General features: G+C 64.1%; 33 protein-coding genes. 15 read left to right on the forward strand and 18 right to left on the reverse strand.

All coding sequences use genetic code 11. From position 1 onward, the window contains the following. Positions 1–125: 125 nt before the first annotated feature. Positions 126–1,382 carry a site-specific integrase gene (locus tag BV95_RS16955; RefSeq protein ID WP_156028698.1) on the reverse strand — a complete coding sequence of 419 codons (1,257 nt, stop codon included), beginning with the start codon at positions 1,380–1,382 and terminating at the stop codon, positions 126–128. A 278-nt stretch (positions 1,383–1,660) separates the two neighbouring features. On the opposite strand from BV95_RS16955, the gene BV95_RS16960 reads away from it, so the two are divergent. Both BV95_RS16960 and BV95_RS16965 read left to right on the forward strand, forming a co-directional pair. Continuing rightward, positions 1,661–3,148 carry an RES family NAD+ phosphorylase gene (locus tag BV95_RS16960; RefSeq protein ID WP_037454682.1) on the forward strand — a complete coding sequence of 496 codons (1,488 nt, stop codon included), beginning with the start codon at positions 1,661–1,663 and terminating at the stop codon, positions 3,146–3,148. 113 nt (positions 3,149–3,261) lie between these two features. Beyond that, positions 3,262–3,579 (forward strand): hypothetical protein, encoded by a 318-nt coding sequence (locus tag BV95_RS16965; RefSeq protein ID WP_037454685.1) that lies wholly within the window; start codon positions 3,262–3,264, stop codon positions 3,577–3,579. 279 nt (positions 3,580–3,858) lie between these two features. Here BV95_RS16965 and BV95_RS16970 read toward each other — a convergent pair whose 3' ends face one another. Genes BV95_RS16970 through BV95_RS16985 form a run of 4 tightly spaced genes read right to left on the reverse strand, consistent with a single transcriptional unit; the run spans position 3,859 to position 8,813 of the window. Next, entirely contained in the window at positions 3,859–5,031 is a 1,173-nt protein-coding gene (locus BV95_RS16970; protein WP_037454688.1) for an acetyl-CoA C-acetyltransferase, read from the reverse strand. Positions 5,032–5,045: 14 nt separating this feature from the next. After that, entirely contained in the window at positions 5,046–5,711 is a 666-nt protein-coding gene (gene npdG, locus BV95_RS16975; RefSeq protein ID WP_037454690.1) for an NADPH-dependent F420 reductase, read from the reverse strand. Then, positions 5,701–8,058, reverse strand: a complete 2,358-nt coding sequence (gene cofH / locus BV95_RS16980) for a 5-amino-6-(D-ribitylamino)uracil--L-tyrosine 4-hydroxyphenyl transferase CofH (RefSeq protein ID WP_037454692.1) — start codon at positions 8,056–8,058, stop codon at positions 5,701–5,703. The genes npdG and cofH overlap by 11 nt, the downstream gene beginning before the upstream one ends. Before the next feature lie 35 nt (positions 8,059–8,093). Beyond that, on the reverse strand, positions 8,094–8,813 hold the full coding sequence (locus BV95_RS16985) for a TetR/AcrR family transcriptional regulator (protein WP_037454742.1): 720 nt from the start codon (positions 8,811–8,813) through the stop codon (positions 8,094–8,096). Positions 8,814–8,909: 96 nt separating this feature from the next. Here BV95_RS16985 and BV95_RS16990 point away from each other — a divergent pair, with 96 nt between their 5' ends. From BV95_RS16990 to BV95_RS17035, 10 genes are all read left to right on the forward strand, one after another. Continuing rightward, positions 8,910–9,956: a phosphotransferase family protein gene (locus BV95_RS16990; protein ID WP_037454695.1), complete on the forward strand. Its 1,047-nt coding sequence runs from the start codon at positions 8,910–8,912 to the stop codon at positions 9,954–9,956. 19 nt (positions 9,957–9,975) lie between these two features. Then, positions 9,976–10,716 (forward strand): SDR family NAD(P)-dependent oxidoreductase, encoded by a 741-nt coding sequence (locus BV95_RS16995; protein ID WP_037454745.1) that lies wholly within the window; start codon positions 9,976–9,978, stop codon positions 10,714–10,716. Between the two features lie 23 nt (positions 10,717–10,739). Next, positions 10,740–11,966, forward strand: coding sequence for an acyl-CoA dehydrogenase family protein (locus tag BV95_RS17000; RefSeq protein WP_037454697.1), 1,227 nt, complete (start codon positions 10,740–10,742; stop codon positions 11,964–11,966). Positions 11,967–11,997: 31 nt separating this feature from the next. Continuing rightward, entirely contained in the window at positions 11,998–13,329 is a 1,332-nt protein-coding gene (locus BV95_RS17005; RefSeq protein WP_037454748.1) for an MFS transporter, read from the forward strand. Then, a complete protein-coding gene (locus tag BV95_RS17010; RefSeq protein ID WP_037454699.1) occupies positions 13,329–14,864 on the forward strand; it encodes an AMP-binding protein in 1,536 nt (511 codons plus the stop codon). Before BV95_RS17005 ends, BV95_RS17010 begins: the two co-directional genes overlap by 1 nt. Positions 14,865–14,869: 5 nt before the next feature. Beyond that, positions 14,870–16,948, forward strand: coding sequence for a PQQ-dependent dehydrogenase, methanol/ethanol family (locus BV95_RS17015; RefSeq protein WP_037454701.1), 2,079 nt, complete (start codon positions 14,870–14,872; stop codon positions 16,946–16,948). Then, positions 16,935–19,007 carry a 3-hydroxyacyl-CoA dehydrogenase NAD-binding domain-containing protein gene (locus BV95_RS17020; RefSeq protein WP_037454704.1) on the forward strand — a complete coding sequence of 691 codons (2,073 nt, stop codon included), beginning with the start codon at positions 16,935–16,937 and terminating at the stop codon, positions 19,005–19,007. Before BV95_RS17015 ends, BV95_RS17020 begins: the two co-directional genes overlap by 14 nt. Then, positions 19,004–20,155, forward strand: coding sequence for a thiolase family protein (locus BV95_RS17025; protein ID WP_234703224.1), 1,152 nt, complete (start codon positions 19,004–19,006; stop codon positions 20,153–20,155). The genes BV95_RS17020 and BV95_RS17025 overlap by 4 nt, the downstream gene beginning before the upstream one ends. A gap of 3 nt (positions 20,156–20,158) precedes the next feature. Further along, entirely contained in the window at positions 20,159–20,575 is a 417-nt protein-coding gene (locus tag BV95_RS17030) for a Zn-ribbon domain-containing OB-fold protein (protein ID WP_037454706.1), read from the forward strand. Positions 20,576–20,752: 177 nt separating this feature from the next. Beyond that, a complete protein-coding gene (locus BV95_RS17035) occupies positions 20,753–21,751 on the forward strand; it encodes an SMP-30/gluconolactonase/LRE family protein (protein WP_051749838.1) in 999 nt (332 codons plus the stop codon). 16 nt (positions 21,752–21,767) lie between these two features. Here the strand turns inward: BV95_RS17035 and BV95_RS17040 are convergent, their stop codons facing one another. From BV95_RS17040 to BV95_RS17070, 7 genes are all read right to left on the reverse strand, one after another. Next, entirely contained in the window at positions 21,768–22,412 is a 645-nt protein-coding gene (locus BV95_RS17040; protein ID WP_234703225.1) for a nuclear transport factor 2 family protein, read from the reverse strand. Next, positions 22,409–23,416 carry an LLM class flavin-dependent oxidoreductase gene (locus BV95_RS17045; protein WP_037454713.1) on the reverse strand — a complete coding sequence of 336 codons (1,008 nt, stop codon included), beginning with the start codon at positions 23,414–23,416 and terminating at the stop codon, positions 22,409–22,411. Before BV95_RS17045 ends, BV95_RS17040 begins: the two co-directional genes overlap by 4 nt. A 27-nt stretch (positions 23,417–23,443) precedes the next feature. After that, entirely contained in the window at positions 23,444–25,840 is a 2,397-nt protein-coding gene (locus tag BV95_RS17050; protein ID WP_037454715.1) for a CaiB/BaiF CoA-transferase family protein, read from the reverse strand. A 143-nt stretch (positions 25,841–25,983) separates the two neighbouring features. Then, positions 25,984–26,652 carry a flavin reductase family protein gene (locus BV95_RS17055; RefSeq protein ID WP_037454718.1) on the reverse strand — a complete coding sequence of 223 codons (669 nt, stop codon included), beginning with the start codon at positions 26,650–26,652 and terminating at the stop codon, positions 25,984–25,986. A gap of 17 nt (positions 26,653–26,669) precedes the next feature. Then, positions 26,670–27,479, reverse strand: a complete 810-nt coding sequence (locus BV95_RS17060) for an enoyl-CoA hydratase/isomerase family protein (RefSeq protein WP_037454720.1) — start codon at positions 27,477–27,479, stop codon at positions 26,670–26,672. A gap of 95 nt (positions 27,480–27,574) precedes the next feature. Then, positions 27,575–28,309, reverse strand: a complete 735-nt coding sequence (locus BV95_RS17065; RefSeq protein WP_037454754.1) for a TetR/AcrR family transcriptional regulator — start codon at positions 28,307–28,309, stop codon at positions 27,575–27,577. Positions 28,310–28,407: 98 nt separating this feature from the next. Beyond that, positions 28,408–30,456, reverse strand: coding sequence for a PQQ-dependent dehydrogenase, methanol/ethanol family (locus BV95_RS17070; protein WP_174544482.1), 2,049 nt, complete (start codon positions 30,454–30,456; stop codon positions 28,408–28,410). A 152-nt stretch (positions 30,457–30,608) separates the two neighbouring features. On the opposite strand from BV95_RS17070, the gene BV95_RS17075 reads away from it, so the two are divergent. From BV95_RS17075 to BV95_RS17085, 3 genes are read left to right on the forward strand one after another with little or no spacing between them, the layout of a single operon-like run. Beyond that, positions 30,609–31,379, forward strand: coding sequence for an enoyl-CoA hydratase/isomerase family protein (locus tag BV95_RS17075; RefSeq protein ID WP_037454723.1), 771 nt, complete (start codon positions 30,609–30,611; stop codon positions 31,377–31,379). Positions 31,380–31,384: 5 nt separating this feature from the next. Then, on the forward strand, positions 31,385–31,813 hold the full coding sequence (locus BV95_RS17080; protein ID WP_156483472.1) for a Zn-ribbon domain-containing OB-fold protein: 429 nt from the start codon (positions 31,385–31,387) through the stop codon (positions 31,811–31,813). A 3-nt stretch (positions 31,814–31,816) separates the two neighbouring features. After that, positions 31,817–33,004: a thiolase C-terminal domain-containing protein gene (locus BV95_RS17085; protein ID WP_037454725.1), complete on the forward strand. Its 1,188-nt coding sequence runs from the start codon at positions 31,817–31,819 to the stop codon at positions 33,002–33,004. Here BV95_RS17085 and glgX read toward each other — a convergent pair. From glgX to BV95_RS17115, 6 genes are all read right to left on the reverse strand, one after another. After that, positions 32,984–34,852 carry a glycogen debranching protein GlgX gene (gene glgX / locus BV95_RS17090; RefSeq protein WP_037454727.1) on the reverse strand — a complete coding sequence of 623 codons (1,869 nt, stop codon included), beginning with the start codon at positions 34,850–34,852 and terminating at the stop codon, positions 32,984–32,986. The genes BV95_RS17085 and glgX overlap by 21 nt on opposite strands. Beyond that, positions 34,849–36,294, reverse strand: a complete 1,446-nt coding sequence (gene glgA, locus BV95_RS17095) for a glycogen synthase GlgA (protein ID WP_037454729.1) — start codon at positions 36,292–36,294, stop codon at positions 34,849–34,851. Before glgA ends, glgX begins: the two co-directional genes overlap by 4 nt. An 18-nt stretch (positions 36,295–36,312) precedes the next feature. Continuing rightward, positions 36,313–37,572, reverse strand: a complete 1,260-nt coding sequence (gene glgC, locus BV95_RS17100; protein WP_037454763.1) for a glucose-1-phosphate adenylyltransferase — start codon at positions 37,570–37,572, stop codon at positions 36,313–36,315. Between the two features lie 50 nt (positions 37,573–37,622). After that, complete coding sequence (gene glgB, locus BV95_RS17105; RefSeq protein WP_037454732.1) at positions 37,623–39,806, reverse strand: 1,4-alpha-glucan branching protein GlgB; 2,184 nt, start codon at positions 39,804–39,806, stop codon at positions 37,623–37,625. A 264-nt stretch (positions 39,807–40,070) separates the two neighbouring features. Next, positions 40,071–42,539 carry a glycogen/starch/alpha-glucan phosphorylase gene (locus BV95_RS17110; protein ID WP_037454735.1) on the reverse strand — a complete coding sequence of 823 codons (2,469 nt, stop codon included), beginning with the start codon at positions 42,537–42,539 and terminating at the stop codon, positions 40,071–40,073. 87 nt (positions 42,540–42,626) lie between these two features. After that, the gene (locus tag BV95_RS17115; RefSeq protein ID WP_037454739.1) at positions 42,627–43,835 is read right to left on the reverse strand and encodes a serine hydrolase domain-containing protein; all 1,209 of its coding nucleotides are present in this window, start codon (positions 43,833–43,835) and stop codon (positions 42,627–42,629) included. Between the last annotated feature and the right edge of the window lie 206 nt (positions 43,836–44,041).

Here is a 44,041-nt window from a genome sequence, read left to right on the forward strand (position 1 = left end):
GCTCTGCCCAGCAGGGCAAATCCCGAAAGGAGAAAACCCCATCTTGACCCACCGATGATATCCGAAACATAACCTTCAGGCGGGTCACTTCTCGGTGGAAATCCCGGGTCAACTCTCAGTGGCAATCAACACGGAGTCGTCCCCTCCAACATCACCTCCGACAGCATCAAACCGCCAAGCTCGCCCGCACGGCATCCGGTAAGCGCCGCAACCACCGGCACCCAATATTCCTGCCCTCTTAGTCGATACCCTCCTGAGACGTGCGTGTTCGTCTCTGACGCACAGCCTGTAAACCAAGGGTGCTGAAACAGCAGGTTCATCTCATCTACGCTCAGACGGCGCTTCTCAGGCATGACCGACCTGTTAGGCCGTTCTACATAGGCATCCACTTTGATACCGCTGGCCGGGTTCGGTCCTGAAAAGCAATCTCGATCTATTGCATGGTTGATAACGGATCGTAGCAAACCGATCCGCTTTTTGACCGTGGCGCTGCTAGGAGGCCGTACAATGCTTCCCACAGTTTTTCCGCCAATCACCTGCTTAGCCAGATGCTCAGCGTAATTGTGGAAGTCCCGACGAGTCAGCCCATCGAGCCGTTTATTCCCAAACAATTTTTCGAAGAGACGTAGCGATGATCGAACTTCCGCTTCCGTTCTGAAAGGCAGCTTCCGATGGTCTAGGTACTGATCAACAGCCTCGCTCAGCGTTGGTACGGAAGGTTCGACTATGCTGCGCTGCGCCGCGAGGCGGGGAGTTTTTCGCCCTTCTATAAGCGCCTGTATATCGTCTCGTCCTTGCTGAGTACCGGCACGGATTGCGCCGACGATGGCACCGAACGCTTCTGAACCAGCGGGGGCGTTCCATCGATCATTGCCAATGACCCAAAGCGCATCCTCTGAGAGCGCGCTAGCCTTGCCTCCGCCTGCTCTGGACTCCAAGGCTTTACGCTCCTCCTCAGCCGCCACTTCAATGTTGTAGAGGATACGTTCATACTCTGCCGCATCTTCTGCGCTGGCATCCACCTTAACGTAGGCGCGCTCGAACGACTCGGCCGTTACCCTTCTGTAGCGGGCGGTCAGTTCGTTTAGGTCCGCTTGAGTGACGGTACGAAGAGGCGATGACGAAGCCGCCAACAGCTTTGGGGCTTGTGGCATAATCCCACCGGAGATCGACGCCAGACGGCGCTCAAAGTCCGTATGAGCGGCCATTGCTGCAATGTGCATTTGCCCCTGATCCTTGGTCTTCAAGGAAGCCCGGAACAAGGGTCGTGATCCAAAATGATGAGCATAGTGCGCGGGCTGACGCTTCACGCTTTCAGGTACGCGCCGCACATACTGGTAAACCCCGTTGCGGGTTTTCACATATTTGACTGCGGCGGCCAAAAGCTCTTCCCTACCTGTAGAAAGTATCACACTTTGAGTCACAGTAAGGAAGCCAATCGCCTTGAAATTCAATACCTTTCTGGTTTCGTTAGCAGAATTTTCAGGGCAAAACTAGTCCAGCAGGGCTCACCATCTGTCCCTTATCGATGAGTGAAATTCGGGCCGTAGCGGAATTTTCTCCACGGCGGACTTGCTTCGTCGAAAAGCCTTTCTTCGATTCAAACGCCCTGCCATCACTTGCGGTCAGCGGCTGATCCGATAGCTGAAGGGGGGCCTTCATGGCAGACGACGACGAACAGAAAATCTGCCGCAACTGCGTCGGCGAAGCGTTTCTCGGCAAGTTGATCGAAAAGGAAGGTTCGGTCGATACATGCAGCTATTGCGAGGACGACGAGGAGCCTTGCATTTCCATAGAAGAACTGGCCGATCATGTCGAAGGCGCATTCGAACGGCATTATTACCGCACATCGGATCAGCCGGACATGTATGAATCGATGCTGCTGCGCGACAGGGAAATGTCCTATGAATGGGACCGGCACGGGGAACCCGTGCTCCATGCCATAGCCGACGCGGCTTCCATGGCCGAGGCGGCGGCGCAGGATGTGCTGGACATACTCGAACAGCGTCATTCGGATTTCGAAATGGCGCAGATGGGGGAGGAATGCGAATTCGATTCCGACAGCCATTATGAATGGAAAAATCCCGAAGACCATGAGTTCGCCTTTGAATGGCAGGCCATAGAGCGTTCCCTGAAATCGCAGTCGCGCTTTTTCAACCAGGCTGCGGAAGCCTTTCTGGCCCGCCTGTTCGCAAATCTGGACGGGCGCGTGACAGGCAGCGGGCATCCCGTGGTGGTGACGGCCGGGCCTGAAACCGGGCATCGGTCCTTTTTCCGCGCTCGCGTCTTCCATAATTCGGATGAACTGGACGAAGCGATGATGCGCCCGGACCTGCATCTGGGGCCGCCGCCCGGTCGCTTCGCCCGCGCCGGACGCATGAACGCGAGCGGGATTTCCATGTTCTACGGCGCGTCGGACAAAGGCGTGGCGCTGGCCGAAGTGCGTCCTCCCGTGGGCAGCCGCGCCCTGATCGGCGAATTCCAGTTGACCCGGCCCGTCCGCCTTCTGGACGTGACGGCGCTGCAATCAATCTATGTCGAAGGAAGCATCTTCGACCCGAACTATCTGGAGCAGATGTCGCTGGCGAAGTTCATGGCGCGGCTGAGCGACCGCATCACCATGCCTGTCATGCCCGACGACGAACCGACCGAATATCTGATCACGCAGATGATCGCCGAATATCTGGCCCGGCGCCCCGAACCCGGCCTGGACGGCATTCTGTTCCCTTCCGTCCAATGCGCGGGCGAACACCGCAACGTCGTGCTGTTTCATCACGCATCCCGCGTTCAACTATTGGAATTTCCGGAAAATACCGAACTCAGCGCCTATCAGATGTCTTCGACCGACGACGGCCCCGAACCGGACTATCATGTCTGGGAAGAGGTGCCCCCCGTCCCGGAGAAGGAAGAGGAGGAGGATGGCGGACTAGCGGCGTTCGCGATGTTCAAACCGCCGATCCGATACGACCCGAATGAAGATGTTCGCGACGTCACCTTGCGGGTGAACACCGATGCGATCACCACCCATCATGTCCGGGCAGTCTCCTTCCAGACGGATGATTTCGAAGTCCGCCGCCGCCGGATAGAGAAGCGGGAATGGAAGTTCACGCGGTCGCCCGGGGCTGACCTGCCTTATTTCGACATTTGACGGCGGGTTGCGCAGGAACGCAGCCGCGCACCATCCCCACTCGTCGCAAATCGATTGCCTTGGCGCGTCCGGCAGGCGAATAGCCGGGTTGAGGATATGAGGGGCGAAGGTTTATGAAACTGGCATCGTTGGTTTGCGCGTTCGCGGTAGGCGTGGCGTTTCTGCCGGTGGCGGCCCTTGCCGACGATCCCAATGATCCGACGATGCGGAGCGCCGCGGCGCGGGCGCGGGACAGCGCCATCATCAAGCGCATGAACCAGCAGCAACTCGCCTATGTCCGCAAGCGCGACGCCCAGCAGACTCCCCGCGTGCGGCCGGGCGATCGCGCCGCATATGCCGACGCCCGCGCCGAATATGATCGGAAGATGGCGGCCTGGCGCCGGGCTGTCGCCGCCTGCAATGCGGGGCGCTGGGAATATTGCGACAATTGAACTGAGCCGTCATCCGGCCCTTTCTTCCCGCGCCTACCCCAATATCGCGACCGCAAGCGCGGCGAAGCACCATAGTTCAAGCGAGATCGACAAGCCGAACAGGATGCCGAACATGGCGTCAGGCTTCAATGCGTCATCCATCTGCCCTCTCCGTTTTCTTTCTGCAAGATGAACGGCTTAACCACGCATCTGGTTCCCGGAGCGCTTCGACGCAAGGCCCCGGTTCACCGCATCGCGATGAACCGTCTTGAAGGGAGGGACTGGTGATCCCGTCCCCCGTCAGAGCCGTTCCACGATGGTGACGTTGGCCATGCCGCCCGCCTCGCACATGGTCTGCAAGCCGTAGCGGGCGCCCCGGTCATGAAGCGCGCTGACCAGCGTCGCCATCAGCTTGGCCCCCGAACCGCCCAAAGGATGTCCCAGGGATATCGCGCCGCCATGGACGTTCAGCCTGTCGGGATCGGCGCCGAGCGCCCCTGCCCAGGCCAGCGGAACCGGGGCGAAGGCTTCGTTGACTTCGTACAGGTCGATGTCGGAAAGCCGCATCCCCGCCCTCGCCAGCGCCTTTTCCGTGGCGGGGATCGGGGCTTCGAGCATGATGACCGGATCGTGGCCCAGCACCGTCATCTGGTGGATGCGGGCGAGCGGGATCAGGCCATGCGCCTTCAGGCCCGCTTCATTGACCACCAGCAGCGCCGCCGCGCCATCGCAAATCTGGCTGGCGTTGGCGGCGGAGATCACGCCATCCTCGTTCAGCAGCTTGACGCTGGCGATCCGTTCCAGCGTGGCGTCGAAGCGAATGCCTTCGTCGACCTTGTGGATGACGGTTTCGCCTTCCGGAGTGACGATTTCGAGCGGGACGATCTCCGCATCGAACTTGCCCGCTTCGGTCGCGGCGGCGGCCCGTCGGTGGCTTTCCAACGCATAGGCGTCCAGCACATCACGAGGCAGGCCATATTTCTTCGCCAGCATCTCCGCGCCGCCGAACTGGCTGAAGGGCTGGTTCGGGTAGCGCGCCTCGATGCCGGGGCTGCGATAGGTGCCGAAACCGTGCTTGGCGGGCAGCGTCCAGGGCAGGCCCATGGGCACGCGGGTCATGCTTTCCACGCCCGCCGCGATCACAACGTCCTGCACGCCGGACATGACCGTCGCGGCGGCGAAGTGCAGCGCCTGCTGGGATGATCCGCATTGGCGGTCGACATGGGTACCGGGCACGGATTGCGGCAAGCCCGACGCCAGCACCGCGTTGCGGGCGATGTTCGCGCCCTGCTCGCCGCCGGGGCAGGCGCAACCCATGACGACATCCTCCACGGCGGCGGGGTCGATGCCGGAGCGTTCGACCAGAGCCGCCAGGATCTTGCCCGCCAGATCGGCGGGATGGACGGCGGCCAGGCGACCGCCCCGCTTGCCGCCCGCGCTGCGGGCGACGGCGGCGATATAGGCTTCAGCCATTGATCTTATCCTTTTCAAACGCCGGTGATGCGGATGCCGGAGCCGGGAACCTTATATTTGCGGTTAAGGGCGATGAGGACGGAGGTCAGCCCCTCCGCCACGACGGAGTTGCACAGCGGCCCCGCATTCCAGGCGCGCAGGCCGATCTCCTGCGCCAGCGCGACCACCGTGTCGGCCGCTTCGCTGTCGTCGGCGCAGACCAGCACGTCGCATTCAATCTCTTCGTCCAGCTTTGTCAGATGATGGGCGCTGATATTCTGGAAGGCGGAGACGACGCGCACCCCCTCCCCCAGCATTTTCTGGACCGCTTCGACGGCGGAACCGCCTTCGGGCAGTTGCACCCGGCTGACCTTCGGCGGGACCAAGGGCACGGTCACGTCGATCAGGATCTTGCCCGCCAGCGCGGCTTCCACATCCCTCACCGTCGATTGCTGCGCGGCATAGGGCACGGCGAGGACGACGATATCGGCCTGCGCGGCGGCGTCCGGATTGGCGGCCCCTGTGACGGCGCCGTCACCCAGCACTTCGTTCATCTGCGCGGCGGCCTCCTGCGCGCGTTCGGCCGTGCGGCTGCCGATGATGACCCTGTGCCCCTTATGCGCCCAGCGAAGAGCAAGCCCGCCGCCTTCCTTGCCGGTGCCGCCCAGCACGGCGATGCTCGCCAGCTTTTCATTCTGCATATGCAAACCTCTCCTGTTCTTTTCGACGCCTGCGGGGAGGCGTCAGGATCATGGGCGTGAGTTCGGCGGCGTCCATGCCGCGCTCATGAATATGCTGGGCGACCGCGCCATAGGCGGTGCTGCGCTGGCGCGGCGTGCGGCCGAGCGAACGGATCAGCGCCTCCATCGCGGCAGGCGGCATTTCCTGACCATGCTGCGTTCCTGCCGCGCGGGAAATGCTCTCATTCATCAGCGTGCCGCCCAGATCGTTCGCGCCGGAGTTCAGGCAGGCCCTCACCCCCTCCCCGCCCAGCTTGACCCAGCTTGTCTGGATCGAACGGATATGCGGGTGCAGCGCCAGCCGGGCGACGGCGTGCATCAGGCGCACTTCGCGGAAGGTCGGGCCGTGGCGCACTTCGCCGCGCAGGCCCATCGGCGCTTCCATATGGACGAAGGGCAACGGCACGAATTCGGTGAAGCCCCCGGTGCGCCGTTGCAGATCGCGGATGCGGATCAGGTGACGCGCCCAGTGGCGCGGCGTGTCGACATGGCCGAACATGATGGTGGCGGTGGTGGTAAAGCCGACCCTGTGCGCGGTTTCGATGACGTCCAGCCATTGATCGGTGCTGAGTTTGTCCGGACAGAGGATGGCGCGCACCTCATCGTCCAATATCTCCGCCGCCGTGCCGGGCAGCGTGTCGAGGCCCGCTTCCTTCAGGCGGATGAGGAATTGCTCGACCGTCAGGCCCAGAGTCGCCGCGCCCTGCGACACCTCCAGCGGTGAAAATGCATGGATATGCATGTCCGGCACGGCGGCGCGGACGGCTTTGGCGAGGTTGATATAGGTCTCGCCCGTATAATGGGGGTGGATGCCGCCTTGCAGGCAGACTTCCGTGCCGCCGCGATCCCATGCCTCGCGGGTGCGGCGGACGACTTCCTCCAGATCGAGGTCATAGGGTTTGCCGCGCAGATGTTCCGCCTTGTCGCCCTTCGAAAAGGCGCAGAAGCCGCATTTATAGGCGCAGATATTGGTATAGTTGATGTTGCGGTTGACGACATAGGTGACGGCATCGCCCATCACCCGTTCGCGCAAGGCGTCGGCACTGTCGCAAATATGTTCAAGATCGGTTTCGCGGGCGGAAAAGAGGGCCGTGATCTCCTCTTCCTCCAGCAGAACGCCCGCCATGGCGCGGTCGACGATGGCGGCGATCTTCGGGGCCACCGGCAGGGTCGACGGGCGGGCGACGCGGGGCTCCAGCGCTATGCCGGGCGACCAACTATCCTCGCGGGCAAAGCCATCCGCATCGGCATGGGCGAGAATATGGCGAACCATCGCTTTGTCCTGCCAGCGCCCATTATCCTGCGCATAGGCCGGATAGACCGGCAGGCGCGCGACCAGCATCCGCCCCTCGCCCTCGGTCGCCATGCGCAGGCGTTCGACTTCGGGCCACGGGGCTTCGGGGTTCACATGGTCGGGCGTGACCGGAGAGACGCCGCCCCAATCGTTGATCCCCGCCGACAACAGGCGCGGGAAATCGGCGGCGGACAGGTTCGGCGGCGCCTGGATGTTCATGTCCGGCCCCAGCACGATGCGCGCCGCTGCGATGGTCCAGAGCAGGTCGTCCATGTCCGGTTCGGGCGCATGGGCCATCACCGTCCGTTCCTTGGCCCGGAAATTCTGGACGATGACTTCCTGGATATGGCCATATCGCCTGTGCAGGTCGCGGATCGCCTCCAGCGCCTCGATCCGTTCCCGGCGGGTTTCGCCGATGCCGATCAATATGCCGGTGGTGAAGGGGATTTGCAGTTCGCCCGCCAGCCGGATCGTCTCCAGCCGCGCCGCCGGTTCCTTGTCGGGGGACCGGTAATGCGCCCCGCCCTTGCCGCACAGGCGGTCGGAAACGGACTCCAGCATCAGCCCCTGCGACACCGACACCCGGCGGAGCGCGGCCATTTCCTCACGGGTCATCACGCCCGCATTGATATGCGGCAGCAGGCCGGTTTCATCCCGCACCAGCGCGGCCATTTCGACGAGGTAGGAGATGGTCGTCGCATGGCCCAGCCGGGCCAGTTCGTCGCGCGCGGCGGCAAAGCGCAATTCCGGCTTGTCGCCCAGCGTGAACAGCGCCTCGGTGCAGCCCGCCGCCCGTCCTGCGCGGGCGACGGCCAGCACTTCATCGCGGGTCATATAGGCATTTTCGCCGGGCCGGGGCGGCTGGGAAAAGGTGCAATAATGGCAAAGGTTGCGGCAAAGCTGGGTCAGCGGGATGAAGACCTTCCGCGACCAGCTTTGCACCCGGCCATGCCCCTCGTCGCGCAGGGCCGACGCGGCGGCCAGCAGGTCCGCCAAAGGCGCTTCAGGCAACATCATCCTCTCCATCGTCTTTTCAGCCCACGTCTTTTTCAGCCAACCGGACTGGGCGGTTCGGGCATTCCCATGTCGCGCCTGCCGATCCCGGCGAGCATGTCCGGCGAAAGGTCGACCGGCGCCTCCAGCAGCGCGCCCAGCGATTGCTTGAAATGTTCCAATGTGCCCTCGCTGCCCCACATGGGATGGTCGCGGCTGCGGTCGGCCAGCGCCCGCTGCCGTGCCGAGAGGACCGCGCTGATATAGGCGCCCATGAATATGAAGCGCTGATTCTGAAGCGCGGGCGGCAGATGCGGCATGAGCCTGCGCAAATGCGCCAGGCAGCGGCCATAGGCGCCGTTCCACGCGGGATCGAGCGCATCCATCATCATCTCCCTATGCGTCATCGCGAACAGCAGGATGAACTGGACATAATGTTCATCCGGAAGGCCCAGCACCGGATCGATCACGATGTCGACCACTTCACGGATCGCGCGGGGGCCGCCCTTTTCCTCCAGCGAATCGAGCGCAAGGTTGCGTTCGCGGTCCAGCGCGACCGCGCCGTCCATCACGATGGCGCGGACCAGCGCCTCCTTCGATCCGAAATAATAGCCGACCGCGCCGTGATTCTTCTGGCCCGCCGCCGCCGCGATTTCCCGCACGGTGACGCCGTCCACGCCCTTTTCCGCGAACAGGCGCAGGGCGACCTTCTTGATTTGCTCCGGCGCGGCGGCGCGGGAGGCATCATCGGCTTTGGCAAGTTTAAGTCTGACCATGAGTGCATTTTTCTCATTGCCAAGCGAGTTCGTCAAGTGCATTATCCAATTGATCTAATCGACGCACCGACAGTCGAGAATAGCGAGGGATGCCCAATGAAATCGACCGTGGAACCGACATGGGAATCGACGGTCGACATCGATTCGCTGGCGGCGTGGATGACGGATCGGGGCCTTGGCTCCGGACCATTGACCGATATGACGCCGCTGGCGGGCGGGACGCAGAACATCCTGCTGCGCTTCAGCCGCGACGGGCGCGACTATGTGTTCCGCCGCCCGCCAGCCCATCCCCGCCCGAACAGCAATGAGACGATGCGGCGGGAGGCGCGGCTGCTGCGCGCCCTGGCCGGGACGGACGTGCCCCATCCCGAACTGATCGCCGATTGCGGCGACGAAGCCGTGCTGGGCGTCGCCTTCTACCTGATGGAGCCGGTGGACGGCTTCAATCCCATCGGCCGATTGCCGCAGCCCCATGCCGGTTCGCCGGAGATGCGCCACGCCATGGGGCTGGCGCTGGTGGACGGGATTGCGGCGCTGGGCGCGCAGGATCATCAGGCGCTGGGACTTGCCGATTTCGGCAAGCCCGATAATTTTCTGGGACGGCAGGTGGATCGCTGGCGGTCGCAGCTTGCGGGCTATGCCGAATTCGACGGGTGGACCGGGGCGGAAGCGCTGCCGTCCGTCGGCGCGGTCGGCGATTGGCTGGAACGGCACCGGCCGGAACGTTTCACGCCGGGCATCATGCATGGCGACTATCATCTGGCCAATGTGATGTTCCGCAGGGACGGGCCGGAACTGGCGGCGATCATCGATTGGGAACTGGCGACCATCGGCGATCCGCTGCTGGATCTGGGCTGGGTGCTGGCGACCTGGCCCGACGGCAAAAGCGGAAGCACCGTTTCGGTCGAGCCATGGGACGGATTTCCGGCGGCGGGCGAACTGGTGGCGCGCTATGCCGGACGGTCGGCGCGCAATTTGTCGGCGGTCGACTGGTATCATGTGCTGGCCTGCTACAAGCTGGGCATATTGCTGGAAGGCACCCATGCCCGCGCCTGCGCAGGCAAGGCCCCCCGCGAAACCGGCGACCGGCTGCACGACCGCGCCATCCATCTTTTCGAACGCGCCGAAGCGCTGATCCGCTGACATGAATGGGGAGAATTTCTTGACCAACGAACTCGACTTCACCGGAAAGACGGTGCTGGTGGTCGGCGGATCGAGCGGCATCGGCAACGGCATGGCGCAGGCCTTCCGCCAGCGCGGCGCGCAGGTCCATGTCTGGGGCACGCGGGCCAGCGCCAACGATTATGCGGGCGTGGAAGGGTCGGACCTGGACGGCATCGGCTATACGCAGGTCGATGTCAGCGACGCGGCGGCGATTGCGGCCGCGCCCGTGCCGTTCGACCGGCTGGACGTGCTGATCCATTCGCAGGGGGCCGTGCTCTACCGCCGTCAGGAATTCGAGGCGGAGGGGTGGAACAAGGTGATGGCGGTCAATCTCGACTCCATCCTGCATATTTCCAACCTCTGCCGGGGGGCGCTGGCCGCCGCCAAGGGGACGATCATCGTCGTCAGTTCCATCGGCGCGTTCAGGGCGACCTTCGGCAATCCGGCCTATGCAGCGTCCAAGGCGGGCGCGGTCAATCTGGTGCGGGCGCTGGCGATGGCGTGGGGCGGCGACGGCATCCGCGTCAACGGCATCGCGCCCAGCCTGGTCGACACCAAGATGACCAAGGTGACGATGGACAATGACCAACGGCGGGAACGCGCATTGGCCAAGATTCCGATGGGCCGTTTCGGCTCTATCGAGGAGATGGCCGGGGTCGCTCTGTTCCTCGCTTCGCCGCTGTCCGGCTATATTTGCGGGCAGACGCTGGTCGTCGACGGCGGCCTGACGCTCACCTGAATTTTCCCGGAAAGGACCATGCGATGGATTTCGAATATTCCGACAAGGTGAAGGCGCTGCAGGCGCAACTCATCGATTTCATGGACGCGCACGTCTATCCGATCGAGAAGGAGCGCGACCATTTCCACCATGACCCGGCGAACCTGTGGAAACGCTGGCCGGGCACGGAGGAGATCAAGGCCAAGGCGAAGGAAGCGGGCCTGTGGAACCTGTTCCTGCCGCATGAATATGGCGAATGGAGCCCCGGCCTCTCCAATCTGGAATATGCGCCGCTGGCGGAGATTATGGGCCGCGTGGTCGGGGCGTCGGAATATTTCAACTGCTCCGCGCCGGACACCGGCAATATGGAAGTGCTGGCCCGCTACGGCACGCCGGAACAGCAGGAACAATGGCTGAAGCCGCTGCTGGACGGCACGATCCGCTCCTCCTACGTAATGACGGAGCCGGAGGTCGCCTCTTCCGACGCGACCAATGTCGCGACGACCATTGTAGCGGACGGGGACGATTATGTGATTAACGGCCGCAAATGGTGGATTTCGGGCGCTTTCGACCCGAATACGAAGCTGTTCATCCTGCTGGGCAAGTCGTCCCAGGACGGGCCGCGCCACCAGCAGCATTCGCAGATACTGATCCCCGTCGGCACGCCCGGCATAGAGATCGTCCGCCCGCTGGACGTGTTGAACGCGGTGCACTCGCCCGGCGGTCATGCGGAGATGATCTTCAAGGATGTGCGCGTGCCCAAGGCCAATCTGATCCTGGGCGAAGGGCGCGGGTTCGAAATCGCGCAGGGCCGTCTGGGGCCGGGCCGCATCCACCATTGCATGCGCCTGATCGGTCAGGCGCAGCGGGCGCTGGAATATATGGCGCACCGGGTGGAAAACCGGGTCGCCTTCGGCCGCAAGCTGGCCGATCAGGGCAGCATCCGGCAGGACATCGCCCTTTCCTTCTGTGAGATCGAGCAGGCGCGCCTGCTGACGCTGAAGGCCGCCGACGCGATGGACCGGTACGGAAACAAGGTCGCGAAAGACCTGATCGCCGCGATCAAGATTGTCGCGCCGCGCATGACCCAGACGGTCGCCGACCGGGCGATGCAGGTCTTCGGCGGCATCGGCATGGCCAGCGACTTCCCGCCTGCCTCCGCCTTCATGAGCGCGCGCTACCTGCGCTTCGCGGACGGCCCGGACGAGGTGCACATGGCCCAGCTCGGCAAGCTGAAGATCGCCGAACTGAACCAGTTGCCGGTGCGCTGAGATTGTGACCGCGAAGGCAGGGATCATGCTGATGAGCGCCCAGGATCAGACCGACAACCACGCCACCATGCGCCTGGGCGGCGCATGGTGGATGGTGGCGGTCCTGTTCGGCCTCTATGTGCTGAGCTGGATCGACCGGCTGATCGTGTCGATGCTGGTGACGCCGATCAAGGCGCATCTGCTGCTGTCCGACGTGCAGATCAGCATGATCACCTCCACCTCCTTCGCGATCTTCTATGCCATTTTCGGCCTGCCGCTCGGCTGGGCGGCGGATCGTTTTTCGCGGCGCTGGATCATCTTCGGCGGCGTCGTCGTCTGGGGCCTCGCCACCACCGCCTGCGGCTTCGCGGAAAGTTATGAGGCGCTACTGATCGGGCGCATCTTCGTGGGGATCGGCGAAGCGGCGCTGCTGCCCGCCGCCTATTCGCTGATCGCGGACGCCTTTCCCCCTAATCTGCTGACCCGCGCCACATCGACCTTCCAGACGGCGGGCAAGGTGGGATCTGCCACCGCCTTCGCGCTGGGCGGCATCGCCATCGCCTTCGCGGCGGCGCATAGCGGCATCCATATTCCCTTTCACGGCCCCGCCGAGCCCTGGCAGTTGGTCATGATGATGGTCGGCGTGCCGGGCATATTGCTGGCCCTGCTGCTGTTCACCTTTCCCGATCCCGGCCGCCGCCGGACGCCCGGCACATCCGCCGACGGGGAGCAGAAGGGGCTGATCAGGGCCTTCGTCCGCCAGAACTGGAAGCTGCTGGCGCTGATGCTGGTGGGCACGTCCGCCCTCGCCATGTGCGGCTATTCCATGACCAATTGGGTGCCCGCCTATATCGAGCGGCATTTCGGGTGGAAGCCGGTGCAATATGGCTTCGCGCTCAGCCTGATGAACATCGTTTCCGCCGTGTCGCTGGTGGTGAACGGCTGGATCGTCGACCGGCTGTTCGCGGGAGGGATGAAGGACGCGCATCTGCGCTTCTACGGCTGGCTGATCCTGGGCTTCCTGCCGGTGATCGCCTACATGTTCTTCGCGACGAACCCCTATGTCTTCCTGGCCTGCTATTGCGTGGCGCAGTTCATCACCGTGCCCTTCATGGTCTATGTCTCGTCGGTCATGGGACTGATCGCGCCTGCGACGATCCGGTCGCGGATGCTGGCATCCTTCCTGTTCGTCTTCACCATTTTGGGTCAGGGTGCAGGCCCCGCCATCGTCGCCGCGCTGACCCAATATGTCTTCCGTGACGAGGGCGCGCTGGGCCAGTCGCTGGCGGTCGTCGTCACCGCCAGTTCCATCATCGCCCTCATCTCCTTCCGCATGGCGCTGAGATATCTCGCGCCCGCCATCGCTTCCCGAAAGGACGTTTGATGTCTTTGACCATCGGCGGGGTCGATCCCGCGCGCCGCGACCAGCTTGCCCTTGCCGACGAGCGGGTGACCTATGACTGGCGCCAGTTGGACGAACTGCTCAACCGGGCGGCCAACGCGCTGAACGGGCTGGACCTGACCGAGCGGCGGGTGGCGGTGTTCGCGCCCAACAGCGCGGAAACGGTGATCGCCTATGTCGCCTGTCTGGAGGCGGGCATTTCGAGCGTGCCGGTCAGCTTTCACCTGACCCCTTCGGAGGCGGCCTATATATTGAAGGACAGCGGCGCGGTGGCGCTGCTCGTCGGGCCGGAGACGATGGAGGCGGGACTTGCCGCCGCACAGGAGGCCGGCGTCGGAACGGTGATCGGCTGGCGTTGCCCGGATCGCGAAGGCGTCGTCCATTGGGAGGACTGGATCGCCGCCGCTTCCACCGGGGAGCCGGACCATGACGTGCCGCCCCTGCCGCACCTCCATTACACCTCCGGCACCACCGGGCGGCCCAAGGCGACCGAGACGCCGCCGCAATATTTCCCCCGCATCGCCACGGTAAAGGCGCTGGCCGAAGCAATCCGCCAGCGAGTCACGCCCTCGCCGGGGATCGCCGTGGGTCCGCTTTATCATACCGGCCCACTGGGCATGGCCCGCAACGTCTTCGGCGGCATGAGCCTGATCACCGTCGAGCATTTCGACGCGGAAAAGACGCTGGCGCTGATCGAGAAATATAAGGTCGCCGGGTCGGTGATGGTGCCGACGCATTTTCAGCGGATGCTGGCGCTGCCGGAGGATATCCGGGCGAAATATGACGTGTCGAGCATCCAGCGCCTCGCCCATACCGGCGCGGCCTGCCCCCGCGCCGTCAAGCAGGCGATGATCGACTGGTTCGGGCCGGTGCTGGTGGAGGCATATGGCGGGACGGAGGCGGGATCGACCACCTTCATCACGTCGCAGGAATGGCTGGAACGGCCGGGGTCCGTCGGCAAGGCGCTGCCGCCGTTCGAGACGGTGATCTATGGCGAGGACGGGCAGATAGTTGGGCCCAACGAGGTCGGGCAGGTCTATTTCCGCGACAGGACCGGATATGGCATCGTCTATCGCAACGACCCGGAAAAGACCGCCGCCGCCCATATCGCGCCGGGCGTCTTCACGCTGGGCGAGATGGGCTATGTCGACGCGGAGGGGTATCTCTTCATCACCGACCGCGTGTCCGACATGATCGTGAGCGGCGGGGTGAACATCTACCCAGCCGAATCCGAACATGTGCTGCTGCGCCATCCCAAGGTGGCGGACGTCGCCGTGGTCGCCGCGCCCAACGCCGAAATGGGCGAGGAAGCGCGGGCGCTGGTCATTCCGAAGGACGCGGGCGATCCGCCCACGGCGGAGGAACTCAACGCCTTCTGCCGGGCGAACCTGGCCGGATATAAATGCCCGCGCGGCTATGAGATGGTCGACGATATCGGCCGCACCGTCATGGGGAAGGTCAACAAGAAGGCGCTGCGCCAGCGCTTCTGGCCCTCCGACCGGACCATCGGGGGCTGATCGGGATGCGCCTCATTCTGCCCCTGCTGCTGTTGCTCGCCGCCTGCGCGCCTTCGGGCGAGGCGCGGCGCGACGGCAGCGACTGGCCCGGCTATGGCGGGATCGACGAAAATCATTACAGCCCTCTCACCGAAATCAACGACGGCAATGTCGGCAGGCTGAAGCTCGCCTGGCATCATGACATTGGCGGCGGCGGGGCGAGCCTGTCAGCGCCCATCGCGGTGGACGGCATCCTCTATTATGCGTCGGGCTACAGCGTGATCCATGCGCTGGACGCCGCGACAGGCCATGAACTGTGGACCTACGATCCGCAAAGCTGGAAGGTCGCCGGGCAGAAGATGCGCGCCGCCTGGGGTGTGCGCGGCATTGCCTATGACAATGGCATGGTCTTCACCGGGACCATCGACGGGCGGCTGATCGCGATCAATGCCCGCACCGGCCATCCCGTCTGGAGCACCCAGACCATCGGCAAGGATGACGAGCGCTATGTCACCGGCGCGCCATGGGTGTTCAAGGACAAGGTGGTGATCGGCCATGGCGGGGCGGACTTCGCGCCGGTGCGGGGCTATGTGACCGCCTACGACCAGCGGACGGGAAAGCAGCTTTGGCGCTTCTACACCGTGCCGGGCGATCCGAAACTGGGTTTCGAGAATAAGGCAATGGCCATGGCCGCCCGGACCTGGACCGGCGAATGGTGGAAATATGGCGGCGGCGGAACGGCATGGAACGCCATGGCCTATGACCCCCAATATAACCGGATTTACATCGGCATCGGCAATGGATCGCCCTGGAATCAGAAGATCCGTTCGCCGGGCGGCGGGGACAATCTGTTCCTCTGTTCCATCGTCGCGCTGGACGCGGATACCGGGGAATATGTCTGGCATTACCAGACCAATCCGGGCGAGACGTGGGACTTCAACAGCGCGATGGATATCGAGCTGGCGCGGTTAAAAATCGCCGGGAAGGAGCGCGACCTGCTGATGCACGCGCCGAAGAACGGCTTCTTCTACGTGATCGACCGGGCCACGGGAAAGCTGATCTCCGCCCGCAACATCGTGCCGGTCAGCTGGGCGAGCGGCATCGATATCAGGAGCGGACGGCCCATTGAAAATCCGGCGGCGCGCTATCCGGACGGGAAGCCCGCCATCGTCTACCCCTCCCCCTTCGGCGCACATAATATAGAGGCGATGTCGTTCAATCCGGGGACCGGCCTCGTCTATATTCCGGCGATGGATCAGGGGCGGGTCTATATCGACCCGGCCGAGCCATTGCAGGGCTGGAAGCATCTGAACGGTCAGCGGATCAGCACCGGCACCGGCGCGCCGCCCGCGGGCGTGGCGCCGGATCGGCCCGCCACCAGCTTCCTCCTCGCCTGGAACCCGGCGACGCAGAGCGAGGCGTGGCGCGTGCCCATGCCCGGCATTCGCGGCGGCGGAGGGACGGCGACGACGGCGGGCAATCTGCTGTTTCAGGGCAATGCGGCGGGGAAATTCGTCGCCTATGCGGCGGACAGTGGGAAGCCGCTCTGGTCCTTCGACGCGCAGACGGCGGTGATGGCGCAACCCATCAGCTATCGGGCGCGTGGACGGCAATATGTGACGGTAATAGCCGGATCGCGCTTTCCAAGCGCCACGGGCATGGGGAAGGAATGGAACTACCGCACCCAACAATGGCGCGTCCTCACCTTCGCGCTGGACGGCAAGGCAAGCCTGCCGCCGGTGCAGCCGGTCGAGACGCCCGTGATCGACATGCCCGACTTTACCGTCGATCCAGCCAAGGCCGCCGTCGGTGCAGGCGTTTTCGGGCAGCGCTGCTCCATCTGCCACGGCGCCAACGCAGTGTCGGGCGGCATGGCGCCGGACCTGCTCCAGTCGGGCGTGCCGCTGGACAAGGCCAGCTTCGAGGAGGTGCTGCGCAAGGGCATTCTCCGCGAACGGGGCATGCCCCGCTTCGAGGAGCTGACGGATGCCGAGATCGAAGCTTTGCAACATTATTTCCGCCAACGCGCTCGCGAAGTGCTGGCCGCGCAAGCAGCGGCCAAGCCGGGCGCACAGACAGATAGAGGCTTGAATGAAGGTCAATGACGTCGTCACCTATGAGGTGGAAGGCCCCATCGCGGTCATCACGGCCCATTCGCCGCCCGTGAACGCGCTCTCCAGCGCCGTGCGGCAGGGCATAGCGGGCGCGGTGCAGACCGCCCTTGGCGACGGCAGCGTGGGGGCCATGGTGCTGATCTGCGAAGGACGCACCTTCTTCGCCGGGGCGGACATCACCGAATTCGGCAAGCCACCGGTCGAACCAACGCTACGCAACCTGCAACTGATCGTGGAAAATGCGACCAAGCCAGTGATCGCCGCGATCCATGGCACGGCGCTGGGCGGCGGGTTGGAATTGGCGCTGGTGGCGCATTACCGCATCGCCGTTCCTTCGGCCAAATGCGGGCTGCCGGAAGTCAATCTGGGCCTGCTGCCGGGCGCTGGCGGCACGCAGCGTCTGCCGCGCATCGTCGGGATCGAAAAGGCGCTGGACCTCACCACCTCCGGCGCGCCGGTCGGCGCAAGGGCCGCGAAGGAAATGGGGCTGGTCGACGAACTGGCGCAGGGCGATCTGCGCGCCGACGCCATCGCCTTCGCCCGGCGCGTGCTGGAGGAGAAGCGGCCGCTGCTCAAGGTTCGGGACCGCACTGAAAAGCTGGACGAGGCGCGGGGCAAGCCGGAAATCTTCGCCGATTTCCGTAAGGCCAATGCCCGGAAATTCCGGGGCTTCAAGGCGCCCGAACATATTATCCGCTGCGTCGAGGCCACGCTGGAGAAGTCCTTCGACGAGGGCATGGTCTATGAGCGGGAACTGTTCAACGAACTTCAGTCCGACAGCCAGTCCGCCGCCCAGCGCCACGTCTTCTTCGCGGAACGGCAGGCGGCCAAGATCGACGGCATTCCCGCCGATACGCCGGTCCTGCCCATCGCGAAGGTCGGCGTAATCGGCGCGGGCACGATGGGCGGCGGGATCGCGATGAACTTCGCCAATGTCGGCATTCCGGTGACCATCGTGGAGGCGAAGCAGGAAGCGCTGGATCGCGGCATCGGCATCATTCGCAGCAATTATGAAGCCACCGCGAAGAAGGGCCGGATGAAGGCAAAGGATGTCGACACGCGCATGGGCCTGCTGACCGGCTCCGTGGCGATGGAGGATCTGGCCGACTGCGACCTGATCATAGAGGCGGTGTTCGAAAATCTCGACGTGAAGCGGGAGGTGTTCGGGAAACTCGACGCCATCGCCAAACCGGGCGCGATCCTGGCCACCAACACCAGCTATCTCGACATTGACGATATCGCCGGCGCCACCAAAAGGCCGGAAAGCGTCTGCGGGCTGCACTTCTTCTCCCCCGCCAATGTGATGAAGCTGCTGGAGGTCGTCCGTACGAAGGATACGAAGCCTGATATCGTCGTGACAGCGATGAAGCTGGCCAAGACCATCGGCAAGATCGGCGTGCTGGTCGGCAACGGCTTCGGCTTTGTCGGCAATCGCATCCTCGCGGCGCGCAACGCGCAGGCGGACCGGCTGGTGCTGGAGGGCGCGACGCCTTGGGCGGTGGACAGGGTGCTTTACGATTTCGGCTTTGCCATGGGGCATTTCCAGATGCGCGATCTGGTGGGGCTGGACGTCGGCTGGAACCGGGACGCCACCAGTTCCGCCAATGTGCGCGAAATCCTCAACGAAATGGGCCGCCATGGGCAGAAGACGAAGGGCGGCTATTATGACTATGACGATAACCGCAAACAGACGCCCTCCCCCATCGCGATGCAGGTCATAGAGGAATTCGCGGCGAAACAGGGCATCGAACGGCGCGAAGTGAGCGACGCGGAAATCCATGACCGCATCCTCTTCGCCATGGTAAATGAGGGCGCGCGCATCCTGGACGAAGGCATCGCTGCGCGGGCGTCGGACATCGATATCGTCTGGGTCACCGGCTATGGCTGGCCGAAATATCGCGGCGGCCCGATGTTCTGGGCGGATTTGCAGGGGCTTCCCACGGTGCTGGAGAAGTTGAAGACGCTGGAGGCCACCCATGGCGAGGCATTCACCCCCTCTCCGCTGATCGAGCGGCTGGTGGCGCAGGGCAAGGGGTTCAGGGACGCATGATGAAGGGCAACCGCGTCGCCATCACCGGGGTCGGCGAAACCCCCTTCCTGCGCAAGGGCGAGGAAGGCGTCATGAAGATGATGACCCGCGCCAGCCTGGCCGCCATTGCCGATGCGGGCCTGACGCCGAAGGATATCGACGGCTATATCTCCAACAAATATGCGGGGCACGGGTCGGACGAGGTCGCCTTTGCGATAGGGGCTGGCGAAAAACGCTTCTGCGCCACCACCGACAGCGTGGGCGGCACAGCGACCTCCGGACAGGCGCTGCAACTGGCGCAGATGGCGATAGAGGCGGGTCTGGCCCGGCACGTGCTGGTGCCCTATGCGATCCAATCGACCAAGCCGGGCGGCGTCTATGGCTTCCATGCGCGGGAACCGCAAAAGGCGGGGATAGAGATGCCGGTCGGCTTCTTCGGCCAGCCCACCTATTTCGCGACCATGGCGAACCGCTATGCCCATGAATATGGCATGACGGAGGAGGAGCAGGCGTCCGTTCCCATGACCTACCGGGCATGGGCGGTGCTGACGCCCGGCGCGCAACGGCGCGATCCGATGGATTTCGAAGCCTATCGCCAGTCGCCGATGATCTCCACGCCTTTGCGGGCGGCGGATTGCTGCCTCACCACCGATGGCGGCGGCGCCTATGTGGTGAGCGCCGTGGAGGAAGCGCGCGACATGCCGCATCCAGTGGTGAGCGTGCGGGGATTGGGCCTCGGTTTCAACAATTGGCCGCAGGGGGTGCTGTTCACCCAGACGCCCTGCACCTACGATTTTCCGGGCGAGGCGTCGGCGAAGCTCGCCTATGCCATGGCGGGTTGCGATCCCAAGGATCTGGACCTCGCGCAAATCTATGACGGCTTCACCATTTCCGCGCTGGTGCAGACAGAGATGCTGGGGCTGTGCGAACGGGGCGAAGGCCCCCGCTTCTATGCGGCGGGCCATGGGATGCCGGGCGGACGGATGCCGGTCAACACCAGCGGCGGGCATATGTCGGGCGGCTATGTGCCGGGCATGAACCTGCTGATCGAAGCGGTGCGGCAGTTGCGCGGGCAGGAGGGCGAACGACAGGTGCCCGACGCCAAATTGTGCGCCGTCGCCGGGCTGGGCGGCAATAATCATTCCACCACCATCCTGGCGCGGAGCTGATCCATGGGCATTCCTATTTACCCTCCCAGGATCGAAGACCCGCTGTTCCAGGGCTATTATGACGGGCTGGAAGCGGGCGAACTGCGCATCACCGCCGATGCGGAGACAGGCGAATGGATATGGTATCCGCCGGAGGTCATCCCCGGAAAACCCGACGCCGTGCTGGAGTGGCGCGCCGTTTCGCCGGAGGGCAGCGCCTATAGCTTCACCACCGTGATCCGCAGCCTGTTGCCGGGCGATCATAAGGGCGAAGTGCCCTTCACCGTGATCCTGTTCGAACCGGACGACGCGCCGGGCGTGCGGGTGCCGGGCATTCTGGTCGATGCGGAGGGCGTCGAGCCGCGCTGCGGGATGCGGCTGCGCTTTCGGGCCGTGCAGGCGGGGGATCACAAGATAGCCGCCTTCGCGCCCGTCGGGTGAGGAGGGAATATGAAGTCATCCGTTCCCATCCCCGTTCGGGCTGAGCCTGTCGAAGCCCTTTCCTGTCTTGAAGAAAAGAAAAGCCCTTCGACAGGCTCAGGGCGAACGGGGGTTGGGTTTACGGATTTGTCTAAAACGGCCCTTGCGCGTCGCGAGATATTATTGAGCGGGGCCGGCATGGCTCTCGCCAGTTGCGCGCCATCGGCGGGAATCGGGCGAACCATCGGCCCGAAACCTCTCGCTCTCGCCGACTTCACCCTGGTCCGCGACAATCTGGACGCGCCGGAAGGGATAGCGAGCAGTCCCGACGGCCGCCTGTTCATCTCCAACGGCGGCGGTGCCATCGGCGTGCTGGAGCAAGACGGCACGCTGCGCCAGATCGGCAAGGCGCTGGCGCCCAACGGCGTGGCGGTCGACCGGGACGGGCGCGTCATCGTCGCCAATATGGGCTTGCTCAGCCAGGGGCCGGGTCCGTTGCAGCGGATCGACGTGGCGACCGGGACGATCGAAACGCTGGTGTCGGAACTGGAGGGTCGCCAACTCGTCGCCTCCAACGGACCGGCGACAACGCGCAACGGCGACATTTACTGCACGCACAGCAGTTGGGGGCCGATCGGGAATATCGGCACGACGACGGCGGCGGGTTTCATCTACAGGGTCGCGCCCGACGGCAGGGCGTCCATCGTCGCCCGCGGTTTGCGCGGAGTGAACGGCCTCTGCCTCGATGCGCGGGAACGCTATCTCTATGCCTCTCTGACGGCGGAAGGACGCATCCGCCGCTGGCGGAGGCAGCCGGACGGTTCGCTCAACGATCCGCAGGATTACGGCCCGCTACTGGGCGTGGTCGTTCCCAATCATCAGGCCAGGGATATTCGCGCCATCGTCTCGGCGGAGCGGGCGGACCTTGGCTATTGCGACGGGATCGCCTTCGATGCGGTGGGGAATCTCTGGGTGACATTGCCCTTCGCGAACCGCATCGTCGCCATCACGCCGGACGGGCGGAAGGTGGATATCGTCCATGATCCGGAGGGCCGGATGCTCTCCAGCCCGACCAACCTTTGCTGGGGCGGCGCGGACTTGCGCGATCTCTATGTCGTCTCGCGGGCCAGCGGCGTAGTGGTGAAGGCGCGAACAGACGTCGCCGGTCTACCTTTGGCGAACTGGCCCCGGGTTTAAACTGCGCAGGCGTCCGTCAACCTCCCAGAAACTGCTGGCGCATCCTGTAATAATCGTCGCTCGGATATTTCTCGCTATGCTGACCGGCGGGCCACTGCGCATAGGTCGTTTCCGACGGGAAAGCGGGAGACGTATAGTCCGAAAGCCCCCGGCGCCGGATGATCTTCCATTCGCCGTTGCGCCGTTCCAGATCGTCCAGATAGCGGCCCTGGAAGAAGACATCCTCCTCCCCCGCGCCATCCTTCCGGTCGCGACGATGCTGCGCGAAATAATAGCATTCGGAAAAGGCCCGATCACCGTTCACCTCGACCGAGACGTTGGAGATATGGTGGCAGGCATATTTGAGGCCGGAGATGATCTTGAAGGCGAAACCGACGAAATCGGAGGACTTGCCCTCGAACTTCCCATGTTTGTGCGTCGATTCCGGCCAGAAGAGCGACCGCAGCAAAGCCTCGTCCGCCCGGTCGTTGGACCGGGCATAGGCATGGAGCAGTTCGGTGATCGCCTGTTTGGATTCGATCACATCCAGACGTTCGGCCATGCTCAACGGCCTGCCCTTCGCCTTGACGGGCGCGGCGGAAACCTGCCCCGCCGCAGCCAGCCCGAAAGGCGCGGCCAAAATGGCTGCCAACGTTCCGCGACGATCCTGTTCCATGCTCATTCTCCCGCCATTTCAAGCAGGCCCGGTTCGGCCTTGAGGCGGGGCAGCACTTCCTTCTCGAACAGGCGCAGGCTGCGCCACGAGACTTCGGGGTCCAGCCCGCCCAGCAGCGCGTGGAAAGTGACCGCCGTGCCGCGCCCCAGCCCCTTGAGATAGGCGAAACATTCGTCCGGCGTCAGCAGCTTGATATTGGGCATGGCCTTCAGCCCTTCTATCGTCTCGGCCGCGCTGTAGCGGGTCTGTCCGGTGCCGCGTTCCTCCGCCCATTGCGCATAGGTGTTGGTCGCATAGGCGACATGCGGCGCGACCAAAGGCCAGTCGCGGTCCGGATCGTCCGACACATAGAGGAAGCTGGCGGCAGGCTTGCGCAGTTCCTCCGGCGGCCCGAAGCCCGCCTTTTCGCGCTCCTCCCTGTAGAGGGTGAAGAGGTCGGGATGGCCGGGGAAATATTGATATCCCCCCTTGGCAGCGCGGATGGCGGACTTGTCGGTCGATCCGCCCATATAGATTTTCGGGCCGCCCGGCGTGGCAGGCGCGGGCGTGACGCGAACGGTGCGGCCGCGAAATTCGAAAGGCTCGCCGGTCCAGGCGTTTTTCAGCGTCGCCATCGCCTCGTTCATGATGGCGAGCCGTTTCGTGATGTCGCGGTCGAACATCTCGAACTCATGCGGGCGATAACCCATGCCTGCCGTCAGCCAGATGCGGCCCGGCGCGATATTGTCGAGCACGGCAAGGTCTTCGGCCAGACGCAGCGGATCGTGCATCGTTACCACCAGCGCCGAAAGATGCGCGACGATCCTCTCCGTCGAGCCCAAAATCGAAGCCGCCTGGATCATGGAGGACGGGCAATAGCCCCCCTCCGCACCATGATGTTCGGCCAGGAAGACCTGGGTGAAGCCGACCCTGTCCGCCCATTGCGCCTGTTCGATGGCAGTGCGGTAAAGCAGCGGATGCGGCGCGCCGAAATCCGGGCGGTTCATGTCGTAGCGAAGGTTCAGTTGCACCTTGGCGGTTCCTCTCTTCTTGTCCTGTCAGGCGGCCGAGACGCGGGACTGGATGCGTCCCTTCACGTCCGCGGCCTGCATCGCCCTGCCGCTGTCGATCAGCGCGTCGATCTCTGCGGCCGAATAGCCGACCTCGCTCAATATCTGCCGCGTATGTTCGCCCAGCCGGGGGGCGGAACCCTTGGCCCGGCCCTGCGTGCGGCTGAAATGCATGAAGCTGCCGAACTGGCGCACATGGCCATACATGGAATCGAAATTCTCGATCACGCGGTTGCTGTCCGTTGCCCAATCCTGCCAGAGCGCCTCGCGGACCCAGCTTGTCTCGCGGGCAATCTCGCTCGGCGCGCCTGCGGCTTCCAGCAGCGCATGGGCCTCTTTGCCGCTCTTGTTCGCGAAGAACGGCCTCAGCGCGTCCAGCAAGGCAGCGTCATTGGCCGAACGGTCGCGGGCCGTGGCCAAGCGGGGATCGGCCAGCCACTCCTCCTGCCCCACCGCCCTGGCCAGCGCGGCAAACCGCTCGTCCGACCGGCAGGACACGCAGAGCCATCCGTCACTCGTCCGGTAAATCCGGTCGAGCGCATTGAAACCCGCCTGCTCCCGGTCTAGCCGGAAGCCGTAGACGACCCGCTTATCGGCATCGAGAAAATGTTCAGAGGTCGTCCACAGGCTCGAATGAAGCTGCGGAATCTCCATATAATCGCCCTTCCCGGTGACGGCGCGATGTTCCAGCCCCATCAAAATGCCCGCCGCGCCCAGAAAGCCGTTATTATAATCCTCGTTGCCGAACACGGCGCGGGTCGGCGGATTGCCCTCGCCCCCGCCCTCATAGAGCAGGCCGGTCCAGCCCGACACCAAAGGCGCAAAGCTCTTGAGCAACGACTTCGGCCCCTTCGACCCATAGCCGGGCAGATAGACGTAGAGCAGGCGCGGATTGATCTTCGCCAGCGCCTCATGACCGATGCCCAGCTTGTCCGCCTTGCCGGGGCGAAGGTTGTGCGTGACCACATCCGCCGTCGCCACCAGCTTCAGCGCCGCCTCCAGCGCTTCGGGATGTTTGAGGTTGAGCACGATATCGCGCTTGCCGCGCTGAGCCGCGTCGAAACAGTCGGGCAGCGGGCGCATCTGGTCGCCGCCGGGCGTCTCCACTTTGATGACGTCCGCGCCAAGGTCCGACAGCAGGCGTCCACCATAGCCGACCGCGAAGAAGGAGGAGAAATCCACCACCCTGATGCCCTCCAGCGGCCGGTCGAGCGGCTTGCCCTCAGCGGCAAACGCGACCCGGCGGCGGGCGATCAGGTCGGCCAGAGCATCGTTGTCCGCCCCCACCTCCGGCGCGGGACGGGGCGCGGCGGCTGGCGCATTGGCCATGCGCACGGCAGGCGCGGCCTGATGGATAGTGCCGAAATCCTTATCCGGCATCGAAATGCGCTGGCCGACAAATTCCACCTGATCGTCCAGCAACACTTCGGCAGGCTCCAGCACCGGCAGCGCCGCCACGTCCGCCGCCTGGAACAGCGCGATCCATTCGGCGCGGGGCTTTGCCTTGAACGCCTCGAATATCTCGACGCGGGCGATATGATATTCCTCGTCGGTCAGCGGCACCGACATTTCCGGCGCGGTCACGGTCTGCACCCGGTTGCCGAAGCCCAGCACGTCCATAGCCGCCTTGAACCCGCCCTGACCGCCGGTGTGCATCTGAAGATAGAGACCGTCCGCGCATTCGAACATGCCCGTCACCAGCCGGGTCTTGCCGAAACGGTCCACCGCGCCGGAATCGCCCGCCTTGATGTAGCTGATGCCCTCTTCCTGCCACCAATTGTTCATCGGCGACTGGGCCAGCATGGCGTCGAGCAGGGACGCCTCCACCTGCTGCCCCTTGCCGATGTGGCGGCGGGCGCGGATCGCCGCCAGAGCGCCGATCACGCCCAGAAACGCCTGCCCATAATGCAGCGCCGGATGGCCGAGATAGACCGGACCGGGCCGGAAACTGCTGGAACGGTCGATCATCGTCCCCAGCAACGCGGCGGCGAGGGATTCGCCATAAGGCCGGTCCGCGAAGGGCGTGTCCGAACCATAGGCCGTCAACGCGCACACGACCAGTTCGGGAAAATCGCGCGCCAGGCTTTCGCCATCGAGGCCAAGGGCAACCGCATCTTTCTCCTCCAGCGCATGGATGAAGATGTCAGCCCCCTCCAACAGACCGCGCAACGACTGGAGACCATCCGCCGCCCGCACATCCAGCTCGACACTGCGCTTCGACCGGTCCCACGCCTTGCGGCTGAGGTCATGGGCGAAGAAGGCGCCGCCCTTCGGCTCGACCTTCAGCACGTCCGCGCCATGGTCGGCCAGCAGCATGGCGGCGATGGCGACAGGCATTTGATCCGCCAGTTCGATGACGGTCAGGTGATCCAGTGGACGGGGCATTGCATCACTCCCAGGGCAGGATCGGTCCTGCCGCCTCTCATGAAATTATCTTACGCATTTTCGCCGGAACAAAAAATGCTCATGAGTGCAGGAAACACCAGTTTGATCCCAAGCGCAAGTAATTTTGCACCATGGGTTCAAATTCATTCCGCCGCCCCATCTTTCCCGCTCCTGCCTTTCCCGGCCAGACGGGATGGATCGTAACGGGGCCGGTCCATCTGGAAACTGTCGCTGTTGCGGACATACCAGCCGCTGCCATGGGTGCGGCCGATCAGCTTCATCGCCGGTATATCGAAATAGACCCGCTCCCGGTCGGTGACGAATTCGTCCTGGATGTGCGCCATCATTATTTCGCCGATCACCACCGTCTGCATCGCGCCTATGTCCATCGCGGCGACCTTGCGGCATTCGAAGCTGACCGGGCTGGACGCGATGCGCGGCGGCGCGACGACGACCGAGGGCGCGATTTCGATACCGGCATAGTCGATCTCGCTCACGTCGGCGGGCGCGTCGACGCTGCACAGGTTCATCTTTTCCGCATCCCCCTCGCAGACCAGATTGACCACGAATTCCCCGGTGGCGATGATGTTGGAGGCGGTGTTCTTGAGGCCACGGGACGCCGGTTCCTTGAGCAACCCCAACGCCACCAGCGGCGGTTCCGTGCCGACGCAATTGAAGAAGCTGTACGGCGCGGCGTTGACGATGCCGTCCGCCGACCGGCTGGTGATCCAGGCGATAGGGCGCGGCGTGATCGTCGAATTGACGATCTTGTACCGCGTGATCATCGGCAGTTCGCGCATGTCGAATTGCATGAGTCCGGCCCCCTGCCCTATTGCGCCGCCTTGGCGGCCGCCTTCGCGGCGGCGCGGGCCTTGAAGCGTTCGCGGGCGCGGGGCACTTCCTCGCCCGCCTGGCATGTGTGGCAATAGACCAGTTCCAGCGCATGGGTCGCCGCCAGATCGCCGCTCTCCGCCTGATGGAGCATCCGTTTCGTCAATTCCACCGCATGGCGATTGCCGTCGCCTATGGTCCGTCCAAGCGCGACGGCTTCGTCCACCGCCGTGCCCGGCGCCACGAGACGGCTGACGATGCCCAGCGACAAAGCCTCCGCCGCGTCCAGCGTGCGGCCGGAAAAGATGATCTCCGCCGCTCGCGCCCGGCCCAATTGCTTCGTCAGGAACCAGGCCGCGCCGCCGTCCGGCACCAGCCCATATTCCAGGAAAGGCGCCGCGAAGCGCGCATCGTCCGCCGCGAAGATCATGTCGCAGGCCATGGCAAGGCTCCACGCCACGCCGTACGCGCCGCCCTCCACCGCCGCGACGGTGGGGATCGGCAGGGCGCGGACCCGGCTGATGATCCGCTGCCCCATTTCCAGCCGCGCCGCGAGCGCCAGCGCGCCCTCCCCCCTTGCGGGCGGCAGCTTCACGTCGCCGCCGCTGGAAAAATAGCCCTCCGCCCCGCTGATGATCAGCAGGCGGGCGGGCGTCGCATTTTCAAGGGTGTCTAGCGCGGCCGAAAATTGCTCCCACATCGCGAAGGACACGGTGTTCCGCGCGCGCGGGCGATTGAGGATGATATGCGCGATCCCCTGATCTTCATGCACGAACAGCAATTCAGGGGTTTCGCTTACCGCGTTCATCTCTCGCTCTCCATTCCTGCGCCTTCCGGCGGGCACGGGAACTGACTAGCCGACCGCCTGTTCCTCTTCAAGTAAATTTGCATCAATGTGCAAATTTATGCCGCAACCACCCTGGGACGCTGGGGCGCGGGCAAGGCGTCCATGCCGCGTTCGGCTATGTCCTTGATCAACGCCTCCACCTCCTTGCGGGCCGCGCCCTTCAGCGCTCCCAGCAGGCCGGTCAGATAACTGCCCACCAGCCGCACGATGATCTCATCGTCCGCGATCCGCCCCTGCGCCCAGTCGTTGATCGTCGCATATTCGAAGCGCACCAGATCCTCGACCAGCTTGTCGACCTCCACCCAGGGTTGAAGCTGCTTCTTCGCCTCCAGCACCTCTATCCACTGGCGGTTATGGTGCACGGCGGGCGAGTGCATCGCCGCCCAGATGTCATGGTCGACGTCGGAGCTGAAATAGAGCGCCATGATCGCCTTGATATAATTGCGGATCTTGCGGTTCCGCTGCACGACGGAGATCATGCGCTCCAGATTATGCTGCATCGTGCCCGGTTCGCTCGAATAGGCGATCTTGCTCACATATTCGTCGAAATATTCCTGAATGGCCGACGCGATCATCCGCTCGCGGGTCTGGAACGCGTTGTAGAGCGTGCGCTTGGCCACGCCTGCGCGCTGGCCGATCTCGTTCATGCTCAGCGCGGCGATGCCCTGTTCGGCGATGACCTTGCGGGTTTCCTCCAATATCCGGCGGCGGCGTTCGATGATCGCCGGACTGGAATAGGTCTGGGGCCGTTCGCCGCTTTCCTTCAATTCTTCGCTCGCTTTACTCGCCAAAGCCGATCGCCTTCGTTGCACATGCGTTCCAATGACAGGATCATAGCCGGATTGCATGAACGTGCAAATTTATCATTTTCATGAAACGGGGCCTCGCATCACTTGCCCTTGGGCGCGGTTTCCCGCGCGCGCTGGCGGATATAGTGGCGCAATCCTTCCAGTTCCGCGTCGGTCAACTGGCTGAACGAACCCATGCCCCGCGCCATCAGCGCGCCGTCATGGACCACCGCCCTGAAGGTTTCAGCGTCCAGCGGCACGCCCGATTTGCGCAGGTCCGGCGCCGCGCCGCCCGCCATCATCCCCGCGCCATGGCAGATGACGCAACTGCTGTTGTAGATGCCCGCGCCGACCTTCGCCTTGCCGGCGTCGACGACGAAGGCCGGATCGTCCTGGATCGGCTCGTCCACCGGACCGACCTTCGGCAGTTTCTTCGCACCGCCGATGGTGAAGGTCAGCAACCGCCGCTGCTGCTGGCGATAGTCCCAGTTGGGCGTGTTGGGGAAGCTGCTGCGGAAACTCGTGATGACGCTGACATATTGCTTGCCGCCGACCGAATAGCTGATCGGCGCGGACAATATGCCGTTCTGCGCGGACCAGGACCAGAGCTTGCGCCCCGTGGTCGCGGAAAAGGCGTTGAACATGCCGTCATTGGTGCCCTGAAACACCAGATTGCCCGCCGTCGCCAGCGTACCGCCGTTGAAGACGCCGGGCTGCGGCACCGACCAGGCGATCCGGTTGTTCGCGACGTCATAGGCGACCAGCTTGCTGACGGCGGCGGGCGGAACCAGGTTGGCGGGCGGCGCGCCCAGCCCTGTATTCACCATCATGCCGGGCTTATATTGCCAGTCCTTGATATTCGCCGGATCGACGAAGACGCGCCCGCCCTCCATCACCGGAATATAGCTGTAACCGGTCTTCGGGCTGAACGACATCGCCTGAATGCCGTGCGCGCCATTGGGGAAGGGGTAGAGCATGAACGGCTTGCCGTCGGGATATTGCGCTTCCGGATTGATTTCCGGACGGCCGGTTACGGGGTCGATCCGCTTCGCCCAATTCTGCTTGGCGAATTCGCCCGCCTGGATGAATTTGCCCGTCTCCCGGTCGATCGCGTAGAAAAATCCATTCTTGGGCGCATGCATCAGCACCGACCGCTTCCGCCCGCCGATGACTATGTCGGCCAGTTCGATATCCATCGCATCGTTCCAGTCATGGCTGTTTTCAGGGTTCACCTGATAGTGCCAGACATATTCGCCGGTCTTCACGTCCAGCGCGACGATGGAGGAGAGGTAGAGATTGTCGCCGCCGCCGGGGCTGCGTATCTTGATGTTCCAGGGAAAGCCGTTGCCGGTGCCGATATAGAGGCGGTCATATTTGGCGTCATAGGCCATGGCGTGCCAGACGGAGCCGCCCCCGCCCCATTTCCACCATTCGCCGGTCCATGTCTTGGCGGCGGCCTCCATCGCCTTGTTTTCGAAGCCCTTGGCCGGATCGCCGGGCACGACATACCAGCGCCAGGCTTTCTTGCCGGTCTTGATGTCATAGGCGGTGACATAGCCCCGCGTCGGGCTGTAGTCCGCGCCGCCGAAACCGATCACCACCTTGTCGCCCGCGATCCATGGCGGGCCGGTGATATAGGCGCCCTCCGCCTCGTCCAGCGTCTTGACCGACCAGCGCGGCTTGCCCGTCTTGGCGTCTACCGCGATCAGGCGGCCTTCGCGGGTGGCGGTGAAGACCATGCCGTCCTTATACGCGATGCCCCGCGTGCCCCAGCCTGCCCGCATCCGCCATTGGGCTTCGGGCTGGCTCGCCACGTCGGGATCATATTGCCACAGCAGCTTGCCGGTGCGGGCGTCGACGGCGTGAACGACGCTGAGGCCCACCGCGAAATAGATGACCCCGTCGACCGCGAGCGGCTGGGTATAGCTGTCGAAACTGTCGACATCATAGGACCAGGCAAGGCCGAGCTTTGCGACATTGGCCTCGCCGATCTGCGCGAGCGGGCTGTAATGCTGTTCCTGATCGTCGCCGCCAAAGCTGGACCAGTTGGTCGCGGCAGGCCCGGCGCTCTGTGCCGAGCGGGAGATGACGCCGGTGGAGAGCGCCAGAAGCGCGGCCCCCGCCGCCAGCGCCGAAAATCTTGCCTTCATGGGTCGCATCCTCTTTTCCCGGCGCGCATGGCGGCGCGGCCTTTATTGCACCATCGTGCAATATTATTCCCTTGTCAACGCGTCTGATCGATTGACAGCGCGGCCTTGGCAAATTTAATATTATACCCAGGCTCATATTTCAGGAGCAGGACATGACCGTTCGGGTCGAAAAGCGGGGATCGACCGGCATCGTCACCCTGGATCAGCCGGGGCGGGCCAACGCCTTCACCATGGAAATGCGGGAACAGGTCTGGCGCGCCTTCGAGGATATGGCGGAGGATGAGGAAGTCCGCGCCGTCATCCTGACGGGCGCGAACGGGCAATTCTGCTCCGGCGCGGACACGGGCGACATGGGCCATCAGAGCACGGCGTCCCTCCTGCGCCGGATGCGCTGGCTGCACCGCATGGTGAAGGCGATCAGCGGCATCCGCAAGCCAGTGATCGCGGCGGTCGACGGCGCCTGCGTCGGCGCGGGATGGAGCCTGGCGCTGACCTGCGACATGGTCATCGCCACGCCCGGCGCGCGCTTTTGCCAGAGTTTCGGGCGGATCGGCTATGTCCCCGACGCGGGCGTGACATGGCAGCTCAGCCGCCTGGTCGGGCCGATGCGGGCGAAGGAGATCGTCTATTCCGCCCGCATGGTCGACGCGCAGGAAGCGTTGCGGCTGGGGCTGGTGCTGGAACTGGTGGAGCGCGACGGGCTGATGGCGCGGGCGTTGGATCTGGCGGAATCTCTGGCGCAGGGGCCGACCTTGGCGACCGGCATGGCCAAGCGCCAGTTCGAGGCCGCGCAGGCCCTGTCCCTCGACCAATATCTGGAACTGGAATTCACGATGCAGCCGCTGATGGCCACCACCCAGGACCATCAGGAGGGCATCGCCGCGGCGCGGGAAAAACGGTCGCCGCATTTTCGCGGATCGTGAAGGCGATGCCGGATTCCATGGTTCCCCAGCGGCCCTTGCCCCTGCCCGATCCGCTGTCGGAACCCTTCTGGGCGGGGGCGCGGCGTCATGAACTGCATATGCGGAAATGCGATGCCTGCGGCATCCTCGCCTACCCGCCGGAAATCGCCTGCCGTGCCTGCGGGGGGAGCGAGGCGCGGTTCGTGCCGGTGTCGGGACGGGCGACATTGCATAGCTGGACGGTGCTCCACGAACCGCCTTCGCCCGGCTTTCGCGACCGGCTGCCGGTGATCCTGGCGGTGGTGGAACTGGAGGAGCAGGCGCGCCTGTTGATGAGCGCAAACCTTGTCGACATCGCGCCCGGCGATCTGCGCATCGGCCTGCCGCTGGAAACGCGGTTCGAGGATGTGACGGACGATTGCACATTGGTGCAGTTCGCCCCGGCGGAGCGCTGAACCATGTGGGATTTCAGGAACAAGGTGGCCGTCGCCGGTGTCGGCTACAGCAAGCTGGAACGGCGGTCGGACCGGACGCTGGCGGCGCTGACGCTGGAGGCCTGCGATGCGGCGCTGGCCGATGCGGGGCTGCGGCGCAGCGATCTGGACGGCATCGCCACCTCCCCCGCCATGCCCCGCTATGGCGGCAGGAAGGGCGTGGACGAAGGGATCGACGTCGTGACGCCCTGGTATCTGGCGGGCCTGCTGGGTAGGGCGTCGGGCGTGCAGTGGATCGGTTCGACCAACGGCATGGTGACGCAGAGCCTGATCGACGGGGCTCTGGCAATCATCGGCGGACTTTGCGACCATGTGCTGGTCTATCGCGCCCTGCATGTGCCGGAGGGGCGCTATGTGAATTTCGAATCCTCCCATGCGGTGGGATCGGACCAATATCTGGCACCCTACGGCTTCAGCATGCCGCCTGCCTGGGCGGCAGTAGTGCTGCGCCGCTATTTCGAGCTTTACGGTTATGAGCGGTCGGATTTCGCTCATTATATCGCCAACAACCGCGCCAATGCGCAGCTTAACCCCAACGCCTATTGGCGGGGCAAGCCCATGGCTGCGGAGGATTATCCGGGGGCGCGCATGATCGCCGATCCCATATCCATCCTGGATTGCGACATTCCGGTCGACGGCTGCTGCGCGCTGATCCTGACATCGGCCGAGCGGGCGCGGCATCTGCGCCGCCCGCCCGCCCTGCTAACCGGCTTTGCGGCTTCCGCCTGGCAGGGCGCGGGCGGAACGCCGATGAATATGGAGGATATGTGGGACGGCGCGAAGGATGTGGCGCCGCGGCTGTGGGACGCGACAGGCATGTCCCCGGCGGATGTGGACACGGCGCAGCTTTATGACGGGTTCAGCGTGCTGGTGCTGACCTGGCTGGAGGGCATGGGCTTTTGCCGGGACGGCGAGGGACTGGCCTTCCTGCGCGACGGGCATGGCGATCTGGGCGGGCGATTGCCGATCAACACCGGGGGCGGAGCACTGGGCGAAGGGCGGCTGCACGGCATGACGCAATTGGCCGAGGCGGTCGCTCAGGTGACGGATCGGGCGAGTGAGCGGCAGGTGCCCGGCGCGGCCCATTCGCTGGCGACCATCTCCAACGGACTGGCGAAATCGACGGCCTTCCTATTCAGCCGGGATGGGTAGGACGGTTCGGGCCGGGACCATCACCGCGCCGAAGGTCCGGGGATGGTCGTCGCCGTTGACGTAGACGGTGAGGCCCGATTGACGAAACCGCATCGCCAGACAGCGGCGATCAGCCTCTTCCCATTGCGCCACCGTCAGCGGTTGACCCCGCTCATCCAGCCATTCGACATCCTCTTGCGAAAGCCAGCCCGTATCGCCAAGGTCGGGCTGCGATGCGCGAAGGCTGGCCAGCGCGAAGGCATAGGCCTCAATCTCCCGGTCGCGCCCCGCCCAATCGACCCAGCCGATGACATTATCCTGCGCATAGGCATTATTGTTGCCCTGCTGCGAGCGGCCGAATTCATCCCCCGCCGTCAGCATGATCGTGCCCCGCGAGCAGAATAATGTGCCCAGCAAAGCCTTGATATCCTGTCGCCGGGCATCGTTCACCGCCGGGTCGTCGGCCGGTCCTTCGACGCCGTTGTTCCAACTGAAATTCTCGCCATGGCCGTCGCGATTCTGTTCGCCATTGGCCTCATTATGCTTGCGCGCATAGGCGGTCAGATCGGCCAGCGTGAAGCCGTCATGGGCGGCGAGGAAATTGACCGTGCGGGTGGCGGGGGCATGACCGAATATGTCCGACGATCCGGCAAGCCGCGTCGCCAAGGCGCCGGTCACGCCCCTGTCCCCCCGCCAGAACCGCCGCATATCGTCGCGATACCGGTCATTCCATTCCAGCCACCCCGCGCCGAACGCCCCAAGCCGATAGCCGCCCGGCCCAATATCCCATGGTTCCGCGATCAGGATACGGTCGGCCAAAAGCGGATCGGTGCGCATCGCCTCCAACAGCGGCGACCGCGGATCGAAGCCTATCGGCAAACGCCCCAAGGCGGGAGCAAGATCGAACCGAAACCCATCCACCCCCGCCGCGCTCACGAAATGACGCAGCGAATCCAGTATCAGCCGCCGACCGACCGGATGGTTGCAATCGATGCTGTTGCCCGTGCCGGTATCGTTGATCAGGCGGCCATCGGCCTCATGCCGGAAATAACTGCGCGCATCCAGCCCGCGCAGTGACAATGTCGGCCCCAGCAGATCGCTTTCCCCGTCATGATTATAAACCATGTCGAGGATCACCCCGATCCCCGCATCATGCAGCGCCTTCACCGCCCCGCGCAGTTCCGCCATGCCGCCGGGGGCCAGCCTGGGATCGAGCGCGAAATAGCTGACCGGATTATAGCCCCACGCATTGCGCAGCCCCAGCGGCCCCAGATGCCACTCATCGATCCAAGCGTTGACCGGCATCAGTTCCACCGCCGTCACATGCAGGCGGCGCAGATGATCGATCACAGCGGGATGACCGAGAGCGGCAATGGTCCCCCGCTGCGCTTCCGCTATGTCGGGATGCAGCATGGTAAAGCCCCGAACCTGCACTTCATAGATCAGGCCGCCCGGCCGGAACAGCGGCGGCGCGGCGGAAACAGGCGGAAGGGACGCCCTCACCACCCCCTTGGGCATAAGCGGCGCAGTATCGCCCCCCTCCCCGCGCCGCGCCGCCAAAGCGGGATCATAGCCAAATGCCCGGTCGATTTCCGTAGCATAGGGGTCCAGCAGCAACTTGTCGGGATCGAACCACAGACCCGCCCCCGGATCGAAAGGCCCGTCCGCCCGAAAACCATAATGCGCGCCCTGCCCCACGCCCGCCGCATCGATGGACCAGACGCCCTCCCCATCCCGCGCCATCGGCAGGCGCGTTTCCCGCCCATCGCCATCGAACAGACAAAGCCAAAGCTGCTCCGCATCGGGCGAATGGACGCGAAACCGGGTTCCCCGCGCATGGATTTCCGGCCCCAGCGCGGCCCCCTTCATGCCGCCCCTTGAACGAGCGCCCGGAACAGATCGGCATAGCGCGCCGCGCTGCGTGTCCAGGAAAAGTCAGCCCGCATCCCCGCCCGCTGCATCGCCTGCCAATCGGGCTTGGACGCATGCAGCCGGATCGCCCGCGCAATCGCCCCGTGCAGTGCCAGCGGATCGGAGGGCGGAAAGACGATGCCGGTCGCCACCCCCGCGCTCACGGCGGCTTCATTGGCGTCGATCACCGTATCGGCCAGCCCCCCGACCCGCGCCACCACCGGCACGCAGCCATAGCGCAACCCGTAAAGCTGGGTCAGCCCGCAAGGTTCGAAGCGCGACGGGATGAGTATCGCATCCCCGCCCGCCTGCATCAGATGGGACAGCGGCTCGTCATAGCCGATCTGCGCCCCCACCCGCCCACGATGCCGGTCCGCCGCCGCCAGAAAAGCGCCCTCCAGCGGATGATCGCCCGACCCCAGCACCGCCAGCTTGCCGCCCAGCCCGACCAGATGATCGATCGCGCCCATCACCATGTCCATGCCCTTCTGCCAGGTCAGGCGGCTGACGATGATGAAGATCGGCGCGCCGTCATGGTCCAGCCCGAAATGGGCTTCCAGCGCCCGGCGGTTGGCGTTCCGCCCGCCCAACGACCGCATGCCGAACGGCTTGGCGATCAGCGGATCGGCGGCGGGATTCCAGATGGCGGTATCGACGCCGTTCAATATGCCATGCAGCCGATCCGCCCGCCCATTGATCAACCCGTCCAGCCCCATGCCATGCACCGGCGACCGGATTTCATCGGCATAGGTGGGACTGACCGTCGTGATCGCATCGGCGGAAACAAGGCCCGCCTTCAAATAGCCGGTGCCGCCATAATATTCGACGCCGTCCACGCCCCATGCTTCGGGCGGCAGACCCAGATGGGGGAAGATGTCCGCGCCGAAACGGCCCTGAAAGGCCAGATTGTGAATCGTCACCACCTTGGGCACGGCGTGGGCCGGGCCGAACCGCATATAGGTGGCGGTCATCGCCGCCTGCCAGTCATGCGCATGGACCAGATCGGGCCGCCAGCCCTTCACCCCTTCGGCCGCTATATCGGCGGCAACGCGGGACAGGGCGGCGAAACGCTTCCAATTATCGCTCCATTCGCCGCCGCCCGCATCGCCATAGGGGCCGCCCTCCCGCGCGAAGAAATCCGGCGCGTCCAGCACCAGCAGGTCGAGATCGTCCAACTTCGCCGCCAGCACCGATGCGGGCGCGCCGAACAGCGCGTCATAACGGCGCAGCAGCTTCGCCTTCCCCAGCCGCGAAAGCACGGAGGGATAGCCCGGCACCAGCGTCCGCACCGCAATATCATGCCCGGCCAGCGCGTCGGGCAACGCGCCCGCCACATCGGCCAGCCCGCCCGTCTTGATCAACGGATAGATTTCGGACGCGACCGAAAGCACCTGCATCATCGCCGTCTTGCCCAAGGTTCAGTCCACCAGCCGTTCGATCATATATTGGGTGATCAGCGTCACGCCGCTGTCGGTGCGGCGGAACCGCCGGGCATCGAGGTCTGGATGCTCCCCCACGATCAGCCCCGGCGGGATGATGACGCCCGAATCCAGCACGCATTTATGCAGCCGCGCCCCGCGCCCGATCACGCAATCCGGCATGACGACGCTTTCAGTGACCGAGGAAAAGCTGTGCGTCCGCACCCCCGAAAAGAGCAGGCTGCGGTGAAGCGACGATCCCGACACGATGCATCCACCCGCCACCAGAGAAGAAGTCGCGGACCCGCGCCGCCCCTCCTCATTATGCACGAATTTCGCGGGCGGCGTGACTTCGGAATAGGTCCAGAGCGGCCAGCTCCGGTCATACAGGTCCAGCGAGGGCACCACATCGGTCAGGTCGATACTCGCCTGCCAATAGGCGTCGATCGTGCCGACGTCGCGCCAATAGGGCACAGGCTCGCTTTCGGCGCGCACGCAACTGTTGGAAAAGCGGTGGGCGACGGCTTTGCCATGCTTGACGATATAGGGGATGATGTCGCCGCCGAAATCGCGCTTGCTGTCGGGGTCGGCCGCATCCCGGCGCAATTCCGTGACCAGAAAGGCGGTGCGGAAGACGTAGATGCCCATGGATGCCAGCGCCATGCCGGGACTGCCCGGAATATGCGGCGGGTTTTTGGGCTTTTCGACGAAGGCGGTGATGACGTCCTGCTCATCCACATGCATGACGCCAAAGCCGCTGGCCTCCTTCACCGGCACTTCCATGCAGCCCACGGTGACGTCCGCGCCACTGTCGACATGCTGCTGGAGCATCAGTTCATAGTCCATCTTATAGACATGATCGCCCGCCAATATGACCATATATTCGGGCGCATAGCTTTCGATGATGTCGATATTCTGGAACACGGCATCGGCCGTGCCCTCATACCATTGGCTTTCCGACACGCGCTGGCTGGCGGGCAAGATATCGAAACTCTCGTTGCGTTCGGGCCGCAGGAAATTCCAGCCGCGCTGAAGGTGCCGGATCAGCGAATGGGCCTTATACTGGGTCGCGACGCCGATGCGCCGGATACCGCTGTTCAGCGCATTGGACAGCGCGAAATCGATGATCCGCGCCTTGCCGCCGAAATGGACCGCAGGCTTGGCGCGGCGGTCGGTCAGTTCGGCCAGACGACTGCCGCGCCCCCCGGCCAGCACATAGGCCATGGCGTCACGGGCAATCGGCTGGTTTCTTGGCTGCATCGCCCTCTTCTCCTTCATGGCCGCGAGCATTTGGCCGTCGCTCGTCGGTTTCAATAGTCCAGTTCCAGCATCAACGTGCCGAAGGGCGGAATGGTGACATTGGCCCATCCTTCCTCATCGGCGATGACGATTCCCATATTGCCCGCGCCGCTGCCGCCATAGTCCAGCGCGTCGCTGTTCATGATCTCCCGCCAGCGTCCGCCCGACGGCAGGCGCATGCGGTATCCATCGCGCAATTGCGGCGTGAAATGGCTGATGACGACGACCGGCGGCGCGCCGGGCGCGCGCCGGACCCAGGCGAAGACCGAATCCGCCGCCCCATCCACCAGCACCCATTCGAACCCCTCCGCCTCGCAATCGCGGGCATGGAGGGCGGGATGCGAACGGTAAAGCCGGTTGAGATCGCCCACCAGCAGTTGCACGCCCTGATGCGGCTTGTGATCCAGCAAGTGCCAGTCCAGCGCCCGTTCCTCGCTCCATTCCTCGCGCTGGGCGAATTCCTGCCCCATGAACAGCAGCTTCTTGCCGGGATAGCCCCACATCATCGCATAATAGGCGCGCAGCGTGGCGAATTTCTGCCAGTCGTCCCCGGCCATCTTGTGCAGCAGGGATGACTTGCCATGCACCACCTCGTCATGACTCAGCGCCAGCACGAAATTCTCGGTAAAGGCGTAGAGCAGGCCGAAAGTGATGTCGTCATGATGATGGGCACGGTGCACCGGATCGCGCGCCAGATAGCGCAGCGTGTCGTGCATGAAGCCCATATTCCATTTGAAGCCGAAGCCCAGCCCGCCTTCATGGACCGGGTGCGAAACCTTGGGCCAGCTCGTGGACTCTTCGGCAATGGTCATGATGCCGGGCTGCGCGCCGTAGAGCGCCTTGTTCATCTGCTGGAGGAATTCGACCGCCTCCACATTCTCTCGCCCGCCATGCTGGTTGGGAATCCACTCCCCTTCCTTCCGGCTGTAATCGAGGTAGAGCATGGAGGCGACGGCATCGACCCGCAGCCCGTCGACATGATAGCGCTCCGCCCAGAAAAGCGCGTTATTGGCCAGATATTGCGCCACTTCGCGACGCCCGAAATTATAGATGGCAGTGTTCCAGTCGGGGTGAAAGCCCTTGCGCGGATCGGCATGCTCATAAAGCGCCGTCCCATCGAAACGCGCCAGCCCATGCGCGTCCGTCGGGAAATGCGCGGGCACCCAGTCGAGGATGACGCCTATCCCCGCCCGGTGCGCGCCGTCCACGAACCGCGCAAACCCCTCCGGATCGCCGAAACGGGCGGTGGGGGCATATAGCCCGGTGGTCTGATACCCCCAGCTAGGATCATAGGGAAATTCGCTGATCGGCAGAAATTCGATATGGGTGAAACCCATGCCGACCACATAGGGGATCAGCCGGTTGGCCAGCGCATCCCAGGTCAGGAAATTCCCCGCATCGTCGCGCTGCCACGACCCGGCATGGACTTCGTAAATGGATATGGGTTCGCGCCGCGCATCGGCCTTTTGCCAATGGGCGCGGTGACGCTCGTCGCCCCAGACATGATCCGGCACCGCCGCCACGATGGAGGCGGTGGCGGGCCGCAATTCGGACTGGAAGGCAAAGGGATCGGCCTTGAGCGGCAGGACCACGCCGTCCGGCCCCACAATCTCGAACTTGTAGGTGCTGCCCACGCCCACTTCGGGCAGGAAGATTTCCCACACCCCCGAATCCCGCCGCCGCCGCATGGCCCCACGGCGCCCGTCCCAGCGATTGAAGTCGCCCACCACCGACACCCGCCGCGCATTGGGCGCCCAGACGGCGAAATGCGTACCCTCCACCCCTTCATGGGTGATGACATGCGCGCCCATCTTGTCGAACAGCCGGGCGTGAGATCCTTCCGCGAAATAATGATCGTCCATCGGCCCCAGCACCGGGCCGAAACTATAGGGATCGATCAACCCATATTCGCCGCCATCGGCATAGGTCGCATGGTATCGCAACGGCTGCCGCTTGCGGATCGACAGCTTGCCGAAGAACAGCCCCGCCGGATCAATCCGGTCCAGGGCGCCAACCGCCTTGCCGTCCAGCCTGTGCGCCGTGACGCCGACCGCTTCGGGCAGCAGGACGCAGGCGGTGAAGCCACCCTTCCCCGCCGGATGGACGCCAAGCGTCGCGAAAGGATCATCCTCCCGTCCTTCCAGCAGCCGGGCAATCTGTTCCGGCGTCAAACCCACGCGAGGGTCAGTACCCATTAATTGCACCATCGAGGCGTCAAAATGGCGAACATATCGGGCCGAAATGCGCGCCGCGAAGGTTGGACACCTTTGCAAGCGCATTTCGGTTCGAGATGGAAGCCATTTTGACGTCCTGCGGATTTGACCGAAAAGGCCCATCCCGGCGTCGAGATGGCTTGAAATATCGACATATTCCTGCGCCCTCTCTCCTTGTGCTGGGCCTTTTCGCCTCAAACCTCGATGGTGCAATTAATGGGTACTGACCCTGGCCACGACCCCGCGTCAAACCGGCACCTTCCAGATATCCGTCGCATATTCCCGGATCGTCCGGTCGGAGGAGAACCATCCCATGCGCGCCACATTGCGGATCGCCATCTTCGCCCACAACGCCTGATCGCGCCACATCGCGTCCACCCGCCGCTGGGCCGACGAATAGCTGTCGAAATCGGCGGCCACCATGAACCAGTCATGATCGTAGATACCCTGCACCAGATCCCGGTAACGCCCCGGATCGTCCGGAGAGAAAACCCCGCTGGCGATAGCGTCCAACGCCTGCCCCAGTTCCCGGCTCTGCCCGATGACTTCGCGGGGGTCATAACCCTGCGCGCGCCGCTCATTCACCTGCGCCGCGGTCAGGCCGAATATGACGATATTCTCCTCCCCCACATGGTCGCGCATCTCGACATTCGCCCCGTCCAGCGTGCCGATGGTGAGCGCCCCGTTGACCGCGAACTTCATGTTGCCGGTCCCCGAAGCCTCCATGCCCGCCGTCGAAATCTGTTCCGACAGGTCCGCCGCCGGGATCATCACTTCCGCCATGCTGACATTATAATTGGGCACGAACTGCACCTTCAGCAGCCCCTGCACCGCCGGATCATGATTGACCGCCCGCGCCACGTCGCCCGCCAGTTTGATGATCAGCTTGGCATTATGGTAGCTGGGCGCCGCCTTGCCCCCGAACAGCTTCACGCGGGGCACCCAGTCCTTCTCCGGATGCGACCGTATCTGGTCGTAGAGCGACACCGCCTCGATGATGTTGAGCAATTGCCGCTTATATTCGTGAATGCGCTTGATCTGGATATCGAACAAAGCCGCCGGATCGATCCGCGCATTCACCCGCTGCCGCAACAGATCGGCCAGCGCCACCTTGTTGGCGCGCTTCACCGCCAGGAACTTCTCCTGAAACCCGCTATCCTCGGCAAAGGGATCGAGGTCGCGCAGCGCCTCGGGATCATCCATGAACCGGTCGCCAATCGCCTCCCGGATCAGTTCGAACAACCCATGATTGCACTGCATCAGCCATCGGCGGAAGGTGACGCCATTGGTCTTGTTGTTGATCCGCGCCGGATAGAGCCGGTGGAAATCGGCGAACACCGTCTCCTTCATCAATTCGGTGTGCAGCGCCGACACGCCGTTGACGCTGTGCGATCCGGCAAAGGCCAGATTGCCCATCCGCACCCGCCGCTCGCCCCCTTCGTCGATCAGGGAGATGGTCCCAATGGCCCGGTCATCGAACTGGCCCGACCGCCGCGCCTCGCCCAGCAATCGGCTGTTCACCGCATAGACGATCTGCATGTGCCGGGGCAGCAACCGCTCGAACAGCGGCACGGGCCAGCTTTCCAGCGCTTCGGGCAGCAGCGTATGGTTGGTGTAGCTGAACACCCGCCGCGTCACATCCCAGGCTTCATCGAAATCCAGCCCGTGATTATCGAGCAATATCCGCATCAACTCCGCGACCGCCACCGCCGGATGGGTGTCGTTGAGCTGGATCGCCGCCTTGTCCGGCAACGTCCGCACATCCCCGAAATATTGCAGGTGCCGCCGAACGATGTCCTGCAAGGAAGCGGAAGAGAAGAAATATTCCTGCCGCAGCCGCAATTCCTGCCCCGCGGGCGAACTGTCGGCGGGATAGAGCACCCGCGTCAACGCCTCCGCCCGGTTGCTCTCCGTCAGCGCGCCCAGATGGTCGCCCGCATTGAACCGGTCGAGCAGGATCGGATCGATCGGCTGCGCTTCCCAAAGCCGCAGCGTATTCACCCGCTTGCCCCGCCACCCCGCAATCGGCGTGTCATAGGGTGTCGCGATCACCCGCTCCGCAGGCTTCCAGCGCATCTGATGCGGCCCGGCATCCGCGCTTTCGGACGGATCGACCCGCCCGCCGAAGCCGATCTCGTAACTCGCCTCGCGCCGCTCGAATTCCCAGGGATTGCCGTGGGTCAGCCAGGTTTCCGGCAGCTCCACCTGCCAGCCGTCCGAAATCTCCTGCCGGAACATGCCGTTCACATAGCGGATGCCATAGCCATAGGCAGGCACGTCGACCGTCGCCATGCTCTCCATGAAGCAGGCCGCCAGCCGCCCCAGACCGCCATTGCCCAGCGCCGCATCCGGCTCCAGCGCGGCGATGATGTCGATGTCAACGCCCAGCGAACTCAGCGCCGCCTGCATGTCGTCCAGCATTTCCATGTTGGACGCCGCATCGCGCATCAGCCGCCCGATCAGGAATTCCAGGCTGAGATAATAAACCCTGCGCCCCTGTTCCTCATAGGTTTTCTGGGTGGAATTGATCCACGCATCGATCACCCGGTCGCGAATGGCCAGGATGACGGCGTGCAGCCAGTCATGCGGTTTTGCCGCCTCCGCATTCTTGCCGATGCGATAGGTCAGCCGCTCGACGATCTCATGGGCAAGGACGTCCGGGTCGACCTGCCGGGGAGCGGGCTTGGGAAGGGTGGATTGGCCTTTGAGGTTCATGGGCGTGCCCCTTTTGCCGCGTGTTCGGAAGGGATGATTGCATGCCCCCTGCCCCTCGCCAACAGCAAATTTTGCAGCGCAGCAAATTTAATCGGGATTTGCCCGCCATTCGACGATCGCATCGCGAAGGGCGCGCCGCAATTCGCCCCGCACCGGATAGGTGCTGGACGGAAAATGCTGCGTCATGAAGATGGCGATCAGCCGCTCCACCGGATCGATGAAGAAGAAGGTGGAAAACACCCCACCCCAATAATATTCCTGCGTGCGGAGGTCGCTCGCAAAGCCCAGCCCAAACCCGACCCCTGCATAATCCGCCTCGCTGAACATGGAGGAGGAAAGGCTGGAAAGGTCGCCCCCGCCCGGCAGGTGATTGGCATGCATCGCCGCCACCGTCTCCGCCTTCAGCAGCCGCACCCCGTCCAGTTCCCCGCCACGCAACAGCATCCGGGTAAAACGATGATAATCCGCCACGCAGGACACAAGCCCGCCACCGCCCGAACGCAGGCGAAGCGGCCTGCGCCACCCGCTGCGCGAACCCCGCTCATAAAGGGACGGCCCATCCGGCCCCAACTGCCAGACATCGGTCATCCGCCCGACGCGATCCTCCGGCAGTTCGAAGAAGCTGTCACCCATGCCCAGCGGATCGAAAATCCGCTCCCGGAAAAAGCGCTCCAGATCGATGCCGCTCAGCCGCTCCACCACCACGCCCAACACATCGGTCGACACCGAATAATTCCACCGCTCCCCCGGCGAAAATTCCAGCGGCAGCGCGGCAAGCGCGGCGATGAATTCGTCGGGATCACGCTTCTGCTGAAAATCGTCCAGCCCAAGCTCGCGATAGCGCGCATCGATCGCCGTCTGCCGCTGAAGCCCATAGGTCAGCCCGGACGTATGCCGCAGCAGGTCGATCATCAACATCGGCCGCTGCATCCGGCCCCCGCCGTCAGCGCCCACCGCCAGTTCGGCAAATTCCGGCAAAGCCTTCGTCACCGGATCGTCCAGCGCCACCAGTCCCTGCTCGACCAGCATCATGAAAGCGACCGACGTCACGGGCTTCGTCATGGAAGCAATGCGATAAAGCGCATCGTCGCCAAGCGACTCCCCCGTCGCCCGCGCCATGCCGCTATGGACGGAGAGAAGCGGCTGTTCGTCCCGCGACACCAGCAACTGCATATGGGGCAGCTTGCCAGGCGCGACATAGGTTGCGTGAAGCTGCTCGGCCAGCGCCTGCAATTTCCCGGCGTCCATGCTCGCCACCCGCGCCGCCGCCGCGTCCACCTGCCCTATTAACTGCATCGATCCTCCTGCCTGCTCCCATATGGCAGAAAATAAAGCTCATTCCATCACCGTCATCCCGGAGTGGTAGTATAAAAGCGGACCTATCCAATTCCTCCCCATCGAGAGATGGGGAGGGGGACCGGCCGAAGGCTGGTGGAGGGGAAAGGGGCGCGACCTCCGAATTTCCCCTCCACCATCGGCTACGCCGACGGTCCCCCTCCCCA

Source organism: Sphingobium chlorophenolicum (assembly GCF_000722875.1).
Lineage (GTDB): Bacteria > Pseudomonadota > Alphaproteobacteria > Sphingomonadales > Sphingomonadaceae > Sphingobium > Sphingobium chlorophenolicum.

Coding starts and splice junctions, on each gene's coding strand:
- BV95_RS16960 (WP_037454682.1), top strand. CDS start 1,661: ATGGCAGACGACGACGAACAGAAAATCTGCCGCAACTGCGTCGGCGAA.
- BV95_RS16965 (WP_037454685.1), top strand. CDS start 3,262: ATGAAACTGGCATCGTTGGTTTGCGCGTTCGCGGTAGGCGTGGCGTTT.
- BV95_RS16970 (WP_037454688.1), bottom strand. CDS start 5,031: ATGGCTGAAGCCTATATCGCCGCCGTCGCCCGCAGCGCGGGCGGCAAG.
- npdG (WP_037454690.1), bottom strand. CDS start 5,711: ATGCAGAATGAAAAGCTGGCGAGCATCGCCGTGCTGGGCGGCACCGGC.
- cofH (WP_037454692.1), bottom strand. CDS start 8,058: ATGTTGCCTGAAGCGCCTTTGGCGGACCTGCTGGCCGCCGCGTCGGCC.
- BV95_RS16985 (WP_037454742.1), bottom strand. CDS start 8,813: ATGGTCAGACTTAAACTTGCCAAAGCCGATGATGCCTCCCGCGCCGCC.
- BV95_RS16990 (WP_037454695.1), top strand. CDS start 8,910: ATGAAATCGACCGTGGAACCGACATGGGAATCGACGGTCGACATCGAT.
- BV95_RS17000 (WP_037454697.1), top strand. CDS start 10,740: ATGGATTTCGAATATTCCGACAAGGTGAAGGCGCTGCAGGCGCAACTC.
- BV95_RS17005 (WP_037454748.1), top strand. CDS start 11,998: ATGAGCGCCCAGGATCAGACCGACAACCACGCCACCATGCGCCTGGGC.
- BV95_RS17010 (WP_037454699.1), top strand. CDS start 13,329: ATGTCTTTGACCATCGGCGGGGTCGATCCCGCGCGCCGCGACCAGCTT.
- BV95_RS17015 (WP_037454701.1), top strand. CDS start 14,870: ATGCGCCTCATTCTGCCCCTGCTGCTGTTGCTCGCCGCCTGCGCGCCT.
- BV95_RS17020 (WP_037454704.1), top strand. CDS start 16,935: ATGAAGGTCAATGACGTCGTCACCTATGAGGTGGAAGGCCCCATCGCG.
- BV95_RS17025 (WP_234703224.1), top strand. CDS start 19,004: ATGATGAAGGGCAACCGCGTCGCCATCACCGGGGTCGGCGAAACCCCC.
- BV95_RS17030 (WP_037454706.1), top strand. CDS start 20,159: ATGGGCATTCCTATTTACCCTCCCAGGATCGAAGACCCGCTGTTCCAG.
- BV95_RS17035 (WP_051749838.1), top strand. CDS start 20,753: ATGGCTCTCGCCAGTTGCGCGCCATCGGCGGGAATCGGGCGAACCATC.
- BV95_RS17040 (WP_234703225.1), bottom strand. CDS start 22,412: ATGAGCATGGAACAGGATCGTCGCGGAACGTTGGCAGCCATTTTGGCC.
- BV95_RS17050 (WP_037454715.1), bottom strand. CDS start 25,840: ATGCCCCGTCCACTGGATCACCTGACCGTCATCGAACTGGCGGATCAA.
- BV95_RS17055 (WP_037454718.1), bottom strand. CDS start 26,652: ATGCAATTCGACATGCGCGAACTGCCGATGATCACGCGGTACAAGATC.
- BV95_RS17060 (WP_037454720.1), bottom strand. CDS start 27,479: ATGAACGCGGTAAGCGAAACCCCTGAATTGCTGTTCGTGCATGAAGAT.
- BV95_RS17070 (WP_174544482.1), bottom strand. CDS start 30,456: ATGAAGGCAAGATTTTCGGCGCTGGCGGCGGGGGCCGCGCTTCTGGCG.
- BV95_RS17075 (WP_037454723.1), top strand. CDS start 30,609: ATGACCGTTCGGGTCGAAAAGCGGGGATCGACCGGCATCGTCACCCTG.
- BV95_RS17080 (WP_156483472.1), top strand. CDS start 31,385: ATGCCGGATTCCATGGTTCCCCAGCGGCCCTTGCCCCTGCCCGATCCG.
- BV95_RS17085 (WP_037454725.1), top strand. CDS start 31,817: ATGTGGGATTTCAGGAACAAGGTGGCCGTCGCCGGTGTCGGCTACAGC.
- glgX (WP_037454727.1), bottom strand. CDS start 34,852: ATGAAGGGGGCCGCGCTGGGGCCGGAAATCCATGCGCGGGGAACCCGG.
- glgA (WP_037454729.1), bottom strand. CDS start 36,294: ATGATGCAGGTGCTTTCGGTCGCGTCCGAAATCTATCCGTTGATCAAG.
- glgC (WP_037454763.1), bottom strand. CDS start 37,572: ATGCAGCCAAGAAACCAGCCGATTGCCCGTGACGCCATGGCCTATGTG.
- glgB (WP_037454732.1), bottom strand. CDS start 39,806: ATGGGTACTGACCCTCGCGTGGGTTTGACGCCGGAACAGATTGCCCGG.
- BV95_RS17110 (WP_037454735.1), bottom strand. CDS start 42,539: ATGAACCTCAAAGGCCAATCCACCCTTCCCAAGCCCGCTCCCCGGCAG.
- BV95_RS17115 (WP_037454739.1), bottom strand. CDS start 43,835: ATGCAGTTAATAGGGCAGGTGGACGCGGCGGCGGCGCGGGTGGCGAGC.